This is a genomic window from Kineobactrum sediminis, from assembly GCF_002868715.1.
Classification (GTDB): domain Bacteria; phylum Pseudomonadota; class Gammaproteobacteria; order Pseudomonadales; family Halieaceae; genus Kineobactrum; species Kineobactrum sediminis.
In genome coordinates this window covers 173015-230685 of record NZ_PKLZ01000001.1, presented here as the reverse complement: position 1 = coordinate 230685, position 57671 = coordinate 173015, and the positions used below count along the sequence as shown (strand labels likewise).

Below are 57671 nucleotides of genomic sequence, written 5' to 3'. Positions count from 1 at the left end.
TGGCTGTTTGACGCAGACCTCGGCCTGGCTAACGTCGATGTATTGCTGGGGCTCAGTCCCCAGCGCACCCTTGCTCATGTGCTGGAGGGCGACTGCGACCTGAATGACATCGTGCTGACCGGCCCCGAGGGCGTTCGGATCATTCCCGCATCCTCCGGTGTGCAGCGCATGGCAGAGCTCTCGCTGACAGAATCCAGTGGGCTTATTCATGCCTTTTCCGAACTTGGGACTGATGTCGACGTGCTGATAGTGGATACGGCGGCCGGCATCAACCAATCGGTAACCATGTTCGCGGCAGCCGCTCACGAAGTATTGGTGGTGGTATGCAATGAGCCGGCTTCCATTACCGATGCCTATGCCCTGATCAAGGTCCTGTCCCGGGAACACGGCGTTCAACATGTCCAGGTATTGGCAAATATGGTCCGCAGTAGCGTGGAGGGCCGCGAGCTGTACCAGAAAATCGCCCGGGTCACTGATCGTTACCTGGATATAACCGTGCGTTATGCCGGTTTTGTCCCTCACGATGAATTCCTGCGCCGGGCCCTGCAGCGACAAGAGCCGGTAATTACCGCTTATCCTGCGTGTCGTGCAACACAAGCATTCAAGAAACTCGCGGAAGCGACCGCTACATGGAGAGGACGCAAGGGTCCGCAGGGACAGATTGAGTTTTTCCTCGAGCAGGCGTTGGGTGTTGTTTCTTGACGGGTGAAAGGAGAGCATCCCAGCTGAGCGCGGAATATGCGGCAGTCCGGAACCTGCCGGTAGGCGAGCTCGTTGAAACCTATGCGCTTCTGGTCAGGCGCATCGCGTACCACCTCGGTGGACGTTTGCCGGACAGTGTGGATGTTAACGACCTGATTCAGGCGGGAATGCTGGGATTGATGGAAGCGGCAAAAAAATATACGGGCGATCGCGGGGCAAATTTTGAGACCTACGCGGGCATCCGTATTCGTGGCGCCATGCTGGATGAACTGCGGCGCATGGACTGGGTACCGCGGTCGGTTCATCGCAAGGTTCGCAGTATGGTAGGGGCCATCCGGATAGTTGAGGCCCGCTCGGGCAGCAGGGCAACTGACCTCGATGTGGCTGCCGAGATGGGGGTCAGCCTTGACGATTACCACGAGATCGCCCGCGAGGCAGTGTCCTGTCGCATGTTCAGTACCGAGGAGCTGGCGTCTGTGGATAGCGAAATGCAGGGCAGCGCCGCAGTGGCCTCGCCGGAACAGCAGGCGGAGGAAGAGTCGATTGCGGTCTCTCTGGCCACGACTATAGCCTCCCTGCCGGAGCGCGAACGGATGATTATGAGTTTGTATTACAACGATGAATTGAATTTACGTGAAATCGGTGAAGTCCTGGGGGTAAGCGAATCCCGGGTGTGCCAGTTGCACGGCCAGGCCCTGGTTCGTATCAGGGCCCGGATGCTTGATTAGATGGGCGTTAAAGCTGCCACGATGCCAAGACTTTTATTGAGGGGAAACGATTGAACAAGGATATGCAGATTCTGGTGGTCGATGATTTTTCGACGATGCGCCGTATTGTGAAGAATCAGCTCAGGGAGCTGGGCTTCAGTAATATCAGGGAGGCGGACGACGGCTCGTCTGCCCTTGATATATTGCGTGTGACGCCCATCGACTTTGTGGTCACTGACTGGAACATGCCCGGCATTCCCGGCATTGACCTGCTCAAGACCATTCGCGCGGACGAAAAGCTGAAATCCATTCCCGTGCTGATGGTCACCGCAGAGGCAAAGCGCGAGCAGATTATAGAGGCGGCGCAATCCGGTGTTAACGGTTATGTCGTCAAGCCGTTCACAGCGCAGTCACTGAAAGAAAAAATCGAGCGTATTTTTGAACGAATCGAGTCTCAATCATGACTATGGAACATGGCGATAAAGCCACGCCCGACAAGGCCGTTCATCGATCTCCCGGGGACTACCTGGCAATTATCGAACCGCTGATGGACGCTGCGCACGCGGATGATGAAACCGCGTTCTTCACCTTGCTGGATGACCTGACAGCGATGCGCGAAAAGTCGCTGTTCCAGGACGTGGGCCATCTGACCCGCCAGCTTCATGAAGCACTGACCAACTTCCAGCTGGACTCCCGGGTAGCGGATCTTGCCAGTGAAGAGTTTCCGGATGCAAGGCAACGTCTTGACCAGGTCATTGCACTTACCGAACAGTCGGCCCATAAGACAATGGATGCCGTTGAAGAGATGATGCCGCAGGCCGATGCGTTGATCACGCGCGCGACTGTTCTGGACGAATCCTGGAATCGATTTCTCCGCCGCGACCAGTCGGCCGATGACTTTCGGGCCATGGTGGGGGAAGTATCCGAATTTATTGAAGAAACCGGAGCTCACGCCGCTGCAATAAAGACGGGGTTATCCGACGTGCTGATTTCCCAGAATTTTCAGGATTTGTCCGGACAGGAGATTCGCAAGGTTATTCACCTGGTACATGAAGTGGAAGAAACACTCATAAACATGATTCGCATGACCGGCAGGGCCGGTGTGCCGATGGACCGGAAAGCTGCCGTTGCTGCACCTCTACCCAGCGATGGTGAGCACCGTGTTACCAGCCAGGATGAAGCCGATGAGCTGTTATCCAGTCTCGGCTTCTGACGGAGATCACTATGGACTTTGAGTTGGATGACAGTATTCGCGAGGATTTTCTTGTAGAGGCGAATGAAATCGTTGAGAAGCTCGGTTCCGAGCTGGTGCAGCTCGAACGCCAACCGGACGACCACCATCTGCTCAATAGTGTTTTTCGTGGTTTCCACACCATAAAAGGCGGGGCGGGTTTTCTCAATGTAGAACCCCTGGTGTTGGTTTGCCACGGTGCGGAAGAAGTCTTTGATTCCCTGCGCAATGGCAAGCTGGTGCTCAACAACGAGATCATGGATACCGTTCTCCAGGTAGTGGATATTGTTGTCGACATTCTTGGGGTTGTTTCCAGCGGACAGGTGCCCGAACCGGCCCCGCCGGGACTGCTGGACCGCTTACTGGATTTTGTGCACTCGGCCGAATCTCCTGCCAGGGTACCATCTGCGGCGATTGCCGACGCACCAGGCGATGATATCGCCGATCTTGAATTCGACGCGATTATTGATTCCGTGCGCGCCGAGATTTTTGTCGAGTCGGAACAATCTGTCAAAAAAACGAGCGCTCCTGATCCGGCCGGCGCCATAACGGATGACGAGTTTGAGGCTTTACTGGACCAGCTACAGGATATGGAACAGCCAGCCCCGGTTAAGACGGGAACGGAAACCGATTTTGCCGGGATTGAAGCCGTCGTTGACCAGGAGTCGGTAGCCGTTACCCCTAAACAGGAGGCGGCAGCCCGTGAATCCACTCCGGCCGCAACACCGGAGTCTACCATCAGGGTGAGTGTTTCTCGTCTCGATAGCGTTATGAATCTGGTCGGCGAGCTGGTGCTGGTACGAAATCGGCTGACCAATCTCGGCGCCGACCTGGACAATGAAGAGCTGAAAAAAACGGTCGCCAATCTCGATCTGGTGACGGCCGATCTGCAAAATGGGGTAATGCAAACCCGTATGCAGCCGATAGGGAAGGTTTTTTCACGTTTTCCAAGGCTGGCGCGGGATGTCGCGCGCACGCTCAACAAGGAAATTGAGCTCAGCATATCCGGTGAAGATACGGACCTCGATAAAAACCTCGTACAGGCGCTATCCGATCCCCTGGTGCATTTGGTGCGCAACGCCATGGACCACGGCATTGAGGCTCCGGATGTGCGGCAGGCCAATGGCAAACCCCGTAGCGGCAAGGTTGAGCTGTCAGCCCAGCAGGAAGGCAATCATATTGTCATAATAATCCGCGACGATGGCGCGGGGATCGACGCTGATGTCTTGCGCGACAAGGCGGTCAAGAAAGGTCTCCTCAATGCTGACGTGGCGAGCAAGCTAAGCCGGCACGAGTGTTACGATCTCGTTTTCCTGCCCGGGTTTTCAACCCGTGATGTAGTCTCTGATATGTCGGGCCGGGGTGTCGGCATGGACGTGGTGAAAACCCGCATCGCCGAGCTTAACGGAAACGTTGAAATAGACTCGGAGCTGGGTAAAGGCACCCTCGTCAAGGTGCGTGTCCCGCTGACCCTGGCCATAATGCCCACTTTGATGGTTCGCCTGCGTCAGCGTACCTTTGCGTTCCCCTTGTCGCAGGTGCTTGAGGTATTTTCGCTCAATGCCGACAACGTACATCATGTCGCAGGACGTGAGGTGATCATGGTGCGAGGCAAGCCGCTGCCGCTGGTTTTTCTTCGGACCTGCCTGGCCTCTGCTGACTCCGAGGACTTTGCAGGTATTGCGTATGTTGTGGTGCTACAGGTGGGCAGCGGTATGGTCGGCTTTGTGACCGACGATGTTCTCGGCCAGGAAGAAGTGGTTATTAAACCGTTGGGCGCGATGTTGCACGATGTGCCCGGCTTCGCCGGTGCGACGATTACCGGCGACGGTCATATAGCACTCATTTTTGACGTCAATGGTCTCATGAAGCGGGTCAGCCAGGCGGCCTGAAGGGGACCTGATGGATATTCTCAGCCTGGTCGGGATTATACTCGCGTTTGTATCCTTGCTGGTGGGTTCAATACTCAAGGGTTCCGGTCTCGCGGCGCTGGTGTCGGGTGCGGCGTTCGTTATCGTCATCTGCGGTACCCTGGCGGCGGTGCTGCTGCAGACATCCATGCCTGTCATGAAACGTTCCATGAAAGTTGTGGGCTGGATTATCAGGCCACCGGGCACCGACACCGAAGAAATGATCGAAAAGATTGTCAGCTGGAGCCAGCTGGCGAGAAAGGAAGGTTTGCTGGGGCTGGAGGCAGTCGTTGAAGCGGAAACCGATCCTTTTGTACAAAAGCTGCTGCAACTGTTGGTTGATGGCGGCGAGCCGGAAATGATCCAGAGTATTATGGATGTGGAAATTGGTACCCGGGAAGAACTCGATGCTGCCGCGGCCAAGGTCTTCGAGGCCATGGGGATTTACGCCCCCACCATGGGGATTGTTGGCGCTGTCCTGGGTTTGATGGCGGTAATGCAAAACCTGGCTGACCCGTCAAAACTGGGCTCGGGTATTGCAGCCGCATTTACTGCAACCATTTATGGGATTGGTTCCGCCAACCTGTTTTTCTTGCCAATGGCCGGCAAACTCAAATCTATTATTCACGGCCAGACTAAAGCGCGGGAGATGATTGTTGAGGGAGTTGTTTCAATTGCGCAGGGTGAAAACCCGAGAAATATCGAGACCAAACTCAAGGGCTACCTTGAATAAGCGCGCAGGCAGTGATTAATGGCTCGGAAGAAACGCCATGAAGAACACGCCAACCACGAAGCCTGGGCCATTCCCTATGGCGATCTGGTCACCCTGCTGTTGGCTTTTTTTGTAGTTATGTATTCAATCTCTTCGGTGAATGAAGGTAAATATCGGGTGTTGTCGGATTCAATGGTGGCGGCGTTCAAGGGCAGCCCCAGGTCAACGCAGCCAATACAGATAGGGGACAAGCGCCCGGCGGGGAGCGCCGACCAGGCGCAGCTGGGAGCAATACCCCCGGGTACCGTAAGCCGGAGTTCGTTTTCATTGCCTCCGCTACCCGACGCGCCCGCTGATTCGGGCGGAGGTGAAGCCCGCATGGAAATTATGGCGGATGATATCCGCAAGGCCCTTGCTGAGTTGATAGAACTGGACCAGGTGCGTGTTCGCCAGACGCCGCTGTGGGTAGAAGTTGAAATCAATACGGACTTGCTGTTCCCGGTAGGTATAGCCCAGGTGGCAAGTGCCGCTACGCCGACATTGGAACGTCTGGCTGAGATTTTACAGCCGCTGCCCAATCGGGTGCGTATTGAAGGCCATACCGATGACGTACCGATAAGCACGGTGCGCTTTCCTTCAAACTGGGAATTGTCGGCGGCGCGGGCCAGCAGTGTTGTACGGCTTTTCCAGGAGCGGGGGGTTGCTCCCGTGCGAATGGCTGCGATCGGCCTGGGAGAATTCAGCCCGGTGGCCGACAATATCTCTACCGAGGGCCGCAATCGAAACCGTCGGGTCACAATCATCATATTGGCAAGTGATCGGATGCCCGCTGAATTCGTTGAAGATATGGCAGGCGACGCATTAACCGAGACTGCATCATGAAAATCTGGACTATCGCGAATCAAAAAGGCGGCGTTGGTAAAACCACAACCGTTGTCACCCTGGCCGGCGGTTTGCTTGAGCGCGGGGAAAAGGTGTTGGTGGTGGACCTGGACCCCCAGGCCTCCCTGACCTCTTATTTCGGCCTGGATGCCGAGGCGGCCGAGCACAGCGTTTATAACCTGTTCGCGGACAAAAAAGCGGCAGCGATTGATATTGTAGCAAGGACACAATCCACTGAGGGGCTTGATGTACTGCCTGCGGTACCGGCACTTGCGACCCTGGATCGGCAGCTGGGAAGTCGCCAGGGACAGGGCCTGATCTTGCGACAGGCTCTGGCGTCACTGGAGGGACTGTACGATCACGTATTGCTGGATTGCCCCCCCACACTCGGCATTCTGATGATAAATGCCCTGGCGGCAGCGAACCGTGTGATTGTGCCAACCCAGACCGAGCACCTGGCACTGAAGGGGCTTGAACGTATGTTGCGCACCCTGGAAATGGTTAATCGTTCTCGTCCCAGCCCACTTGAATACCTCATTGTGCCGACCATGTTTGATCGTCGCACCCGTGCTTCGACTCACGCCCTGCGGGAACTGCGAGAGCGCTATGAGGGCCCATCGCTTTGGTCCGGGGTCATTCCGGTTGATACCCGGTTTCGCGAGGCCAGTGAACTGGGTCTGCCCTTGTGCCAGGTGGCACCCGCTAGCCGGGGTGCCAAGGCCTTTCTGGAGCTGTTGGCGGAACTACTGGACTCAGACAGCGATCGGTCCTCTGGGAAAGAGGCGGTAGCATGACGGGGGCAAGGCAGAATCCCACCGCAGCAGAGCAGGCTATCGACAGTTACATGAGCGAGCTGCTGCAGGAATTGCCCGAGGAACCCATTGCCGGGAGCAGCCAGACCGCGCCCGATCAAGCTAATGGTTATTACCTGTTTGAAGTGCTGGGACTGCATGTGGCTGTTGCGGGGGACCGGGTGGATTCAGAAGTTGCTCTGCCACAGGTACTGGAAGGCGCTCGCGATGCCACCTGGTACTGCAGCGCAACAGTCGCAGGGCGGACGGTAACGGTGATTGATACGGCACGCCTGATGCTACCCGCAGACCTGGCGCCGTACAATGTGCCATTGGCCGAGCGCGCACAGCGCATGCTCTTGCTGGATGAGGGCGAGTGGGCAATCGCCATTGAAGAGACCGGTGAGGAGGTCGCTATTGATATACAGGCGGTGAGCTGGCGTGGTCCTACCGGCCGCAGGGCGTGGCTGGCGGGTACGCTGGCAAGTAAACGCTGTGTACTGTTGGATCTCGACGGCCTGCGTAGGCTGGTACAGCTGCCTGTGAGTGCAGCACCCTGTTAAAAACTGAAGAACCTCTGGCAAGGAGATAGTGAGTGAACGCAGAAGAACAGAATGATGACACCCGGGTGGACTTCAACGATGATGACACATTGGTCGCCATTAGCCACGGTAGCCTGGACAATTGCAATGAGTGGTTGCGATTCACGGTTGATCGCCAGCACTATGGGGTAAGTTTACTGCAGGTGCAGGAGATACTTTGCGCTGGTGATATAACACCTGTGTCAGGAGCGCCGGAATTTGTACTGGGGGTAATCAACGTCCGTGGCAGTATTGTAACAGTGGTTGACGCCAGGCGGCGGATGAAGCTGCCCGTGCGTGGGGAAACTGATAATATCGACTGGATTATCATTCTCGATATCAGTGGTGAGCATGTAGGCCTGGTCGTGGATGAAGTGCTTGAGGTGCAAGTCCTGGATAGCAGCAAGTTTGAAAACCTGCCGGGTGATAAAGCCTTTGAAGTCGAGGGTGTTATCGAAACTGAAGCGGGCATGATGATTCTGGTCGATGCCAGGATGATGGCGGGCATGGGACAGGCGGCAGAGGACCAGGTTGCCGCCGCCTGATCTTCAGAACAGCTCGGCGAGGCCCTCGTCCAGGTTTTTTTGTGAGACCGGTTTGCGCCGCGCCCGGACCCAGATCTCGTGCTGCTGATGAATACTGGCCGCCAACTCACCAGTGTCATGGATCTGCTGCAAAATGCCCGCGACCTGGCGCAGGTAAGCAAGACTGCGCTGGGCTTCACTTAGTGCCTGTAGCGAGAGGTCCTCAAACTGCAGGGATCTTACCGAGGCAGCGACTGCATGCTCCAGCTGCGGCTGGTTTTTTGCGACAGTTTCCAGCACTCGTTCAATAGCCACTTGCGCATCTTTTGTGTCCACGCCATCGGGATTTGGTCCCAGTGTTTCCTGCACCGTATGGGCCAGATCGGCCGACAGGTCATGGAGCTGGTGAAAGTGGGTCGACAGGTCAGATGCCGCGTGCTGGATCATGCTCCTGGTGCGCTCGATTTCTTCTTCTACATGCATCAATTCACTGTTGAGCAGCACACCAAATTCGTTAAAGGCTTTCACGCTGTCGATGACAGCGACGGTATCGAGATCGTTTGGGGTACCCCACACCTGGTCAGGTCGCCACCAATCGGCCGCTATCAACAGCGGTATCATGGCCGCCGCCAGCAGTGCGCCAGGCAAGTCACCGGCAACGCTACTCGTCACGAGCAGCGTAATAGCCAGCACACTACTGACGGCAATGGCGGCCCGGCGCAAATGCGTGGCTGAAGCTTTCATCAATGCTACCCAGCCCCCTGCTTGCGCCATACCGCTTTCAGCAGGCCGGCTGCGATATGGCCGAGTGGTAGCACTTCGCTGGCGGCACCTCTCTTGACCGCTTCCCCGGGCATCCCCCAGACAACGCTCGTCTCTTCATTCTGGGCAATGGTATGCAGGCCCGCATTGTGGAGCTCCAGCAGGCCCGCTGCACCGTCTGCCCCCATCCCGGTCAGCAGCGCCGCAGCGGCATTAACGCCCGCGGTCTGCAAGACCGAGCGAAACAATACATCCACGCTTGGCCGGTGACGGTTAACCAGTTCGCCATCGCTGAGTCTGCAGACATAGCGAGCGCCGTCGCGCATTAGCAAAAGATGGCGGTCGCCTGGCGCGATAAACGCATGTCCCGGTATCACCACATCGCCGTCCTCAGCCTCTTTCACGTTCAATGGTGTAACCCGATTCATTCGCTCGGCGAACGCGGTGCTGAAGCCGGGTGGGATGTGCTGCGCAATGACGATCCCCGGCGCTTCCCGGGGCATGCCCATCAGCACATCCTTTATAGCCTCGGTACCACCGGTAGAGGCGCCAATGGCGATGATCTGGTCGGTGGTGCGAAAGTGCCTCAGCGGTTGTCTCGGAATAACCGCATCGGAGGAATGTACCTGCGCCGGTGCCGTGAGCTGGCTCAGCTTCCTGATTTTTGCCTGGGCTGCCGCCCTGACCTTGTCGGTGAGTTCATCTACATACCCGGCCAGAGAGCGAGTGACATCCATCTTGGGCTTGGTAATAAAGTCCACTGCGCCCAGTTCAAGTGCCTCCAGAGTCACCTCGGCTCCTTGCTCGGTGAGCGTCGAGACCATGATGACCGGCATGGGTCGCAGGCGCATGAGGTTGCGTAAAAAAGTGATGCCGTCCATCCTTGGCATCTCGATATCGAGGGTCAGAACGTCCGGCTCAAGCAGTTTTATTTTATCGCGGGCGATAATCGGGTCCGCAGCGGTTCCAATCACTTCTATATCCGGCGCACTGTTCAGCATATCAGTGAGCAGCCTGCGGATCAGGGCTGAGTCATCAATTACCAGAACACGAATCTTTCCTGCCATCTGAATCCCTTACTGTCTATTGGTCTAGAACAGTTCGATGTCACCTTGAACCGGCGCCTCAAGCTGCTCCATATATTCGCTCTCCCGTTCAAGGATCGTATTGTTATGGATCGAACGAAGTTTCTTAACCTGCGCCCTGCCACTATCGGGGAAAAAATTGACCTTGCGTGGATACATGCTGCCAAGATCCTCGGAGATCAATCGCAAACCCTCAATCTGCAGAAACTGGTGCAGGAAAGCAATATTTTTACGTCCTACACTGGATACCCCGGAAGCCATGCTGCCGCCGCCGAATGCCTTAACCTCCAGGTTTTCCCGTTTGCCGCCGGCTTTAAGGATTTCGTTGATCAGTTTCTCCATGGCGTAACTGCCATAGCGCGCTGAACTGGAAGTACCGCCCCAGTCCTTGATGTCTGCACTGTGCGGTAACATGAAATGGTTCATGCCGCCGATACCGAGTTTACGGTCACGGATGCACGCCGAAATACACGATCCCAGCACCGTGGTGATCATTTCCCCATGCATGGAGATGTAATACTCTCCAGGCAACAGTTTTGCGACTGACAGTTTGCGCGATGGGTCCCAGTAACGCTTGATGTGTTCGAAACCCGCCAGTGCTCGTGGCAGGTCCGGGTGGCTGGGGGGCGTTGGGCGTAAAAGAACCATCGTGACTCTCCAGACGCTCAGCGAACTTTGCGATAAATCGTGTTACCTAACAGCTTGAAGCGATCACTGACGTTGTACAGGGTCTCTGAATGGCCGATAAACAAATGCCCATCGGAGTTGAGTTGTTCCGCGAATCGCTCGAATAGCGTGCGCTGGGTGTCCTTGCTGAAGTAAATGACCACGTTGCGACAAAATACCAGGTCAAAAGAGCCCTTCATTGGCCAGGGATCAAGCAGGTTCAGGCGTTTGAAGCTGGTCAGGTCGCGCAATTCCTCTCGCACTTTCACCTGGCCCTCGCTGGCACCCTTGCCGCGCAGGAACCAGCGTTTGCGTCGTGCCTCGGTGATCCCGGTAATCCGTTCCTGGGTGTATTGCCCGGCGTGCCCGGTAGCCACGACCTGGCTGTCCAGGTCGGTTCCGAGGATGCGGATGTCCCAATCTGCCGGCATCGTCTCGGCCAGCACCATCGCCAGGGAGTAGGGCTCTTCGCCGGTAGAGCACCCGGCCGACCAAACCCGTAACCGGCGATCCTTCTTCTCGTTTATCAGCCGCGGCAACAACTCGTTTTTCAAAAAATCAAAGTGGTGAACCTCGCGAAAAAACGAGGTCAGGTTGGTGGTGAGGGCATTGACACAATGTTCCAGTTCCTGGGAGTCGCCACTATCGAGTCGCAGGCAATAATCATCGAAGCTACTCAGGCCCAGCGCGCGGACCCGCCTTACCAGTCGGCCATAGACCAGGTTGCGTTTGGCCTCGCTGAGTTCAATGCCAGCCTGCTCCGCAATAAAACGCTTTACGAACAGAAAGTTCTTGTCGGTCAGCTCGAACTCGCGGTCGCGCGAGGTTCCAGCCGGCGTACTATCACTGCTATTCGCCAACGAGCGGACGTCCCGTTCACTTGCCACTGACGTTATCTCCAACCTGCGCACTTGTTGAGTAAAATGATCCGCTCAGTGACAAAGTCGTAATTAGAACTCCTCCCAGTCTTCACTCGCACTGTCGTTGCTGCTGGCAGGACGTCGTGGAGCAGGCGCCTGCGCCCGCGCCGGAGCGCGCGTAGGGGGCCGACGGCCGGCTGCCGCAGGTTCGGGTTGCCTGGCACGGGGTCTGGCCACCGGCGCAGGCTGGTTGTCTTCGTCACCGATATTGAAGATAGACACAAGGTCTTCCAGGGTTCGCGACTGGTCATCCATAGATTTGGACGCGGAGGCAGCCTCTTCAACCAGGGCGGCGTTCTGTTGGGTAACTTCGTCCAGCTGCGCGATTGCCTTGTTGACCTGCTCAATGCCCGAAGACTGTTCCTGCGCCGCCGCCGCAATTTCAGCAATGATATCGCTGACTTTCTTCACCGCAACAACGATTTCTTCCAGGGTTTTTCCGGAGTCATCCACCAGTCGGGTGCCGTCGTCCACTTTGCTGCCGCTGTCCTTGATCAGGGTCTTGATCTCTTTTGCCGCCTGGGCGCTGCGCTGGGCCAGGTTGCGTACCTCCGCGGCGACGACCGCAAAACCCCGGCCCTGTTCGCCGGCCCGGGCCGCTTCCACCGCAGCGTTCAGTGCCAGCAGGTTTGTCTGGAAGGCAATTTCGTCGATAACACCGATGATCTCTGAAATTTTGCCCGAGGATTTACTGATCTCGGCCATGGCTGCGACCGCTTCGCCGACCACGCCACCGCCTTTCTCGGCCTGTTCCCGGGCCGTAGCAGAAAGCTGGTTGGCCTGGCGAGCGTTATCGGCACTGGATTTCACTGCCGAGGTCATTTGCTCCATGCTGGAGGCGGTTTCTTCCAGTGACGCGGCCTGTTCCTCTGTGCGCTGGGACAGATCGGTGTTGCCCTGGGAGATCTCGGAAGCTGATGAGCCTATGCTCATGGCCCCCTCGCGGATTTGCTCGATCATTTCACGCAGCTTGTGTACTGTGCTGTTGACATCGTTTTTCAACTGACCGAACAGGCCCTGGTAGTCCTCGGTGATAGTCTGGGTCAGGTCGCCTTCGGCCACACACTGAACCACCCTGCCTACGTCAGTAAGACCCTGCTCACTGACCGCCACCAGAGTGTTGAGCAGGTCGCCGATCTCATTAAAAAACTTGAAGTCGCTGGTGTCGAGGCGTCCGGAAAAATCGCCTTCGGCGGCGGCCTTGACGAGGTCGCGGATCTGGATCATCTCGGTGACGTCCTTCCACTCCACCATGTTGCCCATATACTTGCCTTCGGCATCGGCGATAAAGGTGGCATTCACCTCGAACTCCAGCCCCACGACATTGATTTGCGCTTGTGCAGGCAGCCGGCTTGGATCCTTGAGCAGGCTGCGTTGATGTGACGGATCCCGGTGAAACTGATCAATGTTCTGGCCGATGAGATTTTCCGGATCGAAGCCCGGGAAGCGCTGGCGAAGTTCGTTGGCACGATCCCGGAACATCTTCATGACGGCAGGGTTGGCGTACACGATCCTGAGATCGTTGTCGCACATCATCAGGTTCGCCGTGGAACCGTTAATCGCCGTTTGCAAGCGGGTCACTTCCACTTCTTTTTTGCGTTTCTCTGTTACGTCGGACCACTCGAGGGTATTGCCGATATAGTTGCCGTCGCCGTCGAGCATGGCTGTAATATTGAGATGGAAACGCAGGGAGCCCACCTGGATATCGGTCCGGAAGGGGAGGTTTGCGGGATTGTCCAGGATGCGACGCTGGTGTTCCGGGTTGGCGTGAAACTGGTCGATACAGGATCCCACCAGCTTGTCGGCATTGAACCCCCGATAGATTTCGCGCATTTCCTTTTCATTGGTCTTCATCAACTCGACAGTGGAATGGTTGACATAAGTGATGATGAGATCCCTGTCTACCATCATCATCGGTGTCATTGCATTGTCGATCGCCGAACGCATTCTGGTGCCGTCCATCGCCGAGCGTAAACCGTTGATGTCAGCGGCGGAGTCTGCCGTCGCTTTCATTGCTTGGTTGCTGTGTTCAATGCTTGTCATGGTCTGCTCCCTCTTGGATTGGTAGGCACTCAACATGACATCGCTGATCACTGTTAAGGCCGAACGCCAGGCTTGTTCGTAAATGGTGTTCCAGTCGTCGCCCGCCGTTTCGGCCATTACCGATAGGAGCGTTGACGATACTGCGTCGTAATGTGCCGGTTCTGCGCCATAACCCTGGTGACGTTCGCCGAGCTGATGCAGCGCCTGGTTGAGTTGCTCCGGGCTGTGTAAATTGTTGATCACCAGCTTGAGGGCGGCGAGCAGCTTTTTCTGCTGTTCCGCGGGGCTGGTATTGGCAAACAGGGGCTTTACGGACGGATAATCCGCAAACAGTTTTTCATAAAATCGCGCGACCAGTCTGTCGCCATTCTGCGCAAGCAGCCCGAAGCTCTCTTCGAGTATATGGGGAGCGAGTGGTCCGTCTGAGTCAAAAGCCCCCAATTTCACATCAATATTCATAATTGCGACTCTCGTTTGCTGGTGGTGCCTGATTCATTACTGACCAGGGGTGCTGCGCCCTTCAATCGATCTACATTCAGCAGTATGATCATCTTTTCGTTGATCATCGCGATCCCATTTACGAACTGGTCGCCAACCGGGCCACCCAGCTTGGGCGCTGCCTTGACCGTTTGCCGGTCCACTGTGTATACCTCTGACACTGCGTCTACGACGATACCCATATCGCGCTGATCGGCGTCTCTCTCGTCGTGGAACCGGACTACGATGACGACCGTCGTAGGGCCGTATTCCAGAGGCGGAAGGTGGAAGCGCTCACGAAGATCAATGATGGGAACAATGCTGCCACGCAAGTTGATGACACCTTTCATGTAGGAAGGGGCATTGGGTATTGGTGTCGTTTTGGTCCAACCACGAATTTCCTGAACCTGCAGGATCTCCACGCCATATTCCTCGTCCGCGAGAATGAACGTAAGGTACTGATGGCCCCCCGGCTCCCCATTGCCGATGCCGATCCCGGCGTTCACCTGCATATTCATACCGCCTCCTTCATCACGCTGCCGTGGAGCCGAGGACTTTATCAACGATCTGAAGCAGCTGGTCCGGGCTGAAGGGCTTGATGATCCAGCCTGTAGCACCCGCTGCCCTGCCTTCCTGCTTCATTTCGGCGCTTGACTCAGTGGTGAGCATCAGAATGGGTGTCTTGCGGTAATTGGTCAGGGCTCGTAGCTCCCTGACCAGGGCGATCCCCCCCATAACTGGCATATTGACATCCACCAGGGCCAGATCGATGGCGTTATCTTTCGCTTTTTGCAGGCCATCGCTGCCGTCAACAGCTTGCGTGACTTCATGCCCCGCCTGCTGCAGAGTGAAGGCCACCATGCGCCGCAGGGAGTTGGAGTCGTCAACAGTCAGTATTCTTGCCAAGGTTTACTTCCTTCTTTTTTAAGTCGCAGTTGGGTCCTGACCAGTTTTTGTCGCAAATGGCCTGCTCTTAACGCTATCGGCCTCGCGAACGGTTTCTTGAGTGAAATTTGGGCGTGAGACAGATGATTTTTCCCCTGGGGATATGTCAATAAATTGACTAAAAGCCCTTCTTTTAAAAGCTTTTTGCGCCAATTTTTGGATCTTGTTGAAGCGCCTGTAAGGGACTAGCATGAGCTGAAGCGCATCACCACGCACAGGGATTTTAATGCCAATATCCGGTCAATTTACAGACGGCCTTGTCGGGTGGAGCGACGCCATTACCGACGCGGTAGGGACATGACTGGCCCCGGGGTTTTTGTTGCTGTTGCCGCCGATGCGACGCTGATGGTCCATACGCTGCAACAGCGAGGCTATCGGGCTCGCGGGTTCGACGGTGTGGAAGCGTTAGTTATTGCCTGCCAGGCACCCGACGTGACCTTGCCGGCGGCTTTGGTGGTGGACCGGCTGGATCCGTCTTTAAAGCGCTTCAAGGCAGCGGGGGTCGCGGTAGTGCTGATTGGGGGCAGTGCAGAGGAGTACGCTTGTACAGAGGCGATAAAAGCTGGAGCGGATCGTTATCTGCTGGCTCCGGTGAATCCTGCGCGGCTGGTTGAAGCTGTTGAACGTCTGGTGATGCGCAAACCGGTGAGGGTGTTGCTGGTTGATGATGATGTATTGTCTCTTTCGGAGCGCGGCGCGGTGCTGGAGCACGCGGGATTTGAGGTCTCCGTGCTGGATCGTCCGCTGGATATCCAGGGTTCCCTGCAGCCCGTGCCCCCGGACATTATTGTTGTAAACAGCGCTATGCGTCATGCCGCGATCCTGGTTTCGATTCTTTGTAGCCTTGATGAAAACTGGAGTGATTCAATCCTTTTGTGTGGTGCCGCGATGGGCATGGAGCGCCTCTCGAGAGTGGCGCTGCCAGAATCCGCAGACGGCCTTGTTGCATCAGTAACGGGGGTGGTTTGTCGTGCTCGAGCCTACTCGGCAAAACTGAGGCGCCTGCAGGCGCAACGTCGGCTTGGACTGCGCAAGCAACATGCGCAAAATTCTTCTGCCATGGTCAGCGTTACCGATGAGTTTGGTGTGATCAATCACGTCAATAACCAATTTTGTATCGTCAGCGGATACAGTCGCGAGGAGCTGCTTGGGCAAAATCATGGTGTTGTCAACTCAATGGAGCATCCGCCCGAGTTCTACGCCGAGATGCGGGGGACTATCTCCGACGGCAGCGTGTGGCGCGGCTTGATTCGTAACAGGCGTAAAGACGGCAGCCTGTATTGGGTGTTCGCTACCATATCCCCGCGTATCGATGCCGCGGGTGAGCCGGTTGAGTACATCAACCATTTCATTCTGGTGCTGGCCGATGACGATCCTGATTATGCGGAGGCAGAGCTGCTAACGGAGATTCAGGAGCAATTCCGGACCAGGCTGGGTGTTACGGAAGGCGGGATTCTCGCCGTTGATGAACAGCAGCAGGTACTGTTTTGTAACAGGCGTCTCGAAGACCTGGCTCTGGTGCCGAGGAGGATGTTGCGGGGAGCTGGTGTTTCAATCATGGCCCGTGAGCAGATTCACAACTGGGTGAAAGATCCACAGCGACTCGATCGACGATGTGCTGAAATCGCGGCGACGCCCGAGGACGTATCGCACGACGTTGTCGAACACCTTGATGGCCGAAAAATTGAAGTTGATTCAATGCCCTGGAGGTTTACAGAGGGTCATCCGGGGCGCGTCTGGCACTTCATGGAGGTCATCGCCGACCCTTTGGTTGCAGGCGGCGGTGTTGTGGACAGGCTGCGACTGGGACAGATGTTTGCCAATATCGGTACCCGGGACTGGGACCTGAATACCGGCATAATGTTCTGTAGTGAGCAGGTTCCTGCGCTTTGTGGCCTTCCGGCAGGTCAACTGGAAACCACCTTCAATGCCTTTATTGGGGGTGTTCATCCCGATGATCGCGGCGCCGTTAAGAAAGCGATGCAGACAAGTATCGAGGAGGCAACCGGCTACAGTATTGAGTACCGGGTCAGGTGGCCCGATGAAACCGTGCGCTGGCTCAGCGAGCGCGGTAACGTGATCTGTGATGAGACCGGTCGAGTCGGCGGTCTGGTGGGGGTTGTCCAGGACATAGACGATAGCAAACGGGCCGCCATGGAGTTATTGGCTACTCGAGAGGAGGCGGAACGCGCCAACCAGGCCAAATCCGAGTTTCTATCGCGCATGAGCCATGAGCTGCGCACGCCGATGAACGCGGTACTTGGTTTTGCACAGATCATGGAATACGACGATACACTCCCTCCGGACCACATTGATAACGTCAACGAAATCATTCGCGCAGGCGGGCATCTTCTGGAATTGATTAACGAAGTACTGGACCTGGCTAAAGTGGAATCGGGAAGCGTTGACCTTGCCATTGAGCCGGTAGTACTGCGACCAGTCGTGGACGAATGTCTGGCGCTGATCACGGCCACCGCCCGCAAACGTGGAATTACTATTGTTAATACGGTGAATGCTGCTGCGGTAGTGCGGACCGACCGGATGCACCTTAAACAGTCGCTGTTGAATCTCATGTCCAACGGCGTCAAGTACAACTCCCAGAATGGGCAGTTGACTGTGAGCACGGTTGATGTCCGCGAAGGGGAGTGGATGCAGCTGCGGGTTAACGATAGCGGCGCAGGTATCGAGGCTGACAAGTTATCCCGATTATTCGATCCTTTCGACCGACTTGATATTGATGACAGCGAAATTGAAGGTGCCGGTATAGGTCTGGCTATTACGCGGCGCCTGATAGAAATGACGGGCGGTGGCGTGGGAGTAAGCAGTGTGGTCGGCTCCGGCAGTACATTCTGGCTCGAGCTGCAGCGTGAGGAGGCGCTGACGGTCGGCGCGTTGGCGCCACGTGACTGGCGGCATGAACGGGCTGTTGCACGCGATCCTGTGAATTCGGCAGCCAGCTTTAAAACCATTTTGTATGTGGAGGACAATACTGCCAGTATTCGTCTCATGGCGCAGATTCTGAGCCATCGGCAACATGTCAGGCTACTCACTGCGCACACGGCAGAGCGCTGTGTTGAACTGTCCTTGCAGCAATCCCCGGATTTACTGATTATCGACATCAATATCCCCGGACTTGATGCCTATCAACTGTTGCAAAGGTTGAGAGCCCGGGAGCATATGAGCGCACTGCCAATACTGGCGCTAAGCGGTAATGCGCTGCCGGCTGATATTGACCGTGGAAATGCCGAAGGCTTTTCAGGCTATATCAGCAAGCCATTACAAGCCGACTATGTTCTGAGAATGCTTGATGTACATCTCACTCTTTATCCCGATCCCTGAAAATTATAATTAACCCGCACATGGGGCGTATCGAATGAATGAAATGCTAAGAGAGCGAGGTCGTATACTTGTTGTCGATGATGAGTCACCGAATCTTCGCCTGCTGGACAAAATGCTGCGTAGCCAGGGCTATAGTAATCTGGTGCTGATCGAAGATCCTCGACAGGTGGTGCAGAGATACCGGAGTGCGCGTCCGGATCTGGTTTTGCTCGATATAAATATGCCTCACCTCGATGGATTCGAAGTGCTGGAGCAGCTGAAAGGCTTGCAGGATCCGCTGATGCCTCCGATCGTGATGCTCACGGCCCAGCATGGCAAAGAATTTATGCTGAGGGCCTTGTCCGCCGGTGCGCGTGACTTCATAACCAAACCGTTTGACCGCAACGAGTTATTGATGCGGGTACGTAACCTGCTCGATGCCCATATGGGGCATCGCCTGTTACATGACCAGAAGACCTGGCTTGAGGAAACGGTATGGCAGCGGACCAGCGAACTGCGCCGGACCCGGCTGGATGTTGTGCAGCGTCTGGGTAAAGCCGCCGAATATCGCGATGAGGAAACCGGCGCCCATGTTTTGCGGATGAGCTATAGTTGCGCGCTTCTGGCAAAGGAATACGGCTGGAATGAAAGCCAGACTGATATGATTTTGAATGCAAGTCCCATGCATGATATTGGCAAGATCGGCATACCAGATGCCATTCTGCTGAAACCCGGTAAGCTTGAGCCTCACGAATGGGAAGTGATGAAGACCCATGTCACCATTGGCGCTGGAATGCTTGAGGGCGACAGTTCGTCGCTCATCAAGATGGCGCATGAGATCGCCCTGACCCATCACGAGAAATGGGATGGCAGCGGTTACCCGCATGGCCTGGCGGGTGCCGATATTCCCCTATCCGGCAGGATTGCCGCTCTGGCGGATGTATTTGACGCCCTGACCTCGGAGCGCCCTTACAAGAAGGCATGGACCGTGGAAGCAGCGATGGATTTGGTAAGGGAAAATCGGGGCAAGCACTTTGATCCGGATCTTGTTGATGTGCTGGAAGCGAATCTGTCGGGCGTGGAAGACATTCGAGAGCGCTTCAAGGACGATGAATGACGTTTCGCCGCAGAGTTCGCCTTGATCGTCATCGTCACTGCATCAGAACAGCTCCACTGCGCCTATGGTCGGCCGGGCAACTGCGACCTTGCCGGCGGTAACCAGTTCCTCATAAAAGGCGGTCTGGTTGCGGCCATGATTTTTGGCGTAATACAGGGCTTCGTCGGCTCGTCCCAGTAGGGATGTGGCGGACAGTGAGCCGACTGCCTCAATGGCTCCGCAGCTCACCGTGACCCTTTCCCCTTGTGGGAAGGGATATTTCTGCACATTGGTGCGAAATCGCTCCAGTGCCAGTTTTGCTTCCCCGGCGTCTGTATTTTCGGTAATGACTACAAACTCCTCTCCCCCAAAACGGAACAGCAAATCGGAGTCGCGGAATGTATCTTCCATGATTCGGGAGAACAGCAATAAAATCTCATCGCCATAAAGGTGGCCGTAGGTGTCATTGAATCTTTTAAAATGGTCAATATCCAGAATGGCCAACCAGTAACGTGGCGGTGTACGATCCGTCATCCGCCGGTGACTCCCCGTCTCCACCGTGGGTTTTTCGTCATCAGAGATTTCGAGAGCGCGATGGATACAGCTGTCAAAGTACCGTCGGTTGAGAAGGCCGGTCAGTGGGTCTCTCTGGGATTCGTCCATGAAGTCACGGAAGTTATGATAGATACGCTTGATGGCATTGAAGGCAACAAGCTGGTCACCGTCGATGGCTGAGTGAATTTCAAGTAGCAGGTATATGGGAGAGTCCTGATTACTCTGTAGAGGGTAGGCTGCCAGTATGTCCCCCGTTTCATTAACAACCTCCATCTGGTCCGCAGAGGCAATGACAGTCGCGAGCAATGCTTGCTGCTGTTCCGGGAGTATAATGGGTTGGTCTTCGGTTTCGTAAATGCCGGTGACCGTGTTACGACGCATGCGTGCCTGCATCATTCGGCCGCGTCCAGACAATACACAAAGCAATGCAGAGCGTGGCTCCAGCAATTCACAGATGCTTTCCAGGAATATTCTATCAAGCAATTTTATGTCCCCGGTAGAGGACAATTTGACCAGATTGGCTAGAATGCTACCGACTTTGGGCTCTTCGTTGGCCGCGAGTGCCGTGGGGATGCGCATGCAAGGTTTACACTGTATGACAGCAAAATCGCAGGCTAACAGCTCAGGGACGTGAGTTCAATGAGAGCGCCCGTGTGGCGCTCACTCAGGGATGCCAATGTCCTTCGATAAATAGCGGTCAACGGATGCCAGGAAGCTTTCAATCTTCAGGGGCTTGGTTACGTAATCGTCAAAACTTGCCGCGGCACCGCGCTTGATATTGTGAGTCATTGCGTTGGCTGTTACCGCGATAACCGGAATATCCCGCGTCACCGGATTGGCCCGTAACTGATCCAGGGCTTCGAAGCCGTCCATGCCCGGAAGGTTGAGGTCCAGTAGAATAAGATCCGGTTGCTGGGCGGCGGCTACGGCGAGGCCGGTTTCCGCGGTAGCGGCATCGAGCAGTTCAATGTCTTTTCGAACCGCCAGGATTTTCTGAACCAGCCGCAAATTCGCAGGGTTATCCTCAATGTAAAGTACCCTATGAGAAGCAGAGTCAATAGCCGTCGGTGTGCTGATTTCTGCCTCCGTGTGCTCCTGTGTTGTAGCCGTGGCGGAAACACCTGTTATCGGTAGTTCAAACCAGAATGTACTGCCTTCGCCCCGGACCGTATGTACGCCGATTTCCCCGTGCATGGCCTCGATCAGTTTTTTTGCCAGCGCAAGGCCGATTCCGGTCCCTTCGATAGCACTCAGGTGCGATTCCAGGCGCTCAAAAGGTCTGAACAGGCGCCCCAGCTTCTCTGCAGCAATGCCATGGCCAGTGTCGCGCACACTGATTCTCAGGCGCTGGTGATCAGTGGCTGTGCAGAACAGCATAATGCGACCTCCTTGCGAGTTATACTTTACGGCATTGGACAGCAGGTTGAGTAGCACGCCCCGCAAGCGCCTGTAATCAGCATATACGGTTTGCGAGGTCCCCATTTCCACTTCTATATCAATGTCTCGTTGGTAGGCCAGGGGTTGGATCTGTGCTACACAGGCGCTGACAATATCGCTTATGACAACCGGTTCCAGGCTTACTTCAAGCCTGCCACTTTCGATGCGGCTGAGATCCAGCACTTCGTTTACCAGCTCCAGCAGGTGGTCGCCGGCATGGCGGATTTCACGTACGTTATCGGTCTGCGTTTTGGTAAGTGGGCGCTCGGGGTCGGACTCCAGTAACTGGCCAAAACCCAGGATCGCATTCAGTGGTGTGCGCAGTTCGTGGCTCATCCGCGAAAGGAACTCGGATTTGGCCGCGTTGGCACGCTCTGCTTCATCGCGCGCCGCTGCCAACTCCCTGGTGCGGCGTTCCACATGGCCTTCCAGATCTTCATTAAGCTGTTTTAAGGCGGCTTTGGCATCCTCTTTCATGCGCTCGTTGAGTTTACGTTCGGTAATATCGCGAACCATGCCGATATAGAATGGCTGCTCCTTACGGATGATCTCGGAGATTCCGAGATCCATTGGAAATACGCTGCCGTCCTTGCGTTGGCCCTGGACTTCACGTCCGGTACCGATAATGCGAGCAATACCGGTCTCCTGGTAATTGCGCAGGTAACTGTCATGGGCATCGCGGTACGGATTGGGCATCAGCATCTTCACGTTGCGGCCGATGACCTCGTTCTTGTCGTAGCCAAAAATACTTTCGGCCGCGAGATTGAACGAGTTAATGGTGCCGCGCCCATCTATAGTCACTATTGCATCCATTACGTTATCAAGAATGGCCTGGGTGTGTTGGGTCTGGTCACGCAGCGTCGCTTCAGCCTGTTTACGCTGGGTGTTATCTTCAGCGATACCGAGGTATCCGGTGATCACGCCGCTATCATCGCGCATGGGAGTGACGACCAGGGACACAGGAATCGGGTGACCGTCCTTATGGAGAAAAGTCCATTCCCGCGATTCCGAGCTCGTGTCTCCGGGTTTTCCAGCCAGGACACGGAATCCTTCAATTTTTGCGTTAATTTTTTTGCCCCGTTGTTCCGTGTCTCCCCCGGCACTGTCAGCGATCTGGAACAAGGTCATGGACTCCTTTCCGATCAACTCTTTGGCATCATAGCCCAGCATGCGCTCGGCGCCCTTGTTGAATACTGAAATGAGACCGCTGCAGTCAGTCACGATCATGGCGACTTCGGAAGCGGCGGTAAATACGTCGGCAAGCAACTTGCGGGCATCCCGTACTGCAACATCTGCCGTGCGTTCGGCAGTTATGTCACTGAACACACTATAAGCTCCCCCCTGGATTGTGGCCGAGCGATGGTTGGGGTAGGCGTCAATACGTATCCAGTGCCACTGCTGTGTGGCTTGCCATACCCCCATGACCACATCGTTCACTGCCTGTGTTTTGCGTATCGCCAGTTCGACCGGATATTCCTCTTTCGGGAAATCGCTGCCGTCCTCGCGAATAGCCAGCCATTCCCCGGTAGCAGGTTGCAGGAAACCGCCTGGGCCGGACTCGAGACCGAGGATGTTTCGTGCTGCCGGGTTGGCCTCGATAATGTCACCATTTGCATCGTGAATAACGATGCCCTGCCTGACATGTGTAAACAGCTGGCGAAATTGTGATTTGAATTCGTCGCTACTGGCAGCCATTTTTTCAGCCAGTGCCAGGGCCTCTTCGCGACGTCCGAGTAATAGCCAGATGAAGGCGAAAAGCAACACGCTCAGGCTGGCACCGAGTGCAGGTGCCAGCCAACTGGAAGTGGAGCTGAACTGTGCGTTAAATTCCGGCCGGCTCCACAGCGCAATGAGCCAGTCATTGCCGAACATGTCGAGTTGATGGCGGGCAGTATGTCCTGGTGCCGTGTGCGCACTGCTGCGACTTTCCTCCACCGAGGTATAAAGAAGATTATCATCCCCCGGCAAAGCATCATGGATGCTGAAATCCACTGGCAGAGAGTGCTCACCGAGAACGCCCTCCATGAGGTCATTGATGCGATGGGCGCTGTAGACAAACCCCCTGAGCCCCTGCCAGCGTTGCTCCGCTGTTTCAAGTTTGGCGCGACTCTCATAGACAGGCAGGTACATGAGAAAACCCGCCTGTTCAGGACCATGGGTTTCCTGCACCAGGCGCACCTTGCCCGAGATGGTGGTTGAGTTGCTGGCAACCGCTCGTTGCATGGCCTTGCGGCGCACCTCTTCCGAATACATGTCATAGCCGAAAGCGGCGAGATTCCGGCCCCGGAAAGGTTCCAGATAAACGACGCTGGTGTAAAGTGAGCGTTCCCCTTCGGGCACCAGATCGTAATCGGGAAACCCCTGGGCACGAATGGCCGCAATATGGGCTTTGCGCTGGTCCGGTCTGATCGCCTGGCCGAAGCCAACCGCCTGGATGCCGGGAAAGCGCTGGTCGAGCTGCATGCGCTCTATAAAGTCTCCCCATTCGGCCCGGCTGATATGGCTGCTGGCATCAAATAACCCGGCGCCGGCGATCAGGATTTGCTCGTTGCTCTGCAAGCGCGCATTAATCTTTCTTAGTAATTCATTGGTCTGCAGGTCAAACTGCTGATTGGCGACCTGTTGTCGCTGTTGTGCCAGGTGCGTCGAAAGAAGTGTGGTGAGTAGCAACCCGGTGGCTAAAACAAGCCAGGCAGAGATGCCACGCCGACTGAGTATGGCGGGGCTAAAGAGGGTCATTGTCCTCCCCGGGTTTGGGCAGGCAGCGCTCAACTGATCTCAGGAAATCAGCGATATCGAGGGGCTTGACAACATAATCGTCGAAACCCGCCGTGATCCCTCTCTCAATGTTATCTGCCATGGCGTTCGCCGTGATCGCAATGACGGGAATATCGCCGGTTACCGGATTGTTGCGCAGTCGGCTCAAGGCCTCAAAGCCGTCCATGCCGGGCAGGTTGAGATCAAGCAGAACCAGGTCGGGCCGACAACTGACTGCCATTTCCAACCCCGTTTCCGCCGTAGCGGCATCGAGCAGGCTGATGTCTGCACGAGCGGCAAGGATTTTTTGCACAAGGCGCAGGTTTGCTGGATTATCTTCAATATAAAGAAGCGTATAACGCCTGGTGCTGGCGACTTTCAAACCCTCAGCTGTCTCGCGGGTACAGGTATCCGTTGCTTCCGGAGCGGTGTCGGCTATCGGCAGTTCAAACCAGAAAGTGCAGCCCTCGCCTTGCACAGTATGTACCCCGATCCTGCCGTCCATGGCCTCAACCAGTGTCTTTGCCAGGGCCAGGCCGATACCCGTACCTTCGATGGCATCATAAGCGGACTCCATACGCTCGAAAGGCTTGAACAGACGCGGCAGGTTGGTAGTAGAGATACCCTTGCCGGAATCGCGTACGCTGACCCGTAGTCGTTCGTTGCCTGCGCTCGAGCAGAAGATCGTGATACTGCCTGCCTCTCGATTGTATTTCACTGCATTCGATAACAGGTTGAGTAGCACGCCCCGAAGCCGGGCGCGATCTGCCCGAACAGGCTGTGGGTCATCTTTCGCTACAGTGATGCTGATGTTCCGCCGTGCCGCCATTGGCTGTATCTGGGCAATACAGGCACCAATAGCATCGTTAACGGATACGGATTCCAGTTGGAGATCAAGTCGGCCGCTTTCAATGCGGCTCAGATCCAGGATCTCGTTAACCAGTTCCAGCAGGTGCTCACTGGCATTGTTGATTTCACTGATACTGTCGGCCTGGGTTACGGCAAGAGGGTGATCGGGGTCGGCTGCCAGTAGTTGCCCAAAGCCCAGAATGGCGTTGAGCGGGGTACGCAGCTCGTGACTCATTCGCGACAGAAACTCGGACTTGGCATCATTGGCGCGCTCTGCTTCATCACGCGCTGCAGCCAGTTCAAGCGTGCGCCGTTTCACATGTCCCTCAAGATCCTCGTTCAATTGCTTGAGAGCGGCTTCCGCCTCGGCTTTCTGGCGCTCGCTCAGCTTACGTTCAGTGATGTCCTGAAATGTTCCGTAAATCCTGACCGTTTTACCGTCTCGCACGTCGGCAAAACCCTGGGTATGCACATAGATCTCTGTGTCTTTTGCGGTGTTCAGGCGCAGCTCAAGGTCATAGGATTGGCCAGTATCAATGGCATTTTGCACGGCAGCGGCAATAACCGGGCGCGCCACCGGAGCATAAAAGCCGATGGCCTCGGCAATAGGCGGTACCACCGGTGGGTCCACGCCATAAATCCGGAAAGTCTCCCGGGTCCATGAGACTTCCATGGTCTGGAGATCCAGTTCCCAGCCGCCAATCTTTGCCAGCTCGCCGGTGCGATCCAGTAATTCGGACTTCCGGGCCAGTGCTTCTTCTGCCTCTTTATAGGCGCTTATGTCAGACTGGATAGCCATGAATCCCTGCAGGGCGCCGGCCTTGTCAAACAGGGGGTTACAGCTGATACGAGTCCAGTAAGGTTGCCCGGCTTTGCTGTAGTTGATGACATCCACTTCAAAGGGCTTCCGCTCCGCCAATGCCTTGCCCATGATGTGCAATGACTCCGCGCTGGTCTTCTCCCCCTGCAGCAAGTCACCCGGCATCTGGTCTATCATGTCCTCAAGGGTAAAGCCGCTCATGCGCGTGAAACCCTGGTTGATCCACTTCACTCGCCCCGTGGGATCGGTGATGATTACCCCGTTGGTGCTGTCGCTCGCCACACGCGATAGCCAGGCCAGTTCGGTTTGTGCCTCATGATGTTCTTGTTGGACACGGGAGGCTTCAACCAGCTGCCCCAGGGTTACCAGCAACGGGTGTAAAAATTCTACGAGTGCCTGGGTGTAACCCCCGGGCCGATTGGCAATACCCATCATTGCCACCAGCTTGTCACCGTGACGTACCGGGATGCCGAGGAAGGAGGTCATTGGTGGGTGACCCGGGGGTAGGCCACCACTGCGATGGTCACTGGCCGGTGCATTGGCGATTACCGGTTCCGCACTGGTTAACGCGGCGCCAAACAGGGTCTCCAGATTGTCGAATTCCATACCTTGTTGGGCATTTTTCTCGTAAAAAAGGCGAGAGGCATCGTCCCAGGCGATGTCGGTAACGGCATAGGTCTTCAGGTAGGGAACGCCCTCTTTCGTATGCAACACCTCTCCGACAAATCCATATTCGCTTTCGGTGAGCGCAAGTGTGTCCGTGAGCAGACGGTTGAAGGCGCGGCTGCGGTCAGGCTCGCGGATAAATTTCGATTGGGCGCGTACGATGATTTCTCCGAGCTCCCGCATTCGTGCCAGGGCCAGGCGTTGTTGCTTGAGATCCACCTGGTTGATTTCGGCCTGCACGCAATCAGCCAGGTCACGCAGGGCGGCGCGCTCTTTCATATCCAGCAATCGCGGTTGATCATCAAAAATGCACAGGGCCCCGATGTGATAGCCCGCTTCAGTCAGCAGGGGCATGCCGGCATAAAAGCGAATATGAGGTGGTCCCGTTACCAGTGGGTTGTCAAAAAAACGTGGATCAAGCAGGGCATCGGTGACCTCAAAAATATCTTCTTCAAGAATGGTGTGACCGCAGAAGGAAATCTCCCTCGCGCTCTCCAGGGCTTCGAAGCCCTGACTGGACTTGAACCACTGCCTGTCGACATCAACGAGGGAAATTACTGCACTCTGGGTTTTAAACAAATGCCGGGTCAGGCGCGTTAGTCGATCAAAGCGTTCTTCCGCAGCGGTGTCCAGAAGTTTTTCCGCATACAAAGCCTGTAGGCGCTGCGATTCGTTGTCGGGCAAGCGGGGAGCGATCATCAGGTAACCTTGACTGGGAGGAGTAGTACTGTGTACAGAATCTTGGGCATGGAACCTGGTGCTCCCTGCGTACTCAGTGATTTGCCGTAATCGCTATTTGTTCCGTAAATATTGTTGCTCTGGCCATAGTATGTAATGTTAACAATGCTGGCAATCATCGAAGAGTTGTTCGGATCTTACGGAATAAAGGGCTACGGAAACTATGCTGTTCAGGAAATGGAAAGCGTCTGCATTTGCCAGGCAGCGCAATGCGGAAGCATTGCTTGCGGCGAGCAGGAAACGGGAGCAAATACATCAGGACTTTGCTGACGGTTTGTTGACGCACCTGCGTGATTTTTCGATCAAAGTGGCCGAACTTGAGACCGATCAGTTTCAGGCTTCGATAGCACAGCTGAAGTCCACGTTGCCAAAACTGGTACTGGAACGCAGCTCCCCGCGTTTGCTGGCTAAGGAGAGCAAGTTCATCCCGAACTTCATCAGCGCGCAGCAGGAATATCTGCGGGAACTGGACGCGGAACTGCGCAATATGGTCAACATTTTGACTAAAGCCGTGGTGGAAATGGACTCCCGGAACAGTACTTATCATTCAACTGTCCTTGGGCAAATTGACACCATGACGAAGATCAGTCGCCTTGAAGATATCCGTCGACTCAAGTCCAGCCTGGCTACTGAAATCGGGTTAATGCGTAAAACGGTGCTCGAAAAACAAGAGGGTGAAAAAAATAATATTCAAAGCCTGGCGGGCCAGGTGGAGGTCCTGCGTGCCGAACTTGAGCAGGTGCAACAGGAGTCGCGACGCGATGGTCTTACCGGTGTTTACAATCGACGAGCGTTTGACTGGTTTCTCGGTGGTCTACTCAGCGCCCCCAGTGCACAAATACAATCCTTTGCCCTGTTGATCATGGACCTCGATAATTTCAAGGAAATCAACGACACCTACGGACACCTGGTGGGTGACCGCGTGTTGCTGGGCGTGGTGGCGATGTGTCGCAGTGTGATACGTAATGAGGATTTTTTTGCCCGGTTTGGAGGCGATGAATTCGTTATTGTTTTTCCGGGTGCTCCGGCACGTATTGCGGCCCAGAAGGCAGAAGAAATCTGTGACCTGATAAGCGAGACCATTTTCACTACGGAAGACGCTGAAGCTTCGCTGGCACTGTCACTATCGGTAAGCATCGGGGTAACGGCGTCCAAAGCCGGAGAGGGCATTGAGGAGATTACCAGCCGGGCTGACAGTGCGTTGTACGATGCCAAAAAAGCAGGCCGGAATCGTGTTTGTGTCCGTTAGAATAGGCGTGTAAAGATCGACTAGTCGCGGCCTACCCACAACGCCGGAAGTTGATGCTTTGATGCCAGGGTGCGGGCCAGTTCGTCCGCCCGTGATTTGGTCGCCAGGCCGACCACGCGCACACGATAGACCGCTTCACCGTCGGCAACGGCCTCCTGCAGAATAACGGTCCCGGTAGACACGTTCAGCTGTTCGCTCCAGCGCTGCGCCAGCGCTCGCTGGCCGTAGGAGCCAAAGTTGACGAACCAGGCGCCGGTATCATTTATGGGGCCGGCTGCTTCCGTGGGTGGTGTGGGGTCTACCGTTGCGGCCTGCTGTTGGCGTGACGCCAGCAGCTCCTCTTCCAGGGCCGCATTATTGGCCTTATAGGCAGCCAGTGTATCGGTCAGCTCTGTTTCGAGACGGACGTAGCCTTGCTCCAGATTCGCCAGCTCGTTTTCCAGGGATTCATTGCGTTGCATGAGGGAGCGTCGCAGTTCCTCATCGGCCACTGCTTCTGCGGAGGGTGCAGCAGGTGATGTGGCGGTATCCAGCTGAATCTGCAGGCGCTGTATTTCTGTCTTCAGGGAGGCATTCTCGCTGACCAGCGTGTAGGCGTTGAATGCGACCAGGCCGACAACCGTGGCAGTAATGAAGGCGAGCCCGACCGCGCGCCAGCCCCCGACGCGGGGTTGCGGCGTTAAAGGCAGGGCTTGCTGTTCTGGGGGCGGCGCTTCTGCAGGAGCAGTCGCTGGTGGTGGTGCAACAGTCGCAGCCGCCTCCGTGTCGGGAATCGGCGCCGCATCGGCGCGATGCCACTGGTCATCATCCAGATGTTCTTCGGGACTGTAGTCGGCATCATCGAAAGAGGGCGGAAGGCCCATCCAGTCGCCGTTATCCTCCGCCGTATCCGCGAATGCGGGCGGCAATTCCTGCCATTCCCCGTGCTGGTAGTCATCCTCCCCCGGCATCTTATTGTCAGGGGGCAGATTGTGGGTGCTTACCGATTGATCCTGGTCGGCTGCCGCTGCAGGCGTGGGTTTCATGCTGCTGTCATCCCTGTCTATCAATGCAGCGTCCTCCGGGGCAGCCTCCTGCTGACGACGGTAGCTCTCATTATCGTCTGTGGTGGCCGACATTCAGGCAGGTACTCTTCGGGGAAATATCGAAAGATGGTATCAGAGAGAGGCTGGCGATGCCCATCCAAATTGCCCGTATTGCCCGCGACGCTTGTGGAACGCGCGGATTCCGTCTAAGAGTTAATACAGCTGTAAAGGAGATATGTTTATGAATACCGTCGCGCCCATGCGGGCAATGCGTCTGCTGGAGCCCGGTTCAGCCCTGCAGTTGCAAGAGATTCCCCGGCCCGAGCCCGGGCCGGGCGAATTGCTGTTACATGTGTTGGCCTGTGGTGTTTGCCGCACGGACCTGCACGTGGTGGACGGGGAGCTGGACGAACCTGTGCTGCCGCTGGTGCCTGGCCATGAGATTATCGGCCTGGTAACGGCATTGGGCCCAGGGGTTCGGGGATTCGAGGTGGGCGACCAGGTGGGCGTGCCGTGGCTGGGCTGGACTTGTGGCCATTGCGATTACTGTACCCGGGGTCGCGAGAATCTCTGCCGCAGTGCGGAGTTTACCGGTTATACCCGGGACGGGGGCTATGCCGAGTTTACGGTAGCGGATGCCCGTTACTGCTTCCCGATCGCGGGTTACCAGCCACAGGCCGCCGCCCCGCTGCTCTGTGCCGGACTGATTGGCTACCGGGCGTGGCGTATTGCCGGCGGCGACCAGCCCAGGCGACTGGGTATTTACGGTTTCGGGGCGGCGGCGCATATCCTGGTACAGGTGGCGGTAGCCGCGGGTCAGCAGGTATATGCCTTTACCCGCCCGGGCGACACGGCGGCGCAGGCCTTTGCCCTGCGCCTGGGTGCAGAGTGGGCGGGTGCCTCTTTCGAGGAGCCCCCGGCTTTGCTGGATGCGGCTGTCCTGTTTGCCCCGGTCGGCGCGCTGATACCGGCGGCCCTTGGCCATGTGCGCGCTGGCGGCCGGGTGGTCAGCGGGGGCATTCACATGTCGGACATCCCCGCTTTTCCCTACCGACTGCTATGGGGTGAGCGGAGTATCCACTCGGTGGCCAACCTTACCCGCCAGGATGGTATCGATTTTCTTGCGCTCGCGCCGACCATACCCGTCATTACCGAGACCGTCGCCTACCCCCTGGAGCGCGCCAACGAGGCACTCGATGACCTGCGTAACGGCCGTTTGCAGGGGGCTGCCGTACTGATTCCCTGAGCCGCCGGCGATCGGCCATAAAATCCGACTCTCGTGGGTGGGGGAAGTCAGCCGGCCCGGAATTGCGCCTGCCATGTTAAACCGTTGCCCGCTACCCGTCCGGGAGGCATCGCGATAGTTTCACCGGCCCTGTTACTATCTTCTCTTTCTGGTATTTGCTTGTGAGTGACCACATCATGACTGCTTCCGTCTCCCCATTTTCCCCGCTGACCCTTGGGCCACTGACCCTGCGTAACCGATTCATCAAGTCAGGCGCCAACGAGGCGATGTGCCTTGATGGCAGGCCTTCGAAAGCGCTGGTAAAACATCATCGCGACCTGGCCGCGGGCGGAGTGGGTATGACCACGGTCGCTTACATGTCTGTAGCAGTGGAGGGCCGGACCCTGCCGAACCAGATCTGGATGCGACCGGAGGTGTTGCCGGATTTGCGCGTACTGACCGACGCCGTGCACGCAGAGGGCGCCGCGATCTCTGCCCAGATTACCCATGGCGGCTCCTTTGTAACCGGCATGAAAGTGCGCGGCCGTACCATAAGCGCCAGCTCGGGATTCAATCCGGCGGGCCTGCTCAAGGGTAATCTTTTGCAGCGGGCGATGACCGAAGAGGACATGACCCGTGTCATTGCGGAATTTGTTGCCGCGGCGGAACTGGCTCGGGAAGCAGGCTTTGACGCAGTAGAGTTGCATATGGGCCACGGTTACCTGCTTAACCAGTTCATATCGCCACTGAGTAACCGACGCGAGGACCAGTATGGGGGCAGCCCCGAAAACCGCGTTCGCTTTCCGGCGCAGGTGCTGGCGGCGGTGAAGCAGGCAGTTGGCGATGACCTGGCGGTGCTGGCCAAGATCAACGTGGCCGATGGCACCCGTCGCGGCGCCTCAGTGGAGGATGCCATTGTTACCGCAATGGCACTGCAGGCGGCGGGTGCGGATATGCTGGTGCTTTCCGGCGGTCGTAATGTCGAATCCACCTGGTTCATGTTCGGTAGCAATATGAACCGTGACGAAATAGGCCGGGTGCTCAAGCAGCAGGGGGACTGGATTACCGCGCTGATGATGAAATTTGCCGCTTCCAGTGAGCCCCAGGTTGAGTTCAGGGAAATGTATTTCCTGGATTACTCGCGCAAAATCCGGGCGGCGGTGAACATTCCGCTAGCCTACCTGGGTGGCACCAAATCACTGGCCAATGCGGAGCAGGCCATGGCAGAGGGCTTCGAGTGTGTCGTCATGGCGCGGGCGCTGATCCACGACCCGGCGCTGGTGAGCAAGTTTCAAAGCGGCGAGTTGAGCGAATCCGGTTGCGACAACTGTAATGGCTGTGTGGCTTACATCTACCATCCGGCAGGCACCCGGTGTGTTTACAATCCCCCCAATGATCCATCACTCAATACCCTGCCGGCGGCGGGCCTCAACTGACGCGGCCTCGGGTACTGACATCCGTCCCTATCAATAACAGGAGTTCTCCATGGCCAGTATTCTTGATCGTTTCCGTCTCGACGGGCAGGTTGCCGTTATTACCGGTTCCGGACGCGGTATCGGTGCCGCCACTGCAATCGCTTACGCGGATGCCGGTGCCGATGTGGTGATTTCAGCGCGCACGCTCAGTGATCTGGAGGAGACCGCCGAGCAGGTGCGGGCTCGGGGTCGCCGCGCCCTGGTCGTCACCTGCGATGTGCTCGACGGGCAGCAGCGCGAAGCCCTGGTCGCCCAGGCAGTGGCCGAATTCGGTCGCCTGGATATTCTGGTCAATAACGCCGGTGGCTGGGGTCCGAAACCGGCGCTGGAAACCACCGACGCGGAGTTTGATGCCTGCCTGCATTTTAACGTCACTACCGCCTTTTCCCTGTCCCGACTCAGCGTGCCGCATATGGTGGCCACGGCGGGCAAGGGCTGCATTGTCAATATTTCCTCGGTTGCCGGCAGCCTGCCCCAGCCCGGCTTTGCGGCCTACGGTACCGGCAAGGCGGCGTTGTCCTGGTTAACCCAGGAGCTGGCACAGGACTTTGCACCCAAGATACGGGTAAACGCCATTGGTGTTGGGGCCACGGTGACCACGGCGCTGGCCAACTTCATGAACGACGATCTCGAGCGTGAAATGTGCGCCAAAACCCCGCTGGCACGGCTGGGCCTGCCCGAGGATATCGCCGCCTGCGCGCTGTACCTGGCCTCTCCGGCGGGAGCTTATATCACCGGCGAAATCCTGGGGGTTAACGGCGGGCTCACGGCCTCCCAGGTAGAGATGCCCCGGGCACAGATCTAGCCTCTCCGGCGATAGCGACGCTCTTCCCGGATAAACCGGGGAGAGCCGTTGCGTGGGCGGGCATTCTTGAAAGTAGGCAAAACATACTGTATGTTCAAAACCAGTGTGCAGCTGTGCTGCGGCGGTAGTGAACTGGAGGGCGTCATTCGTGTGCCCGATGAGGTGATCCTGTGAATAACCTGGAACAATTTCGCGCTGAAACCCGCGCCTGGCTGGAAGAAAACTGCCCGCTCTCCATGCGCGAGCCCGTCAGCGGCTTTGAAGACATCTACACGGGTGGGCGCCACCCCGAAGTAGCCCACCCCGACCAGCAAGTCTGGTGCGAACGCATGGCTCAGCGGGGCTGGACAGTGCCCCAGTGGCCCCGTGAATACGGTGGTGGCGGCCTTGGTAAAGAAGAGGCCAAAGTGCTGCAGCAGGAAATGGCGCGCATCAATGCCCGTCGTCCGCTGGACAGTTTTGGCATTTCCATGCTCGGTCCCGCCCTGCTGCACTTCGGCAATGAAGAACAGAAGCTGGAGCATCTGCCCCCCATAGCGTGCGGCGAAATTCGCTGGTGCCAGGGCTACTCCGAACCCAATGCCGGCTCCGATCTCGCCAGCCTGCAAACCCGGGCGGAAGACCAGGGTGACCACTATATAATCAACGGGCAAAAAGTCTGGACCTCCTACGCGGACAAGGCGGACTGGATATTCTGCCTGGTGCGCACCGACAACAGCGGCAGTAAGCACGAGGGCATCAGTTTTATCCTGTTCGACATGGCAAGTCCCGGTGTTACCACGCGTCCCATTCGCCTGATCAGTGGCTCGTCGCCGTTTTGCGAAACCTTTTTTGACAACGTCAAGGCTTACAAGCGCAATCTGGTGGGCGAGGAGGGCAAGGGCTGGACCATTGCCAAGTACCTGTTGACCCACGAGCGCGAAATGATCTCCGGGTTTGGCGCCGCACCCAAAAAATCGGTCGGCGAATCCGCCCTGGAGATCCTTGGGGCGGATGCCAGTGGTCGCCTGGCGAATGGCATCCTGCGCCAGACGATTGCCCAGTACCAGCTCGATGCACTGGCCTTCAGTGCGACCATGAGCCGGGTGGGGGATGAGGCTAAGGCCGGCCAGGGGCTGGGTGCGGCCTCATCCATCTTCAAATATTACGGTACCGAGCTTAACAAGCGGCGTAATGAGTTGAACATGGCGGTCGGCGGTGAACCGGCGCTGGGTTGGGAGGGAGACGTCTATGACGGCGGCGGTACCAGCCGGGACTGGCTGCGCTCAAAGGGAAACTCCATTGAAGGCGGCACCACGGAAGTGCAGTTGAATATTATCGCCAAGCGGGTTTTGGGCCTGCCGGACTGAGTGACAGAGGATACCTGACATGGCACTGATACTTACTGAAGAAGAGGTAATGCTGCGGGACTCTGCGGCGGGTCTGCTGGCCGAAAAGGCGGGTGTGCCACAGCTGCGTGCCCTGCGGGATGCCGGCGATGAACTGGGGTTTTCCCGTGAGGTCTGGCGCGAAATTGCCGAGCTCGGCTGGCCTGGAATTCCGGTTCCGGAAGCCTATGGCGGCCTGGGCTATGGCTATACCGGCCTGGGGCTGGTGCTGGAACAGGCGGGCCGACAGTTGAGCCCGACCCCTCTACAGTCCGCGGTGCTGGTCGGCGCTACCGCTATCAACGAGCTCGGCACTGAGGCCCAGAAACAGGCCTTGCTACCGGCAGTGGCGGCGGGCGAAATCCTGGTTTCCCTGGCGCTACAGGAGGGGCCGCATCACGCTCCCGAACACACCGCCCTGGTGGCTACCGCAGCGGCGGACGGCTTTACCCTCAACGGCAGTAAATGCCTGGTACTGGACGGGCTGGCGGCAGACCATTTTGTAGTGATCGCTCGTACCGCCGGGGCCGCGGGTGAGACCGAAGGTCTTACCGCATTGCTGGTGCCTGCAGGCGTGCCGGGGCTCACGGTAGAGCGTCGCAGCCTGGTGGATTCCCGCGGCGTGGCCGCACTGCGCTTCATTAACGTCGCCGTAGGTGCGGATGCTGTCATGGGCGAAGCTGGCGCCGCCTGGCCCGGTTTGAGTCGTACCCTGGATATTGCTAACGTGGGATTGGCCTCCGAGCTGCTTGGGTTGGCAACCAGGGCCTTTGAGTTGACGGTCGCCTACCTGAAGGAACGCAAGCAGTTCGGCAAGGTGATTGGTTCGTTCCAGGGACTGCAGCACCGGGCGGCGGAACTGTTTGCCGAACTGGAACTGGCGCGTTCCATTGTGTTGCAGGCGCTGCAGGCCATTGACGCGAATGACCCGGACCTGCCGAAGCTTGCGAGCGCGGCCAAGGCCAAGCTGTGTGAAGTGGCCCAGCGCGCCACCAATGAGGGCATCCAGATGCACGGCGGTATCGGCATGACCGACGAATACGATATCGGCCTCTATATCAAGCGGGCCAGGGTGGTGCAACATTGCTTTGGTGACTATAACTATCACCTTGACCGCTTTGCCCGCTTGAGCGGATTCTAGCCAGTGGCCCCAACAGGACGATAACAACCATAATGCACCCTGAAATTGAAAAGATTGAAGCCGCTGTTGCCGCCCTCACGGCACCGGGACAGCCCTTTGCGCTGAACGAGATGGAGATCGACGGTGTCCGCTTTCGCAATTATGTCGCCATGCCCGCCAATCTTGGCGAGTATTGCGCCCTGTTACAGCAGCACGGCGACAAACCCTTTATCGTCTACCGGGATCAGCGCTACAGCTTTGCCGAGACCTGGCAGCGCAGTGCCGCCCTTGCCGCCGCCCTGCAACAGCGTTTCGGTGTCGAGCCCGGCGACCGGGTAGCCATTGTCAGCCGCAATAACCCCGAGTGGATGATGGCATTCATTGCCATCGTCGCTATCGGTGGGATCGCCGTACCCATGAATGCCTGGTGGACAACGGAAGAGCTGGATTACGGCATTGGTGACAGCGGCAGCCGGGTTGTGGTGGCTGACCCGGAGCGGGTAGCCAGGCTCGCCTCCATTGCGGCGCAACATGACTTGCAGATTATTGCGGTGGGGGATTGTACCGGGCTTGCGGTCGATACCACTGATTTCGAGGCTTTGCAGGCAGAGTTTGCCGGCGCGGCAATGCCGCCGGTGACGGTAGCACCCGACGACCATGCCACCATCATGTATACCTCGGGTTCCACCGGCCATCCCAAGGGTGCACTGTCATCGCACCGCGGTGTGCTCTCGGCCATCTGGAGCTGGATGTTGTTGGGAGTGGCCACCAAACAGGCTGGTTCCGCCGACGCGCCTGCGCCGCAATATCCTCCCGCCGGCTTGCTGACTATTCCGCTGTTCCACTGCACCGGCAGCCACTCGGCGTTTTTATTGTCGATGCTCATCGGCCGCAAAATGGTGATCATGCACAAGTGGGATGTGGACGAAGCGTTGCGCCTGATCGAGGCCGAGCGTATAACCTGGTTCAATGGGGTGCCTACCATGTCGGCCGAGTTGCAGGCCGCGGCCCGCGACAGCGCCCATGACCTGTCCTCCCTGGTTGATGTGTTCTCCGGTGGCGCGGCGCGACCGCCGGACCAGGTAGGCAAGATCGCCGGTACCTTCCGCGCTTCGGTGCCGGGTATCGGCTACGGCCTGACCGAGACCAACGCCCTGGGTGCGGTAAACAGCGGCGCCTTCTATATCGCCAACCCGCACAGCACCGGTCGCGCGGTGCCCGCGGTGACCGACTTCAAGGTGATCGACAGCGCCGGCAACAGCCTGCCCGCCGGCGAGCGCGGTGAGCTGTGCATGAAATCCCCGGCCAACGTACTGGGCTACTGGAACAAACCCGAAGCCACCGCCGAGGCGTTCATTGACGGCTGGTTCCATACCGGTGATGTGGCCTATCTGGACGACGATGGCTATCTCTATATCGTCGACCGGATCAAGGAAATCATCATCCGCGGCGGTGAGAATATCAGTTGTATTGAAGTCGAGGCGGCCATCTACCAGCACCCGGCCGTGGTGGAAGCCGCGGTATTCGGGTTGCCCGATGAGCGCCTGGGTGAAAAAGTGGGTGCGGTTGTGGTGCTGGCAGAAGGTGCGGCGTTGGCCACGGATGAACTGCAGGACTATTTGCGCGAACATGTGGCGAGCTTCAAGGTGCCCGCCCATGTATGGCTGCAGCATGAGCAATTGCCGCGGATCGCCTCGGGCAAGATATTCAAGCGCCAGTTGAAAGCCGACTACACGGCCCGGCTGGCACAGGAGTTGGCGGGTTAACCCGTCGACACAGGTCATTTTTATCAGCGAGAGTGAGATTTTTATGGATTTGGGAATCAGTGACAAGTTAAAGCCATTACTGGCGCAGGTACAGGCCTTCATGGAGAAGGAAATCGCGCCGCTTGAGCACGAGTATCTCGCCGAAATCGACGTGGGTGACCGCTGGCAATTCACCGCCCGGCAAACTGAGATTATGCAGGGCCTGAAGGCGAAGGCCCGCGACCAGGGTCTGTGGAACTTTTTTCTCACCGACGGTGAGCACGGCTCCGGCCTGACCACTGTGGAGTACGCATACCTCGCGGAAGAGATGGGCAAGTCCCACATTGCCGCCGAGGTGTTCAATTGCGCCGCGCCCGACACCGGCAATATGGAAGTGTTGCACAAGTACGGCAGCGAGGCCCAGAAGCAGCAGTGGCTGGAACCACTGATGAATGGCGAGATCCGCTCGGCCTATGCCATGACCGAGCCCGATGTGGCTTCATCCGACGCGACCAATATCTGTACCAGTGCAGTGCTTGAGGGTGATGAGTGGGTGATCAACGGCGAGAAACACTATATTTCCGGCGCCGGTGACCCACGTTGCAAAATCATGATCGTAATGGTCAAGACCGATCCGGATGCGCCCAAGCATTTGCAGCAATCGCAGATTCTGGTGCCGATGGATACCCCGGGGGTGGAAAACCTGCGGGCCATGCACGTATTCTCCATGGACGATGCGCCCCACGGGCATATGCACCAGCGCTTCACCAATGTCCGGGTGCCAAAGGAAAACATGATCCTGGGCCCCGGCCGGGGTTTTGAGATTTCCCAGGGGCGCCTGGGGCCCGGCCGTATTCACCACTGCATGAGGGCCATCGGCGCGGCTGAAAAAGCGCTCAGGTTGCTATGTGAGCGGGCCGTATCGCGCACCGCATTTGGCAAGCCACTGGCCCGGCTGGGCGGCAACATCGACATCGTTGCCAATGCGCGCATGGACATTGAAATGGCGCGCCTGCTGACCCTGAAGACCGCCTGGATGATGGACAACGTTGACCCGAAGGAAGCCAGGATCTGGATTTCCATGATCAAGACGGCTGTCCCCAACGTGGCTATCCGCATCGTCGACGAAGCCATCCAGATGTTCGGTGGCCTTGGCGTTTCCCAGGACACGCCTCTGGCGGTCATGTACATGGGGCAGCGTACGTTGCGCCTGGCGGACGGCCCGGACGCGGTGCACCGCATGGTGGTGGGCCGGCACGAACTCAAGGGCTATGCCCGGCAGGCCGACGTTAACGCCACCTTCCGCGACGGCTGATGTCGGTGACGGGAGTTTATTTTTTTCATTATGCCTATTAGGGAAACCATGCAATGACATACAAAATCGTACCGAAAGAAGAGATGGTCAAACAGATTGGCGTCAAGTTTGGGCCGGGCGAATGGAGTACCCTGGACCAGGAGCGTATCAACACCTTTGCCGACTGCACCGAAGATCACCAGTTCATTCACGTCGATCAGGAAAAAGCTGCCCAGACACCGTTTGGGGGTACGATCGCCCACGGCTTCCTGACGCTGTCAATGCTGGTCAAGATGGTTGAAGGCATGGGGATCATGCCGGAAAATGTGGTGATGGGCCTGAATTACGGCTTTGACAAAGTGCGGTTCCTGACCCCCGTACGCGCCGGCAAGCGGGTCCGGGCACATATGGAGATCCTGGACGTGCAGGAAAAGGAGGGCGGTCGCTTCCTGGTCAAGCAGGGCATCACCGTTGAAATTGAAGGCGAGGAAAACCCGGCCCTGGTGGCCGAATGGCTGTCCATGATTGTTACCGGTTAGAACACTTATTCAACTACCGGGCGCCCGCCACGCAGGCGTCTGCAAACAAGGAGTACTGCAATGACAATTCGTTATGACGGCAAGGTCGCCATTGTTACCGGGGCCGGCCAGGGCCTGGGCCGCTGCCACGCCATCGCCCTCGCTGCACGCGGGGCTAAAGTAGTGGTTAACGACCTGGGTGGCTCCAAGGATGGTGTTGGCGCTTCCAGTGAAGCGGCGCGTGGCGTTGTCGCCGAAATCAAGGCCGCGGGTGGCGAAGCTATCGCCAACGGCGCCAATGTCGCCAATTACGATGAAGTCGAAGCCATGGTGCAACAGGCCATGGACGAGTGGGGCCGGATTGACATTCTTATCAACAATGCAGGAATCCTGCGCGACAAGAGTTTTACCAAGGGTTCCATCGAGGACTTCAAACTGGTGGTTGATGTGCACCTGATGGGCACGGTGAATTGCACCAAGGCCTGCTGGGACATCATGCGCGACCAGGCTTATGGGCGCATCGTGGTAACGTCCTCTTCCAGCGGTCTTTACGGCAACTTTGGCCAATCCAATTACGGCGCTGCCAAGATGGCGGTGATCGGCCTGATGAATACCCTGGTACAGGAAGGGGCCAAGTACAACATTCGCGTTAATGCCCTTGCACCCACCGCGGGCACTCGTATGACTGAAGGCCTGTTGCCGCAGGCGGCATTTGATCTGCTGACACCGGAAACGGTGACCCCTGCAGTGCTGTTCCTGGTGGGTGAAGACGCCCCCAACCGCACCATTCTCGCGGCCGGCGCCGGCTCGTTTGCGGTGTCCCGCATTCTCGAGACCGAAAGTGTCTGGTTGCCCCTCGATGAGCAGACCCCCGAGGGTATTGCCGCGCACTGGGAGCAGATTATTGATCCTGACGGCGAGCGCGAACTGACAGCCGGCTTTGAGCAGAGCATGAAAATGATCGGCAAGGCCGCTGAAGGCCTTGGCATCAAACTCGACTGAAACCAATTGGCGGCAGTTTCTGGCTGCGCCGCAAGGAGACTTCCATGAAAGAAGCAGTAATTGTATCCACGGCTCGTACGCCAATCGCCAAGGCCTACCGCGGCGGCTTCAATAATCTTACCGGCGCTACGCTGGGTGCGGCTTCGGTTGCCGAGGCCCTGAGCCGCGCCGGTATCGACCCCGCCCGGGTTGACGACGTCATCATGGGCGCCGCTTTGCAGCAGGGGACTACCGGCAGCAACGTGGCACGCCAGATCGCCCTGCGCGCCGGCCTGCCGGTCACCGTTGCCGGGATGACGGTTGATCGCCAGTGCTCTTCCGGCCTGATGGCGGTGGCGATTGCCGCCAAGCAGATTATTGACGATGGCATGAGCTGTGTGATCGGTGGTGGCCTGGAGTCGGTGTCCCTGGTGCAGAACGAGCACATGAATGTCCACAGGATGGTTGATCCCGGGCTCATGGAAATGCACCCCCACATTCACATGCCGATGTTGCAGACCGCGGAAGTGGTCGCCGATCGTTATAAGATCTCCCGCGACGCCATGGATGAATATGGGCTCCAGTCCCAGCAGCGTACCGCTGCCGCCTATGAGGCGGGTCGCTATGCCGACGAGCTGGTGCCGGTAACCTGTAACCGCATTGTCTGGAACAAGGAAACTGGCGAACAATCGGAAGCCGAAGCGACGGTGAGTGCCGATGAAGGCCTGCGCGCCACCACCCTGGAGGGCCTGGCGAAGCTGAAGACCGTTATTGAGGGTGGCACCATTACCGCCGGTAACGCTTCCCAGCTGTCCGATGGCTCTTCCGCCCAGGTACTGATGGACGCCAGGGTGGCAGAGCGGGAAGGCCTGCAGCCACTCGGTATCTACCGCGGTATTGCCGTTGCCGGCTGCGAACCCGATGAAATGGGTATCGGCCCGGTATTTGCGGTGCCCAAGCTGTTGAAACAGCACGGGTTGTCGGTGGATGATATCGGCCTGTGGGAACTGAACGAAGCGTTCGCGGTGCAGGTACTGTATTGCCGCGACAAGCTGGGCATCGATAACGACAAACTCAATGTTAATGGCGGCGCCATCTCCATTGGCCATCCCTATGGCATGAGCGGCTCGCGGATGATCGGCCACGCGCTGATAGAAGGTAAGCGTCGCGGTGTAAAATACGTTGTTGTCACCATGTGCGTGGGTGGCGGCATGGGTGCAGCCGGCCTGTTCGAGGTGGCATGATATGAAAGCAGTCGTTTGCAAGGAACACGGACTCCCGGACAAGCTGGTTTTTGAGCCCCAGTGGCCGGATCCCGAGATCGGTGACAATGAAGTCCTGATCGACGTCAAGGCGGCGGGGCTGAACTTCCCGGATGTGCTGATCATCCAGAACAAGTACCAGACCAAACCGGACCTGCCCTTCATCCCCGGTGGCGAGTGCTCGGGTGTGGTCGCTGCGGTGGGCAAGAATGTCACCCGCCTGCAGCCCGGTGAGAAGGTGATCTCCATGGGCGCCCACGGCGCCTTCTGTTCGCGCATTGCCGCCGACCAGAATACGGTATTCCCGATGCCGGAGGGCCTGAGCTTCGAGCAGGCCGCCGGTGTCGCCATTACCTACTTCACCTCTTACCATGCACTCAGGCAGCGCGCCAATATTCAGCCGGGTGAGACCCTGCTGGTGCTCGGTGCCGCCGGTGGCGTAGGCACCACCGCAGTGGAACTGGGCAAGCTGTTTGGTGCCCGGGTTATCGCCGCGGCGAGCACCGACGAGAAACTGGAGCTGTGCAAGCAGCTGGGTGCCGACGAGGTGATCAATTACAGCAAGGTCTCGCTCAAGGATGCACTGAAGGAGCTGACCGGCGGCAAGGGCGTGGATGTTGTCTACGACCCGGTTGGTGGTGATTACTCTGAACCGGCGCTGCGCAGTATGGCCTGGAAGGGGCGCTTCCTGGTGATCGGCTTTGCCAGCGGCCCGATACCCAGCATTCCGCTGAACCTGACCCTGCTCAAGGGCTGTGCCATTGTCGGGGTATTCTGGGGCCGCTTCATGGCCGAAGAGCCCGAGGTGAACCTGCAGAATATCCACGAGCTGTGGTCGTTATTCGCGCAGGGCAAGCTGAACCCGGTAGTGACGGACCTGTTTCCGCTGGAGAAATATGAAGAGGCCTACGCCTGTATGATGGAGCGCCGCGCCCGCGGAAAAGTCATACTGACCATGTGACAGGAGCCGAAGCCATGCAGCCCTTCGTATTCAATACTGTGCCCCAGCTGATCTGCCGGCCGGGCAGTGCCCTGGCGCTGGCAGAGAGTTGCCGGCGCCTGTGTATGGCCCGGCCGTTACTGGTAACGGACCCGGGACTGGTGGCGATTGGCCTGGTACAGCCGGTAGTGGCGGCGCTGGATGCCGCCGGCATGTCGGTGACCCTGTTTGACCAGGTGCTGGAAGACCCCCCCGATACCGTTGTTGAAGCGGCCGCCGCAGCCGGGCGCGCTGCTGGTGCAGATGGGGTCATCGCGCTGGGTGGCGGCAGTTCGATGGATGTGGCCAAGATTGTGGCAGTGCTGCTGGGGGGTGAACAGCCGCTGGCGCAGCTGTACGGCGTGGACCAGGTGCGCGGCAGCCGCCTGCCGCTGGTGCTGGTGCCGACTACCGCCGGTACCGGTTCCGAAGTGACCCCGGTGGCCGTGATCACCACGGGCGAGACCACCAAGGCCGGCGTGTCTTCGCCATTGTTGCTGCCGGATGTGGCTGTACTCGACGCCGACCTGACCCTGGGTTTGCCGGCAAAAGTGACCGCGATGACCGGCATTGACGCCATGGTCCATGCCATCGAGGCCTACACCTCTGCCGTCAGGAAAAACCCCCTGTCCGATAATTTTGCCCGGGAGGCCCTGCGCCTGCTGTCGCGTAATATCCGTACGGCGGTCCACGAAGGGGGTAATCGCGAGGCCCGCGCCAGCATGTTGCTGGGCGCCTGTCTGGCGGGGCAGGCCTTTGCCAACGCCCCGGTGGCCGCGGTGCACGCCCTCGCGTATCCGCTGGGTGGCCACTACCATATCCCCCACGGCCTGAGTAACTCGCTGGTATTGCCCTCGGTAATGGCATTCAACATGCCCGATGCCGTTGACCTCTACGCCGAGCTTGCCGATATCGTGATCCCCGGTATCGAGGGCAGCAACGAGGCCCGCGCCAGCGCCCTGGTGGAGGCATTACGCGAATTGATAGCGGACGTGCAGTTGCCCGCCACCCTTGCCCAGGTGGGTGTGGTAGAGGCTCATCTGGCGCAGCTGGCGGATGAGGCCATGTTACAACAGCGGTTGCTGGTGAATAATCCCCGTGCCGTGCTGCTGGCCGATGCCCTTGGCATTTATCGCGCCGCCTTCGGGGAGGTGCCATGAGCGTTCCTCCGCAGCGGGCAGACTACCGCGTGTTTTACCCGATCAGCACACGCTGGTCGGACAACGACATCTACGGTCACATCAACAACGTTATCTACTACTCGTACTTTGACTCGGTCGCCAACCGCTACCTGATTGAAGCGGGCGGGCTGGATATCAGCGATGGCAGTATCGTGGGCTACGTGGTGCAGTCCGGTTGCGACTACCATGCGCCCGCCAGTTACCCGGAAGCACTGGAGGGCGGCCTGCGGGTTGATCGTATCGGCAACAGCTCCGTGCAGTACGGCATCGCCATTTTTCGCGAGGGCGAAGACCAGGCCCTGGTGCATGGACACTTTGTGCACGTATTCGTAGAGCGCGCGACCGGAAAATCAGTGCCGGTGCCAACGCCATTGCGCGAGGCACTCGCCAGCATTTGCACCACCATGGGGTCAGGTCTCGCATTGTAGCATTTGGTTGTGGTGGGGTGGGAGCTGGGGTCAGGTCTCGCATTGTTGCCGGCGCCCCGTCGGGGCGCATGCAACAATGCGAGCCCTGCCCCCAGCCTTTAAATTTCACCGCCAAATGCAACAATGCGAGACCTGACCCCAGCTCCCACCTTCTTGCGGCCAAGTGCTACAATGCGAGACCTGACCCCAGGGCTTGCTCGGGTTAGCGGCGGGCCCTGAGTAGCAGCAGTATCAGCACAGCAAGGAATACACTGGCGCTGAACAGAGGCGCCAGCGCAGGATGTACCTGGTACAGTGCTCCCGCGCTGATCGGCCCGACGACAAAGCCGATGGCGGGGCAGGCGGCTACCAGGCCGGCCACCGCGCCCTGTTCTTCTGCGCTCACCGCCAGCGATGCACCGGCGGAAATGGAGGGCATGGTCAGGCCCAGCCCTGTTCCCAGGAATGCCATGCCGATGGCGAGCAGGGGGAACTGCTGGGCCGCCGCCAGGATTACGGCGCCGATCAGCATGGCCAGCAACCCCAGTCGAATAACCTGCGCCGGCGCGAGTTTGAGCCGCTGCATCAGGGTGATCTGTACCAGAAAGGTAAAGGTCGCGGATATCATTAACGCCGCGCCGGTCATCTGTGCGGTCTGGATGCCGGTCAGCACCAGTTTGTCCTGCAGTTGAAAGCCCAGGGTCTGCTGGATACCGGAAAACCCCACAAACAGCCCCACGGCGGTCGCCAGCAGGTGCATTATTCGCCGGTCGGTGAAACGCAGACGAACCCGCAGGTGGCGCGGCTTTATTTCCTGTTTTGGAGTAGGCGGCAATTTACGCCATACCAGTACCGCCGCGGAAGCCGCCAGCGCAGCGGCGAAATAGAGCGGTGCCAGCAGGCCGAAGGTGGCGAGCGCACCGCTCACCGCCGGTCCCAGGATAGTGCCCATGCTGTTGGCGGTGCCCAGCCGCGCCATGGTTTTTGAGCGCTGCGTTGGGCTGCTGTTATCGGCGGCGTAGGCGGTAGTGGCGGGGTTGGTGGCTGACATGATCACTGCTTGCCCGCAGCGCGCCAGCAAAGCGACGCCATAGAACAGCAGGCCGCCCACGACTCCAGCCAGCCCCGCGTAGAACACGCTGGTAAATACAAGGGTGCCCGCGGTATAGCCGATCAGTCCGGTGATGATGATGGGCTTGCGGCCAATGCGGTCACTCAGGCGACCCCAGTGCGGTGCGGCCACCGCGAAAACCAATGCGGAAAGGCCAATAATGGAGGTTATCTGTAATTCCGACAGGGCGACTTCGCGGCCCAGGGGCGCGAGAATGGCAAATACCAGCGACTGGCCGATAGCGGTCGCCATCAGCGCGGTGATCAATACCAATAACTGGCCCGAGGGCAGTTTGCGGGTCACGGCGGGCTGCTGCCGGGAAGCGATGGAGTCATGCCTGTTCGTCGCGGCCTATAGCACCCAGTCCTGACAGCAGTCGCGGGTAACTTACCGGGAACAGCCGAGATACCAGATTGATGAAGCGGGCGTCACTGCCGATCACCAGCCGCGGCTTGCGTCGCTCTATTGCGGTGACAATCTGTGCCGCCGCTGATTCTGCGGTGGTGCGAACATATTGATCGAAAGCGGCTCCGCGCTCCTCTTCGCTCATGTCCGCGGGGCCGCCGCGCCCACGGCGCGCAATATTGGTGCCCACGCCGCCCGGATGCACGCAGCAGACGTGCACGTTGCTGTCTGCCATCTCCAGCCGCAGGGCATCGGTGTAACCGCGCACTGCGAATTTGGAGGCGTTATAGGCCGACTGGGTGGGCACGCCGATCATGCCAAAAATGGATGAAATGTTGACCAGGTGCGCCGTCGGCGCCGCCTTGAGCAATGGCAGGAATGCGGTGGTGCCGTGAACGACGCCCCAGAAATTGATTCCCATGAGCCACTGGATATCCTCGTAACGCCCCTCGTCCACCCTGGCGGATAGCGCAACCCCGGCGTTATTGACCACAATATCAACACTGCCCCGGGCTTCGCGAATGGTTTCGGCCCAGCTGTCCATGGCGGTTTTATCCGCGACATCCAGCAGCTGCTGGTGGGCTGCCATCTCTGGTCTCGCCAGGCCGGCCACGGTTGCCGCCAGCCCCGCCTCGTCGATATCGCTGAGAAACAGGGTGCAGCCTTCGCTGTTGAGTTGCCGGGCGAGCGCGCGGCCAATGCCGGAACCGGCGCCGGTTATTACGGCGGACTTACCTGTGCTGTAGCTCATTGTGTATTGTGCCTTCTATTATTGGGTGCCTACATGATAAGAGAAGGCCTGCGTGACGCAACCGCTTTGTTGCAGCGCTGGGTAAAGGCGAGCTGGCCCAGCCTTTTGCTGGACAGCCACGGGGCGATCCCCTACAATGTGGACCGAGTTTTAACACGCCCGGACCGCGCCCCGGGCCCTGTGTTTACCTGCTAACAACCAGAGCTGATTCTATGAGGAAAAGCGAGATGTGGTCACCCCATCTCGCTTTTTTTCGGGCGCCCGCAGCCAAGGTTTGCCGCTGATTTCTGGAGGTGTTCTTGCCCATTCCCGCCCTGTTGGCCCTTGAAGATGGCACTGTTTTCAAAGGTTTGGCAATTGGTGCTGAAGGTGCTTCCGTAGGCGAGGTGGTATTTAATACCGCCATGACCGGCTACCAGGAAATCCTTACCGATCCTTCCTATGCGCGACAGATAGTCACTCTGACCTACCCCCATATCGGCAATACCGGCACCAACAGCGAAGACGAGGAGTCCCCGAGCATCTGGGCGACCGGCCTGGTCATTCGCGACTTGCCGCTGATGGCCAGTAACTACCGTAACCAGGAAGACCTGCAAAGCTATCTGCAGCGGCACAACATCGTGGCGATTGCCGACATTGATACTCGCCGTCTTACCCGGATCCTGCGGGAAAAGGGTGCCCAGGGCGGGTGTATCATGGCCGGTGCGGGAGTCGATGCGGAAGCCGCGGTGGCACAGGCTCGCGGCTTTGCCGGTATAACCGGGATGGACCTGGCGAAGGTGGTGGGAACCAGTACAACCTACACCTGGCGCGCGGGCACCTGGGCCCATGGGGCCGGCTTTCGCGAGTACAGCGATGCCGAGCTGCCCTGGCATGTGGTCGCTTATGATTACGGCACCAAGCGTAATATCCTCAGGATGCTGGTTGACCGCGGCTGCCGCCTCACCGTGGTGCCGGCCGAGACGCCTGCCGCCGAAGTGCTGGCAATGCAACCGGACGGGGTGTTCCTGTCCAGTGGTCCCGGCGACCCGGAGCCCTGCGATTACGCCGTCAGGGCCATTCTGGAAATCCTGGAAACGGATGTGCCGGTGTTCGGTATCTGCCTGGGCCACCAGTTACTGGGCCGGGCCAGCGGTGCCCGCACGGTGAAAATGAAATTCGGCCACCACGGCGCCAACCACCCGGTGCAGAACCTGGACGATGGCACCGTGATCATCACCAGCCAGAACCACGGCTTTGCCGTGGATGAGTCCACTCTGCCGGACAACCTGCGGGTCACGCACAAATCACTGTTTGACGGCTCCCTGCAGGGTATTCATCGTACCGACAAGGCGGCGTTCAGCTTCCAGGGGCACCCGGAAGCCAGCCCCGGACCGCACGATACCGCTCCCTTATTTGATCATTTCATCGAGCTCATCGCCGCACGAGCAGGAAACCGCTGATATACCATGCCTAAAAGAACCGACATCCAAAGTATCCTGATTCTCGGCGCCGGTCCCATCGTCATCGGCCAGGCCTGCGAGTTTGACTATTCCGGCGCCCAGGCCTGCAAGGCCCTGCGCGAGGAGGGTTACCGGGTTATCCTGGTGAACTCCAACCCGGCGACCATCATGACCGATCCGTCCATGGCGGACGCGACCTACATCGAGCCGATTGTCTGGCAGACGGTTGCGCAGATCATCGAGGCTGAGCGTCCCGATGCCCTGTTGCCCACCATGGGCGGGCAAACGGCACTCAATTGCGCCCTGGACCTGGCGCGCGAGGGGGTACTGGAAAAATACGGTGTCGAAATGATCGGCGCCACCAAAGAATCGATCGATATGGCGGAAGACCGCCAGTTGTTCGACCAGGCGATGAAGCGCATCGGCCTGGAGACGCCGCGCGCTGCCATGGCGCACAGCATGGAAGAAGCCTTCCAGGTGCTGGACCAGCTCGGCTTTCCCTGCATCATCAGGCCCTCCTTTACCATGGGCGGGTCCGGTGGCGGCATCGCCTACAACCGCGATGAATTCGAGCAGATCTGTACCCGCGGGCTGGACCTGTCGCCGACCAAGGAACTGCTGATTGACGAGTCCCTGATCGGCTGGAAAGAGTTTGAAATGGAAGTGGTGCGGGACAAGAACGACAACTGCATCATTGTCTGCGCCATCGAGAACTTTGACGCCATGGGTGTGCATACCGGAGACTCCATCACCGTTGCCCCCGCCCAGACGCTGACCGACAAGGAATACCAGATCATGCGCAACGCCTCGCTGGCGGTGCTGCGTGAAATTGGCGTTGAAACCGGCGGTTCCAACGTGCAGTTTGGTATGGACCCCAAAACCGGTCGCATGGTCGTTATCGAGATGAACCCTCGGGTATCGCGCTCCTCTGCGCTGGCCTCCAAGGCGACCGGCTTCCCCATCGCCAAGGTCGCCGCCAAGCTGGCGATTGGCTATACCCTGGACGAGCTGCAGAACGATATTACCGGTGGCGCCACCCCGGCGTCTTTCGAGCCTGCCATCGACTATGTCGTTACCAAGATTCCCCGCTTTGCCTTTGAAAAATTCGGCGGCGCAGACCCCCGTCTGACTACCCAGATGAAGTCGGTGGGCGAAGTGATGGCCATTGGCAGGACCTTTCAGGAGTCGCTGCAGAAGGCGATGCGCGGCCTGGAAGTGGGCTCCGCCGGGTTTGAGCACAAGCTCGACGTGGACCATCCGGATGCCCGGGTGGAACTGATTGCGGAACTGACAACCCCGGCGGAAGACCGCCTGTGGTACATCGGCGACGCCTTTCGCGCCGGCATGAGCGTGGACGAGGTTTACCGCTACTCCGGTGTCGATCCCTGGTTCCTGGTGCAGATCGAGGACATCATCGCCACCGAGAATGCACTCAAGCCGGTCACCCTGGCCGATATCGACTACGAACAGATGTTCCGCCTCAAGCGCAAGGGTTTTTCCGACACCCGGCTGGCGGTATTGCTGGGTATCAGCGAACGGGAACTGCGCAAACACCGCCAGGCGCTGGGCTGTCGCCCGGTCTACAAGCGCGTTGATACCTGTGCCGCCGAATTCGCCTCGGCCACGGCCTATATGTATTCCACCTACGAGGAGGAGTGCGAGGCGGCACCCTCGAACCGGGATAAAATCCTGGTGATCGGCGGCGGCCCCAACCGGATCGGCCAGGGGATCGAGTTTGATTACTGCTGCGTGCACGCCGCCCTGGCCATGCGCGAAGATGGCTATGAAACCATCATGATCAACTGCAACCCCGAGACCGTGTCTACTGACTACGATACCTCGGATCGCCTGTACTTTGAGCCGGTGACGCTGGAAGACGTGCTCGAAATCATCGACCTGGAAAAGCCCAAGGGAGTTATTGTGCAGTTTGGTGGCCAGACGCCGCTCAAGCTGGCCCGCGACCTGGAGGCCCATGGCGTGCCGATTATTGGCACCACGCCGGACGCGATTGACCGGGCGGAAGACCGCGAGCGTTTCCAGCACATGATCCAGAAGCTGGACCTGAAGCAGCCGGTGAATATTACCGTGCGCAGCGTTGAAGAGGCCGTCCAGGCGGCAGCAAGCATCGGCTATCCGCTGGTGGTGCGGCCATCCTACGTGCTCGGCGGTCGGGCCATGGAAATCGTCTATCGCGAGGAAGACCTGCTGCGCTACATGCGCGATGCGGTACAGGTGTCCAATGACGCCCCGGTACTGCTGGACAGTTTCCTGAGCGCTGCCATCGAAGTGGATATCGATGCGGTCAGCGACGGCGAACAGGTGGTGATCGGCGCCATCATGCAGCACATTGAGCAGGCCGGGGTGCACTCGGGTGATTCCGCCTGCTCCCTGCCGCCCTATAACCTGGCTGCGGAGGTGCAGGACGGCATGCGCGAGCAGGTCCGGCAGATGGCGCTGGAGCTGGGCGTGAAGGGGCTGATGAACGTACAGCTTGCCTGGCAGGACGACGAAATCTACGTGATCGAGGTTAACCCGCGGGCGTCGCGTACCGTGCCCTTCGTATCCAAGTGCATCGGCGTCTCCCTGGCCAAGGTGGCCGCGCGCTGCATGGTTGGCCAGACCCTGGTTGAGCAGGGCTTTACCCGGGAAGTAATACCCCCTTACTACTCGGTGAAGGAAGCGGTGATGCCGTTCAATAAATTCCCCGGGGTGGATCCTATTCTTGGCCCGGAAATGCGTTCCACCGGTGAAGTGATGGGCACCGGCGATACCTTTGCCGGCGCTTTTGCCAAGGCCCAGCTGGCCGCCGGGGAGCCGCCACCGCACAGTGGCACCGCGCTGATTAGCGTACGCGATGTCGACAAACCCGGCGCCGTGGCGGTCGCACGTGAACTGGTTGAACTGGGCTTCAGCCTGGCGGCGACCAATGGTACCGCGGACGCCCTGGAGGCAGCAGGCCTCACCGTGCGGCGGGTAAACAAGGTGCTCGAGGGGCGCCCACATATTGTCGACATGATCAAGAATGACGAGGCAGACCTTATTATCAATACCACCGAAGGCCGCCGTGCGATTGCCGATTCGGCCCCTATCCGGGCCAGTGCAGAACAACATCGGGTGTTCTACACTACTACGCTGGCAGCCGCCGAAGCGATGTGTATGGCGCTGAAACTGGAAACAGATAAAACAGTGCGCAGGTTGCAGGACCTCCACAGGAGTATCGGTGTATGAGTAAGGTGCCCATGACGGTCAGTGGCGAACGCAGCCTGCGCGAGGAGCTGGAACGGCTCAGGCGGGTTGACCGGCCGCGTATCACCCAGGCCATTGCGGAAGCGCGCGAGCACGGTGACCTCAAGGAAAACGCCGAGTATCACGCCGCACGTGAACAGCAGAGCTTCGCCGAGGGCCGGATCCAGAATATCGAAAGCAAGTTGTCGAATGCCCAGGTGATTGATGTCACCACTATTCCCCGCACCGGCAAGGTGATTTTCGGGACCACGGTGGAGCTGGTGAACGTGGATACCGATGCCACTGTCACCTACCGCATAGTGGGAGATGACGAAGCGGATGTGAAAAATAACCTGATTTCAGTCAGTTCGCCCATTGCCCGCGCGCTGATAGGCAAGGAAGAGGGCGATGTGGTGGTGGTTAAGGCCCCATCCGGCAATATAGAGTATGAAATAAGCCAGGTTCAGCATATCTAGCGGCCCGAGCGGGCCCACGCAACCGTTCCGTAAAGAGCTAGAAGGGGCGCATCAGGTTGGAGAGGCGCGGGTCAGGCTTGGCGGCGCGCCGCATCACCAGCACCACGTTACCGATACTTTGCACGAGCTCCGCCCCGGTGCGCGAACACAGCTCGGTAGCGAGCGCAGCGCGGGTCTCGCGATCAGGCGCTGCAAGCTTGACCTTGATCAGCTCGTGATCGGTGAGGGCCCTCTCCAGCTCCTGTAAAACGGTGTCGCTGAGGCCATTGCCGGCCACAGTGACCACCGGCTTCAGCTTGTGGCCGATGGCGCGCAGTTGTTTTTTGTCCTGAGAGGCTTTCTTGCTCATAGTCATTCCACGGTACAATGGCCGGATCTGGGGGCGCGTAGTCTACACAAGCCGGCGCGCGGCGCATAGGTTCGGGCTCCTCACAATACAGTAAGGGCGGTAATGGCCAAAAAGAAATCATCAAGCAAGGCGTGGTTGAAGGAGCATCGCGAAGATCCCTACGTACAGCGGGCGCAGCGTGAGGGCTATCGCTCGCGGTCATGCTACAAACTGCTGGAACTGCAGGAAAAAGACCGGTTGATCCGTCCCGGGATGACTGTGCTTGACCTGGGCAGCGCGCCCGGCGGCTGGTCCCAGGTGGCGGCGACACTGGTTGGCCATCACGGCCGGGTTATTGCATCCGATATCCTGGCGATGGATACCCTGGCCGGGGTCGAGTTCATCCAGGGTGATTTCACCGAGGAGGAAGTGTTCAACCGCATTCTCGCGGCGATAGGGGACCAACCCGTGGATGTGGTGATCTCCGATATGGCGCCCAACATGAGCGGAGTGAACGCTGTGGACCAGCCGCGGTCTATGTATCTCGTTGAGCTGGCGCTGGATATGGCCCAGCGAGTGCTGGCGCCCGGTGGCACCTTTGCCACCAAGGTCTTTCAGGGGGAGGGGTTCGACGACCTTTTCCGCGAAGCCCGTGCGGTATTTGGCAAAGTATTGACCCGCAAGCCGGCGGCGTCCCGGCCCCGGAGTCGCGAGGTTTACCTGGTGGCGCGGGAACTGCGCAGGCCACAGGGACAGGGGGCTTGAAACATGGAGCAGAGAACCCATCTATAGTACTCTGGTCGAACGTATCAACAATGACAGTAATGTGCGGCATGCAGGTTTGTCGCCGGGCCGGGGAAGAGATTCGGCTATAATGGAAAGTAATACCGGCAGCATTATCGGCTGTCACGTCCGCCCGCGACGGGTGGCCTATTGGTGAGGAAACAGCGTTGAACGATATGGTGAAAAATTTATTGTTATGGTTGGTGATCGCGGCGGTACTGCTGTCGGTGTTCAACAACTTCAACATGCAGAGCCCGACCGAGCAGGTCGGCTACTCTGAATTTATCCAGGAAATCCAGAACGAGCGGATTGAGAAGGTCGTGGTGGATGGGCTGACGATCAACGGTGAGCGCTATGACGGCTCTCGTTTTGAAACGATCCGGCCAATGGTTGAAGACCCCAAGCTGATAGACGACCTGCTGGAGCACAATGTTGAAGTGATCGGACGCAAGCCCGAGCAGCAGAGTGTCTGGACCCAGTTGCTGGTGGCGAGTTTCCCCATCCTGATCATCATTGCCGTGTTCATGTTCTTCATGCGGCAGATGCAGGGTGGCGGCGGTGGCCGTGGCGGCCCGATGAGCTTTGGCAAGAGCAAGGCCCGTCTCCTGGGAGAAGACCAGATCACTACCACTTTTGCCGATGTGGCCGGTGTTGACGAAGCCAAGGAAGATGTCCAGGAGCTGGTAGAGTTCCTGCGTGATCCCACCCGCTTCCAGAAGCTCGGTGGGCGGATTCCGCGCGGCGTGTTGATGGCCGGGCAGCCCGGTACCGGTAAAACCCTGCTGGCCAAGGCCATTGCGGGCGAAGCCAAGGTGCCTTTCTTCTCCATATCCGGCTCCGACTTTGTGGAAATGTTTGTCGGCGTGGGTGCCTCCCGTGTGCGCGACATGTTTGAGCAGGCCAAGAAGCAGGCACCGTGCATTATCTTTATCGACGAGATCGATGCGGTAGGTCGCCATCGTGGCGCCGGCATGGGCGGCGGGCACGATGAGCGCGAGCAGACCCTGAACCAGTTGCTGGTCGAGATGGACGGTTTTGAAGTGAATGACGGCGTTATTGTCATTGCCGCAACCAACCGGCCCGACGTACTTGACCCCGCGCTGCTGCGCCCGGGCCGCTTTGACCGCCAGGTGTACGTTGGCCTGCCGGATATCCGCGGTCGCGAGCAGATCCTCAAGGTGCACATGCGCAAGGTACCGCTTGCAGAAGACGTGGTGCCGTCAAAGATCGCCCGTGGCACCCCCGGCTTTTCCGGGGCGGACCTGGCCAACCTGGTGAATGAGTCGGCGCTGTTTGCCGCCCGCGCCGGTGTGCGCACGGTGGGCATGAGCCAGTTTGAAATGGCCAAGGACAAACTGATGATGGGCGCCGAGCGCAAATCCATGGTGATGTCCGATGACGAAAAGCGTAACACCGCGTACCACGAAGCGGGGCACGCTATTGTCGGTCGGCTGATGCCCGAGCACGATCCTGTATACAAGGTCAGTATTATTCCCCGTGGTCGGGCCCTCGGGGTAACCATGTTCCTGCCGGAGGAAGACCGCTACAGCCACAGCAGGCGCAATATTATCAGCCAGATCTGCAGCCTGTTCGGGGGCCGTATCGCGGAAGAGATTACCCTCGGCAAGGATGGGGTGACCACCGGTGCGTCCAACGATATCCAGCGCGCCACGACCATCGCCCGCAATATGGTTACCAAATGGGGCCTCTCGGAGAAAATGGGGCCGCTGATGTACGACGAGGCGGAGGAGGAAGTGTTCCTGGGCCGTTCTGCCGGGCAGCCTACCAAGTCGGTGTCCGCTGAAACCGCGAGGCAGATTGACGAGGAAGTGCGCCGCATTATTGATGAAAGCTACGCGACCGCCCAGCGGGTTCTGGAAGAGAATATCGAGAAGTTGCACCTCATGGCCGAAGCCCTGATGCTGTACGAAACGATTGATGCCGACCAGATCGACGACATCATGTCAGGGCGTAAAGCCCGCGAGCCCAGTGACTGGAACGATTCTTCCGGCGGTACCACCGCGGATAGCGGTGCGCAAACCGGGAAGGAACCAGGTGATGTCGTCAGCCCGATCGGCGGACCCGCCGGCGAGCACTGAAACCTGTCATGACCTCCCCTGAGCGCCCGGTGCTTGCCTGTGCCGGGCGCTCGCTAGATCTCTCACAGCCCATCGTGATGGGCATTATCAATACCACTCCTGACTCCTTCTCCGACGGTGGCGCCCTGTATCGCAGTGGTGTCCTTGACCTCGAGCAGGCCCTGGAGCGTGCGCGGGATTTGTGTGGGCAGGGTGCCGCTATCCTGGATATTGGTGGTGAATCCACGAGGCCCGGGGCCGCGCCGGTCTCCGTACAGCAGGAGCTGGACCGCGTACTGCCGCTGGTGGAACGCATTGCCGCCGAACTGGATGTGGTCATTTCCGTTGATACCAGCAGCGCCCGGGTAATATCCGCGGCGGCGGCCGCAGGTGCCGGCATGATCAACGATGTGCGTGCCCTTGTTCGCGAAGGTGCACTGGAGGCGGCCGCGGCAACGAGCCTGCCGATATGCCTGATGCATATGCAGGGAGACCCCTCTACCATGCAGCAGGCGCCTGTTTATCGGGATGTGGTAGCCGAAGTGGGAGCCTTCCTGGGCGAGCGTATTGCGGCCTGTGAAGCGGCGGGGATCCAGCGACAGAGACTGGTGCTGGACCCCGGGTTTGGCTTTGGCAAGACTCTCGCGCATAATTTCCAGTTACTGCAGCGACTGCCTGAACTGGCCATAGGGGGCTTGCCCCTGCTGGTGGGGCTGTCCAGGAAATCCCTGATCCGTAAAGTACTGGGTCGGGAGGTGGGCGACAGGCTGCCTGCGAGTCTTGCCCTGGCCGTACTGGCGGCCGAGCGGGGCGCTGCGATTATTCGGGTACACGATGTGGCTGAAACCAGGGATGCCCTGGCCATGTATGACGCACTCAAACAATGGGGACAACCGTGACAAGACGTTACTTTGGTACTGATGGCATTCGAGGGGCGGTAGGGGAACCACCGATCACCCCGGACTTCATGCTCAAGCTCGGCTGGGCCTGCGGCAGGGTATTCGCCCGCCAGACCCCGGACGGTGGCCACAGCACTGTTATCATCGGCAAGGATACCCGGGTTTCGGGTTATATGTTTGAATCCGCGCTGGAAGCCGGTCTGGTTGCGGCAGGCGTTGACGTAAAACTGCTGGGGCCGATGCCCACGCCGGCAGTCGCCCTGATGACACGTACCCAGAACGCGGTTGCCGGTATTGTCATCAGCGCCTCACATAACCCCTATTACGATAACGGCATCAAGTTTTTCTCCTCCGCCGGTTCAAAACTGGCCGACGAGGTTGAGCTGGCCATTGAAGCGGAGCTGGAGTGTGAGCTGACCGTGGTGCCCTCTGCCGATATTGGCAAGGTGGTACGTATTGCCGATGCGGCCGGGCGTTATATCGAATACTGCAAGTCCACCGTGCCCGAGGGCTTCAGTCTCCGTGGCATGCGTATTGCTGTGGATTGCGCCAACGGCGCAACCTATCACATCGCCCCCAATGTGCTCGCGGAACTGGGTGCGGATGTCGTGCCCATGGGCGTAAAGCCCGATGGCTACAATATCAATGAAGGCGTGGGTTCCACGGATACGGCCGGGTTGTCACGCCTGGTGCAGGAGTCCGGCGCCCAGTTGGGTATTGCCTATGACGGCGACGGCGATCGGGTCATGTTCGTGGATGCCGACGGCAGCGTGGTGGACGGCGACGAGCTGGTCTATATCATCGCCACCCATCGCGCCATCAATGGTCGTGCCGAGGCGGGAGTAGTGGGTACCCTCATGTCCAACCTGGGCCTGGAGCTTGCCCTGCGCGAACTGGGGCTCGAGTTCGCCCGTGCCAAAGTGGGTGATCGTTACGTCAAGGAGTTGATGGAGGCACGCGGCTGGCGTTTGGGGGGCGAGTCCTCCGGTCACATCATCTGTGCGGATCACACCACCACCGGAGACGGCATTGTGGCCAGCCTTCAGGTGTTGGTTGCACTGAAGGAATCCGGCCGCAACCTGGCGGACTTGCGTGCGGGCATGCGCAAGTGCCCCCAGACCATGATTAACCTGCCGATATCGAGCGGCGCTGACGTATCCGGCAATGCTGCTGTAGGTGCCGCGGTAACCGAGGTTGAGGTGCACCTGGCCGGCCGGGGCCGGGTATTGCTGCGCCCCTCCGGCACCGAGCCGTTGCTGCGGGTGATGGTGGAAGGCGAGGATGCCGGCGAAGTCGAGCGGCTCTGCCAGGGCCTCGCCAGGGACGTTGCGGCTGCCCTGGCGGCCGGCTGAAGCCGCTTTGCCCGCAACCCGCGTGTTGTCTTGTAAGTCATCATTAACTTGGGTAACATTGCGCCCCGTTTTGCCGGCAGGTAGAGGACATGATGCGACCGCTTGTTATCGGTAACTGGAAGATGCATGGCTCACAGGCCAGCGTCGAGTCCCTGCTTCGCGAGCTTGCGCGGCCGGGCGAACAATTACCGGCGGATGTGGTGGTATGCCCTTCATTTGTGCACCTGCAACAGGCCATTGGCCTGTGCGAGGGATCCCCTGTCGAAGTCGGCGCCCAGGATTGCAGCGCGCAGGATTCGGGCGCTCGCACCGGCGACGTATCAGCCGCGATGCTTGCCGACCTGGGTTGCCGGTGGGTGATCGTCGGGCACTCCGAACGTCGCCAGTACCACGCCGAAGGTGATGAACTGATTGCCGCCAAGATTACGGCAGCGATCAGCGCCGGTCTGAACGTGGTGGTGTGTGTTGGCGAAACCCGTGCCGAGCGTGAAGCGGGAGATGCCCATGCCGTTGTGGCAGGGCAGGTTCGCGGTGCGCTCGCCGGCCAGGCCAGCCTGGGCGGCATTGCAGTGGCTTATGAGCCGATCTGGGCCATTGGTACCGGCCTTACCGCCACGCCCGACCAGGCGCAGCAGATGCATGCCTTCATACGTGCACAGCTGCCCGGGCAGAAAGGTGTGGAAACAAACAGGGTGCCCCTGTTGTATGGGGGCAGCGTGAAGCCTGATAATGCAGCGGCATTGTTCGGGCAACCCGATATTGACGGCGCCCTGGTGGGCGGGGCGTCACTGGATGCCGGAGATTTCAGGCACATTATCATGGCCGCCGAATAACGAGGGCCCTTTAGGGTACAAGCTTTTATGGAACAGATTATTCTTATCGTACACCTGCTGATCGCACTGGCGATCATTGCCCTGATCATGCTGCAGCAGGGCAAGGGTGCGGATGCCGGCGCCTCTTTCGGGGCCGGCGCCTCTCAAACCGTATTCGGCAGCGCCGGCAGCAGCAACGCCC

49 protein-coding genes (2 of these 49 running past the window's edge) are annotated in these 57671 nt (G+C 58.4%); 35 read left to right on the top strand and 14 right to left on the bottom strand.

The window, feature by feature from the left end; genetic code table 11:
- The 10 genes in view from CWI75_RS00990 to CWI75_RS00945 are tightly spaced (at most 50 nt apart) and all read left to right on the top strand, a layout consistent with a single transcriptional unit that may run on beyond the window.
- Positions 1-702 carry the 3' portion of a MinD/ParA family protein gene (locus tag CWI75_RS00990; protein WP_241521030.1) on the top strand. It extends 156 nt beyond the left edge of the window, so the window shows 702 of its 858 coding nt (coding positions 157-858); its start codon lies beyond the left edge, outside the window; the stop codon is at positions 700-702.
- On the top strand, positions 699-1430 hold the full coding sequence (locus CWI75_RS00985) for an RNA polymerase sigma factor FliA (protein ID WP_277621753.1): 732 nt from the start codon (positions 699-701) through the stop codon (positions 1428-1430). Before CWI75_RS00990 ends, CWI75_RS00985 begins: the two co-directional genes overlap by 4 nt.
- Before the next feature lie 50 nt (positions 1431-1480).
- Positions 1481-1873, top strand: coding sequence for a chemotaxis response regulator CheY (locus CWI75_RS00980; RefSeq protein WP_101519598.1), 393 nt, complete (start codon positions 1481-1483; stop codon positions 1871-1873).
- A complete protein-coding gene (locus CWI75_RS00975) occupies positions 1870-2622 on the top strand; it encodes a protein phosphatase CheZ (RefSeq protein WP_101519597.1) in 753 nt (250 codons plus the stop codon). Before CWI75_RS00980 ends, CWI75_RS00975 begins: the two co-directional genes overlap by 4 nt.
- Before the next feature lie 11 nt (positions 2623-2633).
- Positions 2634-4532: a chemotaxis protein CheA gene (locus tag CWI75_RS00970; RefSeq protein WP_101519596.1), complete on the top strand. Its 1899-nt coding sequence runs from the start codon at positions 2634-2636 to the stop codon at positions 4530-4532.
- A gap of 10 nt (positions 4533-4542) precedes the next feature.
- Complete coding sequence (locus tag CWI75_RS00965; RefSeq protein WP_101519595.1) at positions 4543-5283, top strand: flagellar motor protein; 741 nt, start codon at positions 4543-4545, stop codon at positions 5281-5283.
- 18 nt (positions 5284-5301) lie between these two features.
- On the top strand, positions 5302-6144 hold the full coding sequence (gene motD / locus CWI75_RS00960) for a flagellar motor protein MotD (protein WP_101519594.1): 843 nt from the start codon (positions 5302-5304) through the stop codon (positions 6142-6144).
- A complete protein-coding gene (locus tag CWI75_RS00955; RefSeq protein WP_101519593.1) occupies positions 6141-6938 on the top strand; it encodes a ParA family protein in 798 nt (265 codons plus the stop codon). Before motD ends, CWI75_RS00955 begins: the two co-directional genes overlap by 4 nt.
- A complete protein-coding gene (locus tag CWI75_RS00950) occupies positions 6935-7498 on the top strand; it encodes a hypothetical protein (protein ID WP_101519592.1) in 564 nt (187 codons plus the stop codon). Before CWI75_RS00955 ends, CWI75_RS00950 begins: the two co-directional genes overlap by 4 nt.
- A 32-nt stretch (positions 7499-7530) precedes the next feature.
- Positions 7531-8061, top strand: coding sequence for a chemotaxis protein CheW (locus tag CWI75_RS00945; protein ID WP_101519591.1), 531 nt, complete (start codon positions 7531-7533; stop codon positions 8059-8061).
- A 3-nt stretch (positions 8062-8064) separates the two neighbouring features.
- Here CWI75_RS00945 and CWI75_RS00940 read toward each other — a convergent pair whose 3' ends face one another.
- The 7 genes from CWI75_RS00940 to CWI75_RS00910 form a co-directional block, all read right to left on the bottom strand.
- Positions 8065-8784, bottom strand: coding sequence for a hypothetical protein (locus tag CWI75_RS00940; RefSeq protein WP_146003523.1), 720 nt, complete (start codon positions 8782-8784; stop codon positions 8065-8067).
- Positions 8785-8789: 5 nt separating this feature from the next.
- Positions 8790-9869, bottom strand: coding sequence for a protein-glutamate methylesterase/protein-glutamine glutaminase (locus tag CWI75_RS00935; protein WP_101519589.1), 1080 nt, complete (start codon positions 9867-9869; stop codon positions 8790-8792).
- Between the two features lie 24 nt (positions 9870-9893).
- Positions 9894-10535 carry a chemoreceptor glutamine deamidase CheD gene (cheD, locus tag CWI75_RS00930; protein ID WP_101519588.1) on the bottom strand — a complete coding sequence of 214 codons (642 nt, stop codon included), beginning with the start codon at positions 10533-10535 and terminating at the stop codon, positions 9894-9896.
- 17 nt (positions 10536-10552) lie between these two features.
- Positions 10553-11440: a CheR family methyltransferase gene (locus tag CWI75_RS00925; protein WP_241521029.1), complete on the bottom strand. Its 888-nt coding sequence runs from the start codon at positions 11438-11440 to the stop codon at positions 10553-10555.
- A gap of 63 nt (positions 11441-11503) precedes the next feature.
- A complete protein-coding gene (locus CWI75_RS18780) occupies positions 11504-13975 on the bottom strand; it encodes a methyl-accepting chemotaxis protein (protein ID WP_101519587.1) in 2472 nt (823 codons plus the stop codon).
- Positions 13972-14511 (bottom strand): chemotaxis protein CheW, encoded by a 540-nt coding sequence (locus CWI75_RS00915; protein WP_206604594.1) that lies wholly within the window; start codon positions 14509-14511, stop codon positions 13972-13974. The genes CWI75_RS18780 and CWI75_RS00915 overlap by 4 nt, the downstream gene beginning before the upstream one ends.
- 13 nt (positions 14512-14524) lie before the next feature.
- Positions 14525-14899: a response regulator gene (locus CWI75_RS00910; protein ID WP_101519586.1), complete on the bottom strand. Its 375-nt coding sequence runs from the start codon at positions 14897-14899 to the stop codon at positions 14525-14527.
- A 336-nt stretch (positions 14900-15235) separates the two neighbouring features.
- Here CWI75_RS00910 and CWI75_RS00905 point away from each other — a divergent pair, with 336 nt between their 5' ends.
- Both CWI75_RS00905 and CWI75_RS00900 read left to right on the top strand, forming a co-directional pair.
- Positions 15236-18277 (top strand): PAS domain-containing protein, encoded by a 3042-nt coding sequence (locus CWI75_RS00905; protein WP_101519585.1) that lies wholly within the window; start codon positions 15236-15238, stop codon positions 18275-18277.
- A 34-nt stretch (positions 18278-18311) separates the two neighbouring features.
- Positions 18312-19373, top strand: coding sequence for an HD-GYP domain-containing protein (locus tag CWI75_RS00900; protein ID WP_101519584.1), 1062 nt, complete (start codon positions 18312-18314; stop codon positions 19371-19373).
- Positions 19374-19415: 42 nt separating this feature from the next.
- Here the strand turns inward: CWI75_RS00900 and CWI75_RS00895 are convergent, their stop codons facing one another.
- The 3 genes from CWI75_RS00895 to CWI75_RS00885 form a co-directional block, all read right to left on the bottom strand.
- Complete coding sequence (locus CWI75_RS00895; protein WP_101519583.1) at positions 19416-20486, bottom strand: GGDEF domain-containing protein; 1071 nt, start codon at positions 20484-20486, stop codon at positions 19416-19418.
- Between the two features lie 81 nt (positions 20487-20567).
- Positions 20568-24083: a CHASE domain-containing protein gene (locus CWI75_RS00890; protein ID WP_101519582.1), complete on the bottom strand. Its 3516-nt coding sequence runs from the start codon at positions 24081-24083 to the stop codon at positions 20568-20570.
- Positions 24070-27135, bottom strand: a complete 3066-nt coding sequence (locus CWI75_RS00885) for an ATP-binding protein (RefSeq protein WP_162299959.1) — start codon at positions 27133-27135, stop codon at positions 24070-24072. Before CWI75_RS00885 ends, CWI75_RS00890 begins: the two co-directional genes overlap by 14 nt.
- A gap of 202 nt (positions 27136-27337) precedes the next feature.
- Here CWI75_RS00885 and CWI75_RS00880 point away from each other — a divergent pair, with 202 nt between their 5' ends.
- Positions 27338-28423 (top strand): sensor domain-containing diguanylate cyclase, encoded by a 1086-nt coding sequence (locus CWI75_RS00880; RefSeq protein WP_101519581.1) that lies wholly within the window; start codon positions 27338-27340, stop codon positions 28421-28423.
- A gap of 20 nt (positions 28424-28443) precedes the next feature.
- On the opposite strand, the gene CWI75_RS00875 is transcribed toward CWI75_RS00880, so the two are convergent.
- Positions 28444-29541, bottom strand: a complete 1098-nt coding sequence (locus CWI75_RS00875; RefSeq protein ID WP_101519580.1) for an SPOR domain-containing protein — start codon at positions 29539-29541, stop codon at positions 28444-28446.
- A gap of 148 nt (positions 29542-29689) precedes the next feature.
- On the opposite strand from CWI75_RS00875, the gene CWI75_RS00870 reads away from it, so the two are divergent.
- The 13 genes from CWI75_RS00870 (at position 29690) to CWI75_RS00810 (ending at position 43828) form a co-directional block, all read left to right on the top strand.
- Positions 29690-30694, top strand: coding sequence for a zinc-dependent alcohol dehydrogenase family protein (locus CWI75_RS00870; protein WP_206604592.1), 1005 nt, complete (start codon positions 29690-29692; stop codon positions 30692-30694).
- 161 nt (positions 30695-30855) lie between these two features.
- Entirely contained in the window at positions 30856-32109 is a 1254-nt protein-coding gene (locus tag CWI75_RS00865) for an NADH:flavin oxidoreductase (protein ID WP_241521028.1), read from the top strand.
- A 49-nt stretch (positions 32110-32158) separates the two neighbouring features.
- Positions 32159-32953, top strand: a complete 795-nt coding sequence (locus tag CWI75_RS00860; RefSeq protein ID WP_101519579.1) for an SDR family oxidoreductase — start codon at positions 32159-32161, stop codon at positions 32951-32953.
- A 170-nt stretch (positions 32954-33123) separates the two neighbouring features.
- A complete protein-coding gene (locus tag CWI75_RS00855; RefSeq protein WP_101519578.1) occupies positions 33124-34302 on the top strand; it encodes an acyl-CoA dehydrogenase family protein in 1179 nt (392 codons plus the stop codon).
- A gap of 19 nt (positions 34303-34321) precedes the next feature.
- Entirely contained in the window at positions 34322-35461 is a 1140-nt protein-coding gene (locus CWI75_RS00850; RefSeq protein ID WP_101519577.1) for an acyl-CoA dehydrogenase family protein, read from the top strand.
- A gap of 32 nt (positions 35462-35493) precedes the next feature.
- Positions 35494-37206, top strand: a complete 1713-nt coding sequence (locus tag CWI75_RS00845; RefSeq protein WP_101519576.1) for a class I adenylate-forming enzyme family protein — start codon at positions 35494-35496, stop codon at positions 37204-37206.
- A gap of 43 nt (positions 37207-37249) precedes the next feature.
- Positions 37250-38500, top strand: a complete 1251-nt coding sequence (locus CWI75_RS00840; RefSeq protein ID WP_101519575.1) for an acyl-CoA dehydrogenase family protein — start codon at positions 37250-37252, stop codon at positions 38498-38500.
- Positions 38501-38553: 53 nt separating this feature from the next.
- A complete protein-coding gene (locus CWI75_RS00835) occupies positions 38554-39018 on the top strand; it encodes a MaoC family dehydratase (protein ID WP_101519574.1) in 465 nt (154 codons plus the stop codon).
- Between the two features lie 60 nt (positions 39019-39078).
- A complete protein-coding gene (locus CWI75_RS00830; RefSeq protein WP_101519573.1) occupies positions 39079-39999 on the top strand; it encodes an SDR family NAD(P)-dependent oxidoreductase in 921 nt (306 codons plus the stop codon).
- A gap of 44 nt (positions 40000-40043) precedes the next feature.
- Entirely contained in the window at positions 40044-41222 is a 1179-nt protein-coding gene (locus CWI75_RS00825; protein WP_101519572.1) for an acetyl-CoA C-acyltransferase, read from the top strand.
- Position 41223: 1 nt separating this feature from the next.
- The gene (locus CWI75_RS00820) at positions 41224-42201 is read left to right on the top strand and encodes an NADPH:quinone oxidoreductase family protein (protein WP_101519571.1); all 978 of its coding nucleotides are present in this window, start codon (positions 41224-41226) and stop codon (positions 42199-42201) included.
- A gap of 14 nt (positions 42202-42215) precedes the next feature.
- Positions 42216-43379 carry an iron-containing alcohol dehydrogenase gene (locus CWI75_RS00815; RefSeq protein WP_101519570.1) on the top strand — a complete coding sequence of 388 codons (1164 nt, stop codon included), beginning with the start codon at positions 42216-42218 and terminating at the stop codon, positions 43377-43379.
- Positions 43376-43828, top strand: a complete 453-nt coding sequence (locus CWI75_RS00810; RefSeq protein WP_101519569.1) for an acyl-CoA thioesterase — start codon at positions 43376-43378, stop codon at positions 43826-43828. Before CWI75_RS00815 ends, CWI75_RS00810 begins: the two co-directional genes overlap by 4 nt.
- Before the next feature lie 202 nt (positions 43829-44030).
- On the opposite strand, the gene CWI75_RS00805 is transcribed toward CWI75_RS00810, so the two are convergent.
- Both CWI75_RS00805 and CWI75_RS00800 read right to left on the bottom strand, forming a co-directional pair.
- The gene (locus tag CWI75_RS00805) at positions 44031-45221 is read right to left on the bottom strand and encodes an MFS transporter (RefSeq protein ID WP_241521027.1); all 1191 of its coding nucleotides are present in this window, start codon (positions 45219-45221) and stop codon (positions 44031-44033) included.
- A gap of 28 nt (positions 45222-45249) precedes the next feature.
- Positions 45250-46074, bottom strand: a complete 825-nt coding sequence (locus CWI75_RS00800; RefSeq protein ID WP_101519568.1) for an SDR family NAD(P)-dependent oxidoreductase — start codon at positions 46072-46074, stop codon at positions 45250-45252.
- 299 nt (positions 46075-46373) lie between these two features.
- Here CWI75_RS00800 and carA point away from each other — a divergent pair, with 299 nt between their 5' ends.
- From carA to greA, 3 genes are read left to right on the top strand one after another with little or no spacing between them, the layout of a single operon-like run.
- Positions 46374-47516, top strand: coding sequence for a glutamine-hydrolyzing carbamoyl-phosphate synthase small subunit (gene carA, locus CWI75_RS00795; protein WP_101519567.1), 1143 nt, complete (start codon positions 46374-46376; stop codon positions 47514-47516).
- A 6-nt stretch (positions 47517-47522) separates the two neighbouring features.
- Complete coding sequence (carB, locus tag CWI75_RS00790) at positions 47523-50744, top strand: carbamoyl-phosphate synthase large subunit (RefSeq protein WP_101519566.1); 3222 nt, start codon at positions 47523-47525, stop codon at positions 50742-50744.
- Entirely contained in the window at positions 50741-51217 is a 477-nt protein-coding gene (greA, locus tag CWI75_RS00785) for a transcription elongation factor GreA (protein ID WP_101519565.1), read from the top strand. The genes carB and greA overlap by 4 nt, the downstream gene beginning before the upstream one ends.
- Before the next feature lie 37 nt (positions 51218-51254).
- On the opposite strand, the gene CWI75_RS00780 is transcribed toward greA, so the two are convergent.
- Positions 51255-51566 carry a YhbY family RNA-binding protein gene (locus CWI75_RS00780; RefSeq protein WP_241521026.1) on the bottom strand — a complete coding sequence of 104 codons (312 nt, stop codon included), beginning with the start codon at positions 51564-51566 and terminating at the stop codon, positions 51255-51257.
- 102 nt (positions 51567-51668) lie between these two features.
- On the opposite strand from CWI75_RS00780, the gene rlmE reads away from it, so the two are divergent.
- The 6 genes from rlmE to secG form a co-directional block, all read left to right on the top strand.
- Positions 51669-52310: a 23S rRNA (uridine(2552)-2'-O)-methyltransferase RlmE gene (gene rlmE / locus CWI75_RS00775; protein WP_101519563.1), complete on the top strand. Its 642-nt coding sequence runs from the start codon at positions 51669-51671 to the stop codon at positions 52308-52310.
- Positions 52311-52504: 194 nt separating this feature from the next.
- The gene (gene ftsH, locus CWI75_RS00770; protein WP_175580185.1) at positions 52505-54427 is read left to right on the top strand and encodes an ATP-dependent zinc metalloprotease FtsH; all 1923 of its coding nucleotides are present in this window, start codon (positions 52505-52507) and stop codon (positions 54425-54427) included.
- A gap of 8 nt (positions 54428-54435) precedes the next feature.
- The gene (gene folP / locus CWI75_RS00765) at positions 54436-55305 is read left to right on the top strand and encodes a dihydropteroate synthase (RefSeq protein WP_101519561.1); all 870 of its coding nucleotides are present in this window, start codon (positions 54436-54438) and stop codon (positions 55303-55305) included.
- Complete coding sequence (glmM, locus tag CWI75_RS00760) at positions 55302-56657, top strand: phosphoglucosamine mutase (protein ID WP_101519560.1); 1356 nt, start codon at positions 55302-55304, stop codon at positions 56655-56657. Before folP ends, glmM begins: the two co-directional genes overlap by 4 nt.
- 89 nt (positions 56658-56746) lie before the next feature.
- The gene (tpiA, locus tag CWI75_RS00755; RefSeq protein WP_101519559.1) at positions 56747-57490 is read left to right on the top strand and encodes a triose-phosphate isomerase; all 744 of its coding nucleotides are present in this window, start codon (positions 56747-56749) and stop codon (positions 57488-57490) included.
- Positions 57491-57517: 27 nt separating this feature from the next.
- Positions 57518-57671: the 5' portion of a preprotein translocase subunit SecG gene (gene secG / locus CWI75_RS00750; protein ID WP_101519558.1), read on the top strand. The gene runs 218 nt beyond the window's last position; the window shows 154 of its 372 coding nt (coding positions 1-154); the start codon lies at positions 57518-57520; the stop codon falls past the right edge of the window.

Coding starts and splice junctions, on each gene's coding strand:
- CWI75_RS00895 (WP_101519583.1), bottom strand. CDS start 20,486: ATGCGCATCCCCACGGCACTCGCGGCCAACGAAGAGCCCAAAGTCGGT.
- motD (WP_101519594.1), top strand. CDS start 5,302: ATGGCTCGGAAGAAACGCCATGAAGAACACGCCAACCACGAAGCCTGG.
- CWI75_RS00815 (WP_101519570.1), top strand. CDS start 42,216: ATGCAGCCCTTCGTATTCAATACTGTGCCCCAGCTGATCTGCCGGCCG.
- CWI75_RS00880 (WP_101519581.1), top strand. CDS start 27,338: ATGCTGTTCAGGAAATGGAAAGCGTCTGCATTTGCCAGGCAGCGCAAT.
- CWI75_RS00820 (WP_101519571.1), top strand. CDS start 41,224: ATGAAAGCAGTCGTTTGCAAGGAACACGGACTCCCGGACAAGCTGGTT.
- CWI75_RS00840 (WP_101519575.1), top strand. CDS start 37,250: ATGGATTTGGGAATCAGTGACAAGTTAAAGCCATTACTGGCGCAGGTA.
- CWI75_RS18780 (WP_101519587.1), bottom strand. CDS start 13,975: ATGAATATTGATGTGAAATTGGGGGCTTTTGACTCAGACGGACCACTC.
- greA (WP_101519565.1), top strand. CDS start 50,741: ATGAGTAAGGTGCCCATGACGGTCAGTGGCGAACGCAGCCTGCGCGAG.
- CWI75_RS00970 (WP_101519596.1), top strand. CDS start 2,634: ATGGACTTTGAGTTGGATGACAGTATTCGCGAGGATTTTCTTGTAGAG.
- CWI75_RS00860 (WP_101519579.1), top strand. CDS start 32,159: ATGGCCAGTATTCTTGATCGTTTCCGTCTCGACGGGCAGGTTGCCGTT.
- CWI75_RS00915 (WP_206604594.1), bottom strand. CDS start 14,511: ATGAATATGCAGGTGAACGCCGGGATCGGCATCGGCAATGGGGAGCCG.
- CWI75_RS00780 (WP_241521026.1), bottom strand. CDS start 51,566: ATGAGCAAGAAAGCCTCTCAGGACAAAAAACAACTGCGCGCCATCGGC.
- ftsH (WP_175580185.1), top strand. CDS start 52,505: ATGGTGAAAAATTTATTGTTATGGTTGGTGATCGCGGCGGTACTGCTG.
- folP (WP_101519561.1), top strand. CDS start 54,436: ATGACCTCCCCTGAGCGCCCGGTGCTTGCCTGTGCCGGGCGCTCGCTA.
- CWI75_RS00955 (WP_101519593.1), top strand. CDS start 6,141: ATGAAAATCTGGACTATCGCGAATCAAAAAGGCGGCGTTGGTAAAACC.
- CWI75_RS00905 (WP_101519585.1), top strand. CDS start 15,236: ATGACTGGCCCCGGGGTTTTTGTTGCTGTTGCCGCCGATGCGACGCTG.
- CWI75_RS00935 (WP_101519589.1), bottom strand. CDS start 9,869: ATGGCAGGAAAGATTCGTGTTCTGGTAATTGATGACTCAGCCCTGATC.
- CWI75_RS00870 (WP_206604592.1), top strand. CDS start 29,690: ATGAATACCGTCGCGCCCATGCGGGCAATGCGTCTGCTGGAGCCCGGT.
- CWI75_RS00885 (WP_162299959.1), bottom strand. CDS start 27,135: ATGATCGCTCCCCGCTTGCCCGACAACGAATCGCAGCGCCTACAGGCT.
- CWI75_RS00950 (WP_101519592.1), top strand. CDS start 6,935: ATGACGGGGGCAAGGCAGAATCCCACCGCAGCAGAGCAGGCTATCGAC.
- carB (WP_101519566.1), top strand. CDS start 47,523: ATGCCTAAAAGAACCGACATCCAAAGTATCCTGATTCTCGGCGCCGGT.
- rlmE (WP_101519563.1), top strand. CDS start 51,669: ATGGCCAAAAAGAAATCATCAAGCAAGGCGTGGTTGAAGGAGCATCGC.
- CWI75_RS00900 (WP_101519584.1), top strand. CDS start 18,312: ATGAATGAAATGCTAAGAGAGCGAGGTCGTATACTTGTTGTCGATGAT.
- CWI75_RS00850 (WP_101519577.1), top strand. CDS start 34,322: ATGGCACTGATACTTACTGAAGAAGAGGTAATGCTGCGGGACTCTGCG.
- CWI75_RS00875 (WP_101519580.1), bottom strand. CDS start 29,541: ATGTCGGCCACCACAGACGATAATGAGAGCTACCGTCGTCAGCAGGAG.
- CWI75_RS00890 (WP_101519582.1), bottom strand. CDS start 24,083: ATGACCCTCTTTAGCCCCGCCATACTCAGTCGGCGTGGCATCTCTGCC.
- CWI75_RS00800 (WP_101519568.1), bottom strand. CDS start 46,074: ATGAGCTACAGCACAGGTAAGTCCGCCGTAATAACCGGCGCCGGTTCC.
- CWI75_RS00940 (WP_146003523.1), bottom strand. CDS start 8,784: ATGAAAGCTTCAGCCACGCATTTGCGCCGGGCCGCCATTGCCGTCAGT.
- tpiA (WP_101519559.1), top strand. CDS start 56,747: ATGATGCGACCGCTTGTTATCGGTAACTGGAAGATGCATGGCTCACAG.
- CWI75_RS00825 (WP_101519572.1), top strand. CDS start 40,044: ATGAAAGAAGCAGTAATTGTATCCACGGCTCGTACGCCAATCGCCAAG.
- CWI75_RS00975 (WP_101519597.1), top strand. CDS start 1,870: ATGACTATGGAACATGGCGATAAAGCCACGCCCGACAAGGCCGTTCAT.
- CWI75_RS00965 (WP_101519595.1), top strand. CDS start 4,543: ATGGATATTCTCAGCCTGGTCGGGATTATACTCGCGTTTGTATCCTTG.
- cheD (WP_101519588.1), bottom strand. CDS start 10,535: ATGGTTCTTTTACGCCCAACGCCCCCCAGCCACCCGGACCTGCCACGA.
- CWI75_RS00810 (WP_101519569.1), top strand. CDS start 43,376: ATGAGCGTTCCTCCGCAGCGGGCAGACTACCGCGTGTTTTACCCGATC.
- CWI75_RS00845 (WP_101519576.1), top strand. CDS start 35,494: ATGCACCCTGAAATTGAAAAGATTGAAGCCGCTGTTGCCGCCCTCACG.
- CWI75_RS00830 (WP_101519573.1), top strand. CDS start 39,079: ATGACAATTCGTTATGACGGCAAGGTCGCCATTGTTACCGGGGCCGGC.
- CWI75_RS00835 (WP_101519574.1), top strand. CDS start 38,554: ATGACATACAAAATCGTACCGAAAGAAGAGATGGTCAAACAGATTGGC.